The following is a 46840-nucleotide window of genomic DNA, read 5'->3' on the forward strand; positions in this document are numbered from 1 at the left end:
ACCTCCTGAACGTGCCCGTAGCGCTCGTGTAGCTCCCGGATCGCGAGCAGGCTCTCCGCGCGGTCGGCCCAGTCGTCGCCGATGCCCACGAGGATGCCCGTCGTGAACGGGACGCCCAACTCGCCCGCGTTGCGGATGGTGTTGAGCCGCTGGCCGGGGTTTTTCGCCCGCGGGCCGCCGTGGGCCTGCACGTCGGCGGTCGTCTCCAGCATCACGCCCATGCTGGCGTTCAGGTCGGCGACGCGGGCCATCTCCTCGCGGGTCTGGTCGCCGGGGTTCGCGTGGGGGAGCAGTCCCTCATCCAGCGCTATCTCGCAGACCCGCCGGAGGTAGTCGTGGATCGAGTCGTGGCCCCACTCGGCCAGTTGCTCGTGGACCGCCTCGTACCGGTCGTCCGGGTCGTCGCCGAACGTGAACAGCGCCTCGGTACAGCCCGCGTCCGCGCCGGTTCGGAGGACGTCCCGGACCTCGTCGGGGCTCATCAGCGTGGCCTCGCCGGGCGGGTCGAAGTAGGTGCAGTACGTGCAGGTGTACCGGCAGGCGGTCGTCAGCGGCACGAAGACGTTCCGCGCGAAGGAGAGCTCGTCGGCCGGGGACACGTCGCCGGGGGTCACGTCCAGTAGCTCCGCGACCGCCGCGTCCTCGATGGCGAGGTCGATGCCGTACTCGTCGGCCCCCGGGATCATCGCCTCGTCCTCGTCGCCGGCGGGCCAAAAGGCTTGACGTTGCGGTCACTCGCGGCGGACGACTTCGACCCGGCCGTCGCCGGCGTCGAGTTCGAACCCGGCGTCGGCGAGCCAGTCCCGCGCCGCGCCGTCGCCGTGGAGCAACACCTCCGCCAGGTCCGCGCGCTCGTCCACGTCGGTCGCCAGCCGGAAGGAGTCGACGACGGCCAGGCTCGCGCCCACCGCCTCGGCGCGCTCGCGGTGGTCGCGGAAGGACGCCCCGTGGTAGTCGACCCGGAAGCCGTCGTGGCGGACGGCCAGCGCGTTCGTCCCGCCGCCGAGTCCGGGGGCGATCGCGACGTCACCGCCGGTGCCGTACAGCCGGCCGACGGCATCCCCGGTGGCGAGCGCCAAGTCGGCCATGACGACCGCGACCGGGCCGCGACGGCCGTCGATGGCGGCGTTCACCGCGGTCGAGAGCGCCCGGTCGTCCAATGTCACGGGCGCGTCGATCTCGACGGGGCGGGTCGCGAGCACCGTCGGCTCACCGCCCGCGTCGCGGACGGCGGCGAGCACGTCGGCGAGCATCGCCCGGGCGAACGCCCGGCGCTCGTCCGGGTCGAGGACGCCGCTCAGGCGGGTCTTCGGGTTCTCGGCGGCGTACGGAACGACGGTGTGCATCGCTCGGACCTACGTCGTGGTGGCGGGAAAAAGGGGTCGCTAGCCCAGTTTGTCGTAGTCGTCGCCCTGCTGGCGGTACCAGTAGGCCGCACCGCCGATCAGCACGAGGACGACCAGCCCGATGCCGCCGTACAGGAGCATCGTGTTGCGCTGCTCGGTCTGCTCGGTGGACTCCTGGGCCTCGGTTGCCTGGCTCTCGGCCTCCTCGGCAAGAGATATGGCGAGGTCGAAGTCCTCGGCGGACTCGTAGGCCTGCCGGGCGTTCCGGAAGGTGCTCTCGGCCTCGCTCACGTCCGCGCCGCTCTCCTCGGCCTCGTCGATGGCCTCCTGCGCGCTGTCGAGCGCCTCGCGGGCGTCGCCGCTCTCGGACGTGTAGTGGTTGGTCTCCCAGCTATCGATCTCCGTCGTCCCGCCGCCCTCACGGACCTCCGTGAACTCGGCCAGCCGGAACGACTGCTGGGGGTCGTACGTGTAGTTCTCGACTTCCGGGGTAGTGCCGGTGAGGGTCACTTCGATCTCCGTGACGGCCTCGTCGGCCACCACGTCGTACTCGAAGGAGCTACCGCCCATGCTCTGGGTCTCCCCGATCTGGTTGCCCGCGTTGTCGTACGCGGTGACGCTCCAGGTGGCGTTCGTCAGGTTCGTCTCACCACGGAGCGTCCACTCCTGGGGCGTGTCGCCGGAGAACAGTTCGGTAAACGTGTACGTGGTCGATACCTCCTCGCCGACTTCCGCTTCGGCGGGTGCGCCGTCGGCCTCGACGGTCGCCAGGGCCGCGGCTGGTGGGACCGCGGCGAGCGCGACGAGGGCGACGACGAGCAGTGTCGTGAGCTTAGAACAGCGGTTCGAGTTCATCTTCGTCATCTTCGACCAAGCTCTCTAAGTTATCTTCGCTTTCCTCGCGTATCTCCTCGATGTTGTCCTGTGCCTCGATCGCGACCTGCTGGAGCTCCTTGATCCGGGGCACGTCGTTGACGCCGGACAGCAGGATGACGCTCGCGACGTAGTTCGAGGCGGGGACCGGGTAGTCGCCGCCGCGGACCTCCATCGAGCCGGTCTGCTCTTCGAGCCACTTCCGCCCGCGCTCGATGCCTTTCCGGTTGAGATGCTGGGGCGGGCCGCTCATCACGAGGAGCGCACGCTCGCTTCCCTCGATCTCGCAGGGCAGAGTCAGTCGACCCAGCGCGGCCTTGCGGACGAGGCTCGTGATCCGGTTCGTCGTGTGTGCGGTGTCGATGCCGTCGTCTTCGCCGCCGGTAAAGCGCGAGAGGAGGCCGCTGTCCTCCTGCGTCTCGACCTCCTCGCGGGCGTAGCCGACGGTGGAGACGCCGCCGCCCGAGAGGGTGTTGATGATCTCGCTGGAGTCGACGACGCTCTCGGCGACCTCGTCGCCCTCGCCGACCTCGCCGGCACCGAAGAGGATGCCGAACCGCTTGACGATCTCGTCGTTGATCTCCTCGTAGCCGCCCTCGACGGACTCGCCGGCCTTCCGCCAGGCGTCGTTGTCGAACACGAGGAGGTTGTCGACCTCGCGGACGAACGTCTGGAACGACCGGGCGGCGTTCAGCGTGTAGATGCCACCCTCGTCGCTGCCGGGGAGCACGCCGAGGCCGTACACCGGTTCGGTGTAGATGCGCTTGAGATGCTTCGCCAGCACCGGCGCGCCGCCGCTGCCGGTCCCCCCACCCATCCCGGCGATGATGAGGAAGGCATCGACCTCGTGAACCGGAATGTTGTCTATCGCGCCCTGTACCTCGTCGATGTCCTCCTCGGCCACCTCGGCACCGAGCTCGTTGTCGGCACCGACGCCGTGGCCCTTGACTCGCGACTGTCCGATGAGCACGCGCTGATCCTCGGGGATCCGCTCCAGTCCCATGAGGTCAGCCTTCGCGGTGTTGACCGCGACGGCCGAGCGGACGATCCCACTGCCCGACCGCTCGTCGTACTCCAGGAACTTGTCGACGATTTTCCCACCAGCCTGTCCGAATCCGATCATCGCCAGTTTCATACTTTGTACACGGGGCTCCGTTGGCCTGAAAACAGAGCGATGACGGATATAAGTTTTGTGATGGTGCACACCACCGGATCCGCGGTAGAAATCGACTAAACCGGACGACGGCGGCCGGGGGTAAGCCGATATTACCGGTTCTGATAACGGCTTCACATCAACCAGCCGAACAACTTTAAGTTCCGTATAACGCGCTTACATGTCCACGCCGAGGTAGTCCGACAGCGTCGTCAGGTCGCCTTCGGACCGGCCGAACGCGCCGATGTCGTTCGACGCGGTCGTGTTGTCGAACTTCAGCGACCGGTACTGGTCGGCCCCCATCGGGAAGCCGGGGATCGACCCCGCGACTTTCAGGCCGACGCCGGCGAGCGCCATCGGCACCGGCACGACGGTCACGGGGTGGCCCGCGGCGCGGCGCGCCCGCTTCGCCACCTGTGCGAGGGTCAGCACCTCCGGGCCGCCGATCTCGTAGGTCTCGCCGACGTGGTCGTCGTCCTCGACGCAGTCGGCAAGCATGGGCACGATGTCGCCGACCCAGATGGGCTGGAACCGGGTCTTGCCGCCGCCGGGCAGCGGCGCGAGCACTGGCGGCGTGAGCTTCTTCGTGAAGGAGACGAACTCGCCGCCCTCGCCGAACACCACCGACGGGCGGACGATCGTCCAGTCGAGGTCGGAGTCCGTCACGACGTGCTCCGCCTGCCCCTTCGTGCGGATGTACGCCGTCGGCCCGTCCGGGTCCGCGCCGAGCGCGCTCATCTGGACGATCCGGGTGAGGCCGTGTTCCTCGGCGGCGCGGACGACGTTCTCGGTCCCGTGGAGGTGGACGCTCTCGTGGGTCGCGCCGCCCTTCGGCTTGAACAGGGGGGAGAGCGCGACGAGATTGACGACCGCCTCCTGATCCTCGAACGCCGACTCGATGGAGTCGTAGGCGGACACGTCGCCGGTTGCGCGGGCGACGCCGTCCGGCAGGGCGGCGTCGTCGGGGTTCCGGGCGAGCGCGGTCACGTCGTGGCCGCGGTCGTCCAGTTCCCGACACAGTCGCTCGCCGATGAAGCCCGTCCCGCCGGTGACCAGAACCCTCATACTTCGAACTAGTCCCGAACCGGCCTAAAGCTACCGGGGCGCGGGGCCGTGCCGCACCCGATCGCTGGCTCCGGTCCCGGTACGGCCGCGGCGGCCGAAGCCGGACGACTGATATGCGAGCGCCCGGAACGCCCGGCCATGCTCGTGACCCTGGAGGGACTCGACGGGAGCGGCAAGACCACGGTGGCGGAGGCGCTCCGGGACGCCTACCCCGACGCGACGTTCACGCGCGAACCGACCGATAGCTGGTACGGGGAGGCCGTCGACCGGTCGATCGCGGACGACGACGCCGACCCGCTGGCGGAGCTGTTCCTCTACACGGCCGACCACGCGGCCCACCTGTCGAACGTCGTCCGGCCGGCGCTCGCCGAGGGCGACCTCGTCATCTCCGACCGCTACTCTGACTCCCGGTACGCCTACCAGGGGGCGACGCTCGAGGGCGAGATCAAGCGCCCGATGGAGTACATCCGCGGGGTCCACCAGCCGTTCACCGTCGCGCCCGACCTGACGATCTACCTCGACCTCGACCCCCACACCGCCGCCGAGCGCAGCGCCGGGGCGAACAAGTTCGAGCGGACGGAGTACCTCGCCAGCGTGCAGGACAACTACGAGACGCTGATCGACCTGGAGCCGGGCCGGTTCGTGCGGATCGACGCGACGCGGTCGCCGGAACACGTGATCAGCGCCGCCGAGGAGGCCGTCGAGACGGCGCTTGACAGGCGCTAGGCGGGTTCTACTGGCGGTTCTCGCTGGTGTCGGGCAGGTCGATCTCCTCCGGAGCGGGCAGCCAGAACATGTCGATGGAGTAGCCAAGCACCAGCGGCAGGAGGATGACGGCGAACACCGCGGTGTTCCGGTCGCCCAGGTCGCCGCCGAGACCGAGCACGCCCGAGAGGACGAGCGTCGAGACGACGAGCAACAGCGGCGTCAGGAGGAGCGCGAACGCTGCCGACCCCCACTGCGTGTGCAACTGGACGCGGAAGTACCGCGTCGCCACCGCTGCGAGGAACGTGTGGATGCCGACGATCACGAGGAACCCGACGGCGGCGGAGACCGAGACCATATCCGACCCTTGGGGCCGGACGGACTTTGGCGTATCGGAACGGCTTTGGGGAGCGGGTCCGAGTCGCCGTCCATGCACCGAGTCATCGGCGAGCGACCCTTCGACGAGACGCCGTTCTCGGCCGACGCCGCGCGGTCGATCTACCGCGACATGGTGCGGGCACGGCGGTTCGACGAGCGGGCGCTCGCCCTCCAGCGCCGCGGGTGGATGAGCGGCTACCCGCCGTTCGAGGGGCAGGAGGCCTCGCAGGTTGCGGCGGCCCACGCGATGGCCGACGACGACTGGCTGCTCCCGACGTACCGGTCGAACGCGATGCAGATCGCCCGCGGCGTCCCGATGAGCGACATCCTGCTGTTCCGCCGCGGCCACCCCGAGTTCCGCTCGGACCACGACGCACCGACGTTCCCGCAGGCGGTGCCGATCGCCACGCAGATCCCCCACGCCGCCGGCGTCGGGATGGCGGCGAACTACCGCGACGCCGACCACGGCGTCCTCTGCTACCTCGGCGACGGCGCGACCAGCGAGGGCGACTTCCACGAGGGGCTGAACTTCGCCGGCGTGTTCGACGCGCCGACCGTCTTCTTCTGCGAGAACAACGGCTGGGCGATCAGCCTCCCTCGCGAGCGTCAGACGGCCAGCGACACCATCGCGCAGAAGGCCGAAGCGTACGGCTTCGACGGCGTACAGGTCGACGGCAACGACCCGCTGGCGGTGTACGAGACGGTCGCCGCGGGGCTCGAACGGGCCCGGGACGGCGAGCCGGTGCTCGTCGAGAGCCTCACGTACCGGCAGGGCGCACACACCACCAGCGACGACCCGAGCCGGTACCGCGAGGACGACCCCGACCTGCCCGAGTGGCGGACCCGCGACCCGGTCGAGCGCTTCGAGGAGTACCTCCGCGAGGCGGGCGTCGTCGACGACGCCTTCGTCGAGACGGTCCGCGAGGACGCCGACGCGGAACTCGACCGTGCTGTCGAGGAGGCGGAGGCGGCCGAGGACGAGGACCCCGCGGACGTGTTCGACCACGTGTACGCGGATCTGCCGGCGGAGCTCCGCAGACAGAAAGAGTCGGTGGTGTCCGCGGCCGACCCGGACGCGTCGGAGTAGGTGACGCCGGACGGGCTATCCCATCGAGATGTACGTCTTCGTGTCGGCGACGCCGTCCAGCTTCTGGATCCCCGACGAGGCGGTGTGGAGCACGTCGTACACCTCCTCGACGTCGACCTCCGTGATGAGGTCGTAGTCCCCGGCGACGATGTGGGCCTCGTCGACCTGCCCGAGTTCCCGCACCGCGGCCAGCAGCTCCTCGGACTGTCCGGCCGCCGTCTTCACCATGATGAACGCGTGAACCATGTGCCGTTTGGTACTCTGTGGCACGTCAAAAACCTTTTGTCGGCGACGGGATCGGGGTAAACTTATTCAGGGGGCCACGCGTAGGCCGTGGTATGCGGTTCGTTATCATCGGAGCCGGGAGAGTCGGTCTGCGAACGGCACGCGTACTTCGGGAGGAGGGCCACGAGGTGACCCTCGTCGAGCGCGGTGCCGAGAAGGCCAAGCGCGCCCGCAACCAGGGCTACGAGGTCATCGAGGGCGACGGCTCCCGCGAGGACGTGCTGAACGAGGCGGAGATCGCCTCGGCCGACGCCGTCGGCGCGCTCACCGGCGACCTCAACGTCAACTTCGCGGCGTGTATGATCGGGAAACACCACGGCTGTCGGACGGTCCTCCGGATCGACGAGGACTACCGCGAGGAGATCTACCGGAAGTACGCCGAGGAGGTCGACGAGATCATCTACCCCGAACGGCTCGGGGCCATCGGCGCGAAGAACGCGCTGCTCGGCGGCGACATCCGCGCCATCGCGGACATCGCCCAGAACCTGCAGGTCGTCGAACTCACGGTGACCGAGAACGCGCCGACCCGGGGGTACACGATCAGCGAGCTACAGCTCCCGGCCGACGCGACGGTGCTCGCGTTCGGCAAGCGGGACGAACCGCTTTCGATCCCGAGCGCCGACGAGTCGCTGGAGGCGGGCGACCGGATCGTCGTCCTCGCGGACTTCGACGTGCTCTCGGACGTCCGCCAGATCCTCGTCGGCGAGGGCGGCCGCGCGGCCGCCGGAGGTGTGTAACCATGGTGACAGCGTACGTCATGATCAAGGCGAACACGGGCGAGGCGGACCGGCTCAGAGACGACATCGAGGCCATCGACGGCGTCGAGTCGGCGTACATCGTCGCCGGGGACGTGGACATCATCGCGAAAGTGAACGTCGACTCCCCGGCGGAAGTGAAGGGGATCGCCGCGACGGAGGTCCAGTCAACCGACGGCGTAGAGGACACCCAGACGTACATCGCGATGGATTAGCCGGCCCGGTCCGCTCCCCGCGTTTTCGTGGTTTCCGCCGACGGCTACAGCGGTGTCCCGTCGCGGTCGCCGCCCTCGGCGGCTCGCTCGCCGCGCTTCCGCGCCCGCCCCCGAAGCTCCGCGACCGGGTCGCGGTAGTCGTAGCCCGGGACGACCCCCTGCACGTACGTCCCCTCGACGAAGTCGACCAGCGCCTTGGCGTCGTCGGCCCCCTGGTCGGCGTCCCAGGCGGTGACCGACAGTTCGATCCGCACCTCGTCGCCGTCCCGCGACACCTCGACGGGACCGGTGTCGCTCGACCGGACCACGTCGTAAGCGTCTTCGAGCCGTCGCTCCAGCGTCTCGTACCAGCCGTTCTCGACGGCCTCGCCGACCGTCTCGCCCGCGACGGCGGCGTCGAGCGTCGGCACCCGTTCGACCAGTCGGAACGTCCCGGCGCGGCCCTCGCCTGCCGGCTCGACCGTGACCGTCACGTCGAACGGGGTCGTCGTGCAAGCGAAGCCGTCGTCCCGCTCCTCGAACGCGCCGTGGGCCGCGAGCGCGTCCCGCGTGGCGGATCCGTCGTCCTCAGTCATCGGCGCTCGGTACGCGCTCGCGCCGGAAGGCCGTTGCGTTCGGCTTCGCCGGCCGTCCTCACCGCACGGCCACGGACTTGACGCCGGCGGGCACCGTTCCAGCGACCGACCAGCCGTCCGCACCGTACACCAGGACGTCCGACTGGGCACGTTGCTCGAACCCGTCCTCGACGCCCATCGTTCCGGCGAAGAGCCGGTCGCCGTCGGTCGCCCACGAGAGGACGAACGGCGAGTCCTCGCCCCGGAGCGGGAGGCGCTCCATGCTACCGTCCTCACGGAGAACAAACACCGCTCCGTGACCCTCTTCCGGCCCCCAGCCGTTCGCCGCGGTGTACACCGCTCCGTCGTGTGCCACCGCCTCCCGGTAGTAGTTGAACCAGAAGTCCCGGAAGTCCGTATCCTGGCGAGTCCACGTGCGGCCCGCGTCCTCGGTCCGGTACAGGCCGTTCCCGGTGGCGGCGATGTACTCGTCCGGTGACAGGGCCAGCACGTGGTGCACGTCGTCGTGGACGCCGTTCGCCCGCTCGGTCCACGACTCGCCGCGGTCGTCGCTCACGCACACGCCGCCGACCTCGACCCCGGCGATGAGGCGGTCCGGGGCGTCGTGATGTACGGCGAGCGTCCGCGCCTGGGATCCCCGATCGCGCGGCGAGCGGTCCGCCCACCGCTCCCGCGCCGGGACCGCGCGGAACCCGTTGCACTCCGTCCATCCCTCCGCGGTCGGGTCGTCCCAGTCGTCGACGGGCAGCCGGTAGACCCGCGCCGGATAGGTACCGGCGTAACAGTCGGTGCCGTCGGGACTGACGGCGACGGAGACGACGGGGTCGTCCGGGACGCCGAGGTCGCGCCAGCGGCGGCCCTCGCGGGAGCGGAACAGCCCCGCGTCGGTCGCGGCAAGGAAGCCAATACCGTCGACCGCGTCGACGGCGTGGACCGTGCCGAGATCGCGCGCTCGCTCCGCCGCTTCGAACGGTGTCCCGCGGGCAGTGTACAGTCCCTCGTGCGTTCCCATTGCGATCACGGTCGGGGACATCATACGGCGGTTCCCACACCCCCGTTTGGAGCCGTGGACCCGGTCCGACCGAACTCCACACGAAGCGGGCCCGTCACAGGCGGCCCGCGCGCCGTTCGGGTGCTACCCATGGCTACCGATCCATGCTGCTCCCGGGTCGGAATAGGTATCGGTGGCGGGGAGGCCGCCGAGGGGGGAGACGCGGACCGAACGGATCGTCGGCCGTGGCCGGTCCTTTCCCCCAGCTGACTCACGGACGGTAAACCACCGTGGGTGTCGCGGGGCCCCTCCCGGGCGGTGCCGGCCGCGGAACGCGACCGATAGAACATCAATCTTTCCCCGTGTTTCTGGGGTCACAGGTCTCACCGGTGTTTTGTGTTCACAAACGACCCACCTCCCCCCATGGACGCAGACGGTTCCCGCGTTCGGCTCACGACGATCGGCGAAGCGCTCGGCCTGACCGCCCTCGGAACGGTGATCGGTACCCTGACGATAATCGCGCTCAGGCTCTCTTTCGGGGCCGCCGGCCTGACCGACGTACGGGTCGTGGAGATCTTTCTCTCCCGGGGTATCCAGCTTGGGTTTCTGATAACGTCCGTCGCCTACCTCTATCGGACGGCCGGGTTCTCCCGGTACGTGCAGATCAGGAAGCCGTCACTCCACGACGCCGCCTGGGTCGTCGGTTCCATCGTTCTGCTCGCCGGTATCGGGGCAGCCACGAGCTCCCTGCTCGACGTTCTCGGGATCGCCGTGGAGAACGAGGCCGGCGGGGGTCACGAGAGTCCGTATGCCTCGACGCCGGTGCTCTGGCCGGTTATTTTCGTCGTCTGGTTCCTCTTCGCCGCACCCTCCGAGGAACTTCTGTTCCGCGGCATCATTCAGGGGCGGATCAGGGAGGCGTTCGACCCCGGGAAAACCGTCGTCCTCTCGGGGGTGATGTTCGGACTCATGCACGTCCCAGTCGCCGCTCTCTCCACGGGTCTGGAACCGGTCAGCAGCTTCGTCGAAACGTTCGTCGGCGGGATGGTGTTCGCGCTGGCCTACGAACGCACGGGCAATCTCGTGGTCCCGTCGGCCACACACGCGCTTCTCTGGTCGCAGACCATTGTATTCGCGATTCTCGGGGCCTAACCCGCGTTCGAGTCGGAGAATGTGAGGGAAGGGATTCGAACCACGCGAAGACGGATCTGCTCGCTGCGCTCGCAGGTTGCGACTTCTCTGCTTCGAATCCCTACATACCGACTTCACGCTCCTCACGTCCGTTCGTAGCGAGAAGTGCGAGGGAAGGGATTCGAACCACGTCCGAGAACCCGCGCCTGCGGCGCGGAACCTCGGTCTAGTTCGAACCCCTCCGAAGATTGTTGCCGCTCACGGACGTGTTCGCGGCAGCAATGCGAGGGAAGGGATTCGAACCGCGTGAAGACGGACCTGCTTGCTCCGCTCGCAGGTTGCGACTTCTCTGCTTCGAATCCCTACATACCGACTTCACGCTCCTCACGTCCGTTCGTCGCGAGAAGTGCGAGGGAAGGGATTCGAACCCTCGGACCCCTACGGGAGCGGGTCTTAAGCCCGCCGCCTTTGGCCTAGCTCAGCCACCCTCGCGCAGTCGGTACCTGCCCGTCGGCAGTGAAGTTGTTTACGGTCGCTGGTCACCAGTCCACGGAGAGCGTGCCGTCGCCGTGGGGGTTGGGCGCTATCTCGTCGTCGGTTCGGCGGTCGACCACGTGGATGCACCCCTCGTCCTTCTTGGCCGGACACACCTCGGCGGCGCGGACGTTCTCGTCGAGTTCGTCCTCGCCGATGAAGTACGACCGGGGCTTGGCCATCCCGCTTTTCAGGTCCATCTCCCAGTTGTCGGCGACCTCGGCGCACTTGCCAGCGCCGAAGCATTTGTTCGCCTCGAAGACGACCTTGTACGGTTTCTCCTCGACCGGCGGCGCGTCGGATTCGCCGATGTCGCTGGGGTCGACGACGGAGTCGCTCATTACGAACCGGTTGGAAGCGTACCGTCTTTCGGCTTACGGTTCGCCAGCTGTGAGCGGCCGGTCTCAGGCCGCGCGGAGCGTCCGGCCGAGAGCGAGCGCGGCGACGAGCGTGAGCGCCGTCCCGACTAGCCCCGCGGCGGCGGTGCCGGCCAGCGCGTCGACGCCCGGCAGCGCATAGCCCGGGAACAGCCCCCCGACCAGCGGATCCGCCGTGACGCCGGCCCGCGCCGCCGCGTTCTCCATCGGTTCGGCGTAGCCGACCGCCTCGGACGCCCACGCGAAGACGGGCGAGAGCGCGACGAGCGCGAGCAGTCCCGCCAGCGGTCGGCGGTCGACGGCGGCGGTCGTCACGCCCGGACCACCTCCGGCGCGTCCGCGTCGTCGGCGAACACCGCCGGGAGCAGGCGCGCGCCGGCGAGCGTCAGCAGGCCCTCGCCGATGCCGAGGAGGACGTGGCCCCCGGCGATGACGGCGACGGTGGTCAGCAGGTCGAAGCCGGGCGACAGACCGAGCTGGAGACCGGCCGACAGCGCGGCGGCGGTGACGCCGACCCAGCCCGCGGCGACGAGCGCGAGCGTCTCCGAGCGGCCGGCGAGCGCGCGGTAGACGGCGTAGCCGACGTACACCTCGACGACGGCCATGTTCCAGACGTTCGCGCCGAGCGCGAGGACGCCGCCGTCGCCGAAGACGAGCGCCTGCACGGCGACGACGAGGCCGACCGCGAGCGCGCCGAGATGCGGGCCGAGCGCGACGCCGGCCAGCGCGCCGCCGACGAAGTGCGCGCTGGTGCCGCCCGGTATCGGCCAGTCGAGCAGCTGTGCGGCGAAGATGCCCGCGGCGACCACGGCGAACAGGTCGACGCGGCGGTCGGTCAGGTCAGTGCGGCCGCGGACCGCGGCGGCGGTCAGCGCGGCCCCCGCCAGCGCGAGGAACGCGCCGGCCATCCACGGGTGCAGGTATCCGTCGGGCGTGTGCATAGCGCCGCTTTCGTCCGGGGTGGCATAGACGTACTGGAACCGTCAGGCATCGCGGGGACCGGTCTGACGACTGCGAACCCCGTCACAGCAGCGTCCAGCGGTCGCCGGGCCGCTTCCGGACCGCGTACAGCCGGTCGCCGTCGACGGCGACGATCCGGTCGTCGAGGACGGTAACGTACGTCAGGTCGCAGCCGTACCCCTCGTCGTCCGGCGTCGGGACGCTCCACCACTCCTCGCCCCCGTCGGTCAGCGCCTGGAACCGACAGCCCGACACCGCGCCGTACACGCCGTCGTCGTCGACGACTGGCGGATTGAGCAACGGCAGTTCGTGCTGCCAGCGGCGCTCGCCGCCCGCCGAGTCGACGGCGATGACCGACGCGTCGGCGACGACGTACAGCCGGTCGCCGGCGACGAGCGAGTAGTCCGGCGCGCGCACGTCGGCAGCCCAGCGGACCGCCCCGTCGGGGCCGACCGCCCGAAGCCCGTCGTCGACTGTCGCCACGACGACGCCGTCGTCGAGCGCCGCGAGGTCCGGCGGTGAGTCCGGGAGCGTCAGCTCGACCGGGTCGCCGCCGTCGACTGCCGCGCCGTACAGCGTCGCGTCCCCCCGAGAACTCGCCCACACGCGGCCGCCGCCGACGGCGACGCTTCCCACGTCGGTTCCGGTGACCGGTATCGACTCCCCGGCTCCCGTCGCCTCGCCGTCGGCGGCGTCGAGGCAGGCGAAGCCGGCGTCGCCCAGCGCGACCACTACACCGTCGCCCGCGACGACGCGCGACACCGGCCCGAGGCGGTCGTTCGTCCAGCGAACCGACCCCGCGTCGTCCCCCGATCTACTCAGCGCCGTCACCCCGCCATCGCGGAGGGGGACGTACACGCCGTCGGGACCGATCGCCGGGTCGCCGGCGTACTGGCGCGCCGTCGTGCCCCGCCAGCGAACGTCGCCCGACGAGTCGTACGCCGTCGCCTCCGCCTCCGACACGTCGACCCACTCCTCGCGTTCGCGGTCGTAGTCCTGCCCCTCGCGGTTCTCCACCGCGACGAGGAGGTCGCCGTCGTCGACCCAGGCCGTCTCACCGGTCCGAGGGAACCTCCCGTTCGACAGAGACTGCTCCCAGACGAGTTCGCCACCCCCGGGTCGGTAGCCACAGCCGGCGAGCGCACCGGCGAGTCCGCTCCCGGCGGCGGCGAGCAGGCGGCGTCTCGGCAGCCGGGTCATGTTTCCTCCGCGGCCGCCATTTCCTGCAGGTGGTCGATCCGCTCGGCTGTCGGCGGGTGCGTGTCGGGGAACACGTCGGTGCTGACGAGTTCGTGCGAGTCGAACGACCGGCTCTCCAGCGGCGCGAGGTACAGCGCCTCCGCGCCGCCGTCGTAGCGCCGGAGGTCCTCGTCGGGCACCGACGGCATCGTGTCGTCGATCTTCCCGAGCGCGCTGGCCAGCGCCGCCGGTGAGCCGGTGATCTCGGCGGCACCGCGGTCGGCGGCGAACTCGCGGTAGCGCGAGAGCACCCGGTGGACGAGGACGCTCGCGACCCAGAACACCGCCGAGACGCTCAGCGTGACGACGCCGCTGACGACGACGACGGCAACGACGACGGCGAGTCCGCGCCCGTCGTTGCCGCCCGAGTGGCTGTTGCCGAGCGCCCGGAACAGCCCGGCGAGGACGGTGTACGCCGCGATGGCGAGGTAGAAGGTCACCGCCGGGAGGACCCAGGCGACCGTCATCAGACTGGAGTCGCGGTTCTTGAGGTGGGCGAGTTCGTGGGCGACGACGGCGTCGCGCTCGTCCTCGTCCAGCAGGTCGAGCAGCCCGGTCGAGACGACGACTGTGCCCCGGCCGGGCGTGCCGACGGCGAAGGCGTTGGGCAGGTCGGTGTCGACGACGCGGACCGCCGGCGTCGGCACGTTAGCCTGCTGTGCGAGCCGGGTCACGGCGGCGTGCAGTTCGGGGTACTCCGATTCGTCGGTCGACCGCGCGCCGACGGAGCCGAGGATCATCCCCGGCCCGTAGCGGTACTGGAGCGCCAGTCCGCCGAGGACCACGACGGCGAGCAGGGCGGGGTCGACGTAGAACCGGCCGTACCACGCCCGCCCGGTGATCCACTCGAGCATCGCGATCCCGACCGTGTTCAGCACGTAGAGAAACGTGTGAACGAGCGCGAACGGCAGGGCGACGACGAGGACCACTGCGACGGCGATCCTGAGTTGTAGCTCCCGTTCCGGGGCGAGCGGTGTGCGGAGGGGCATTGGAGGGTGCCGGAATGTGACGGTCGCCGATATAAAATCCCCACGACGCCGCCCCGGAAGACGGACGTCGGGTGCTGTCCCGACGACGTGTCAGAAGAGGCTCAACAGGTCGAGCACCCTGTCGACGTACCTGTCGTACGTCCCCTCGTCGTCGGCGTCGTCCGCGGCCGGGTCGCCGCTGTCGGGGTCGCTCATCCTGTCCGGTGGTTCGGGACGCGAACCTATCAACGTACGGTCCCGGTCCCGCGGCGCATCGACGCCAGCGTCGCCGGCCGGGAGTCCGCTGCAGTTCTGACCGAAAACTACGGTCGGGAGCCGCCCCGTATCAGCAACAAGAAATAAGCGATCCGGGACGAACACGTGGGACAGACATGGGATCGGATGGCCCGTCGCCGCTGGAGCAGGTGGCCTACCTGGCCCGGGCCGAGTCCCGCGTTCGGATCCTAGAGGCGTTGCTGGAGTCGGGACCGGCGACACAGCGCGACCTCAGGACACGCCTCGACGCCTCGCGGACGACCGTCGCCCGCTCGCTCCGGTCGCTGGAGGAGACCGGCTGGGTCGACCCCGAGGCGCGGACGTACCGCCTGACGCCGGCGGGCAGGCTCGTCGCCGACTCGTTTCTCGACCTGGTCGATACGGTGCGACTGACCGAGGAACTGTCGGAGTTTCTGACGTGGTTCCCGCGGTCGGAGCTACCGTTCGACCTCGCCCGGCTGGCGGACGCCGAGGTGACCACGTCGGACGCCGGGGACCCGTACGCCCCGGCCAGAACCCAGTCGGAGATCCTCCGGACCGCCGACCGGGTCAGGCTGTTCCTCCCCTCGATCGACATGGAGGGGACGAAGCTGATCGCAGAGCAGGTCACCGACGGCGGCCTCGACGCCGAGACGCTGATCGCCCCGGACCTCGAGGCGACGATCGAGTCCGACGAGTACGCGCCGCTGCTCCGCGAGAAGGTCGAAACCGGCCGGTCGGACGTCTACGTCGCCGAGTCCGACCTCGGGTTCTACCTCGGGATCGCCGACGACGGGACCGTCCAGATCGGCGTCGAGGACGACGACGGGCTTCCCCGGGCGCTGGTCGAGACCACCGACGAGCGCGTCCGGGAGTGGGCGGAGGAGACGTACGAGACGTACCGGGCGAACGCCCGACTGAAACCGGTCGGGGAGTTCTGACGGCCGCCGTGCACGGCGTGCACAGTTCCCGCCGAGTAACATGATAGCCGACGGACCGAAAGCCGGTCCCATGCCAGCCCCGGAACGGACATCGGACGACGGTCGGTGCGGGGGCCGCGAGGTTGGCCGCCGGAGCGTGCTCGCGACCCTCGGCACCGTCGGGTTCGGAACGGCCGCCGGATGCGTCGGCGACGCCGCGGAGTCCGACGACGGCACGCGCCCGGACGCTTCGGACGGGACGAGTTCGGATGACTCCACCGCCGGGACGGACGGCGACGACGCCGACGCCACGGCGACCCCCGACCGCCCCGACGGGTACGCCACGCCCGACCCGCCGGCTTTCGACGAGCCGGACGAGGTCACCGACGGCGTCGAGCTGTTCCGCGGCGTCACCTTCGAGGAGACGCCGGAAGCGACGCTCAAGCTGGATTTCCACCGTCCCGAAGGCGGGACGGACCTCCCGCTGGTTCTCCACGTCCACGGCGGTGCCTGGGAGTACGGCAGCCGGGGGACCTACACGCGGTGGCACGCCGACCACGGGATGGCGGCCGCGACCATCGACTACCGGCTCAGCGGGACGGCGGAGTACCCGGCGGCGGTGCGGGACGTGGTCGCCGCCGTCACATGGCTCCGGACGTGGGCGGCCGAATCGGCCGGGATCGACCCCGAGCGCGTCGCGCTCCGCGGCGCGTCCGCCGGCGCGCACCTCGCGGCGCTCGTCGCCACGGCTCCCGGGACGGAGACGTTCGCACCCGTCGGCCTCGACCCGAACGTCGGGAGCGTCGACGGCTTCGTCGGCGTCAGCGGGATCTACGACCTCGGAGACGGGAACGGGGAGTCGGACGTGGCGACGAAGTTCTTCGGCTGTCCGCCGTCGGACTGTCCCGACGTGTACCGCGAGGCGTCGCCCGTCGAACACGTCGACGGCGAGGCTCCGCCGGCGCTGCTCTGGCACGGCAGGAGCGACCAGCTCGTCCCGACCGAACAGTCCGAACGGTTCCGGGCGGCGCTCGAAGCCGCCGACGTTCCGGTCACGACGCTGCTCCCCGAGGACGCGGACCACGTCCAGATGCTGAAGGACCCGTGGCGCGAGGCGTTCCGGGCAGCGGAGCGGTCGTTCCTCGTGGACGTACTCGACCTGTAAGACGGTCCGGCTCGAAAAACAGCGGTTGCGGCGTCGTCAGTCCTCGACGGTGACGGCTTCGAGGAGGATCTCCTCGTCGGGCTGGTCGCGGGCGTTCGTGTCGACCGCGCCGATCGCCTCGACCACGTCCATCCCGTCGGTGACCTTGCCGAAGACGGCGTGCTTGTCGTCGAGGTGGGGCTGGGCGTCCAGCGTGATGAAGAACTGCGAGCCGTTGGTGTCCGGCCCGGAGTTGGCCATCGACAGGACGCCGGCGTCGTCGTGGCGCAGGTCGTCGTGGAACTCGTCGGCGAACTCGTAGCCGGGGCCGCCGCGGCCAGTGCCGGTCGGGTCGCCGCCCTGGATCATGAAGTCCTCGATGACGCGGTGGAACGGCACGTCGTTGTACAGCGCGTCGCCCCGGACCTCGCCGCTCTCGGGGTCCTCCCACGTCACGGTGTCCGGTGCCGGCTCAGCGTCGGCGGCCGGGTCGTGCGCCGCGAGGTTGACGAAGTTCTCGACGGTTCGGGGTGCCTTCTCGTCGTACAGTTCGACCTCGATGTCGCCCTCTGTCGTGTGCAGGGTCGCCTGGATCGTCATGTGGGGGACGACGCGAGGACGCGGCAAAAGGCTCCCGGTGTCGGCGTGTGGACCGGCCCGCGGTCAGCCGTACACCTCGATCCGCTCGTTGCGAGCGACGAACAGGCGGCCGCCGGCGAGCGACAGCGTGGCCGTCTCGTGGTCTCCGGTAGCAAGGCTACTCGCCTCGCCGTCGCTGGACACGTGGACGAGCCCGTCGGGCAGCGCGACGTAGACGCCGTCCGGACAGGCGACGAAGTTGCCGGGGATGCTGGCCAGGTTCCGGTCGGAGACCGACGTGCGCCAGCGCTCGCTCCCGTCGGCCGGTGAGAACGCCGCCACGTCGCCGGTCGTGGTGTAGGCGTACACCGCATCGGGACCCACTGCGAGCGCCGCGGCGCGTCCGTGGATTAACCAGTAGTCATCGCCGCCCTCTCCCCGGGACCCCCGCTCGCCGCGTTCCGTCTCCAGCACGCGGGTCCAGCGGTCGGTTCCCGTCCCGGCGTCGACCGCAAACAGCCGCGGCCGGCGGGAGTCCGGAACCTCCGGACCGTCCGGCACGTCGAAGTAATCCATGCCGACGCCGAAGTAGACCGTCCCGTCGGCGTGGACCGGCGGCGTCAATTGGTTGGTGACGATGCCGCGCTCGTGCCAGTCGAACCGCCAGTCAGGTTCGTCGCCGCCGAGCGGCCGGCGCTGGAACGTCTCGCTCCAGTGGACGAACTGGCTGTCGTCGGCGACCGTCGGGGTCCAGCCGGTGACCGGGATCGCGTCGCCGCTGAACTCGCCGACTGACGGCGCGAGTCGCCGATAGCGATTGTTGCCGACGCTCGCGAGGACGGTGCCGTCCGGCAGCGCGAGGGGCGCGTTCCGCCCGGCTAGCCGCTTGTCCTCGTCCGCCGGCACTGGCGCGGCCGTCCACGCCGCCTCGCCGTCGTCGACGCCGACGTACTCCCACCGGTCGTTGACGTAGCCGCTCACGAGGAAGACGGCGCGGCCGTCGACGATCACGGGCATCGACCGATTCGAGCCGACCTGCGCCTCGCCCCAGTCGCGCTCGTAGACCCACAGCCGTTCCCCCGTGGCCGCGTCCAGCCCGTAGAGGTACGTGCGGCTCGTCTCCCCGCCGTACGGGAGGTGGGTCGCGACGTACGCCGTCCCGTCCGCAACCGCGACCTGCCGCGTCCCGCTCTGGTCGACGTACTCGTCGGTGTTCGGCGTCGACCACGTCCACTCGATGTCGGCGTCGCCGCCGGGACCGGCTCCCGGGGAGTACGCCGCCTGTCCCGGCCCGCCACGGTACATCCGCCAGTCGGCGCTCTCCGTTTCCGGGTCGCCCGTGCCCTCGCCGCTGGTCGTCTCACTCCCGCCGGGAGCGGTCGTGGTCGCCAGCCCGCCGCCGTCGTTGTCGCTTTCCCCACCGGAACTGCAGCCCGCGAGTCCGGCGATGCCAGCGCCCGCGGCGGCGAGCAGCCGCCGCCGGCGGACGGCGCGGCTCCGCATGTCATGATCTGACATGATTTCCGCTTTGTAACTCGTCGTATAAATTCCCGTTGGCAGTTCGCGGCTGAGGACGATGCCGTCGTCGTGTGACCCGCCCTCAGAACGTCGCGGTGAGCACGTACCAGTCGCCCTCGTACTTCACGACGCTCGTCGTCGTCGGGTTGGCGACGTTGCCCGACCCCTCCCACTCCAGCGTGAGGTGGTACCCCATCGAGAGGTCGGCCGTGGCGAGCGCGGAGCCGTTCATCTTCTCGCTGTCGACGACCGTGACTGACGTAACGCTCCAGCCGGCGCTCCCGTAGAACGAGCGCGCCTCGTCGGCCCACTCACGGAGGTCGGATTCATCCATCTCGTTCGCTTCCAACTGCGTCTCGCCGTCCTCGATCCGCAGGAGACAGCGCCCCCGACAGGCCGACTCGTAGCGCCCGTTGCCGAGCGCCCGGAGGTAGGCCTTCGCCGTCTCCTTGGCTCCGGCCGGCGGCTCGTCCGGGAAGTCGTTCCCCTGTCCGGGGATCAGCCGTATCGCGCGGTCCAGACAGCCCGACAGCCCGGCGACGGCGGCGACGGTCGCGGCGGCACCGAACCCGCGGCGCGTCGAAGACATACGTGGTATGATGTATCATGCCGTGATAAATTCGTCGGCCGTGCCCGCTGCGCCCCGACAAATGAAGGTCGATCACGCCGTAGCACGCGTATGGTAGCGCCGGCAGTTCACTCGGCGGAGCGCGTCACGCTCGCTCGCCTCCCGTCGGGGGTCGAGGTGGCGACGACGGTCCACACCTACGCCAGCCCCGCCAACGGGCCGACCGTCTACGTGCAGGCCGCCCAGCACGGTCGCGAGGTGAACGGGACGGCGGTCCTCCGGCGGCTCCACGACCGGCTGGTCGACGCGAGCATCGCCGGGCGGGTCGTCGCCGTGCCGGTGGCGAATCCCCTCACATTCGACCGGGTCTCGTACACGACGCCGGAACCGCTCGACAGCGTCCACTCGAACATGAACCGGGTGTGGCCCGGCGACGCCGACGGGACGCTCCACGAGCGCATGGCCGCCCGGCTCTGGACGTACGCGAGCGACGCCGACGCCGCAGTCGACCTCCACACCGGGAGTCCGGAGCTGCTCACCCACGTCGTCTACCGCGACGGCGACGCGACGGCCCGCGCGCTCGCCGAGGCGTTCGGTACGGACCTCCTGCTGGCGGAGGCGGCGGGCGACGACGCCGCCGACGAGTGGCACCGCCGGAACTTCGCCGGGAAGTTCCGCGTCGCCGCCGCCCGCGAGGGGATCCCCGCCATCACCCCTGAGCTGGCCCACAACAAACAGATCGTTGAGGACGCCGTCGAGGCCGGCGTCGACGGAACCCTGAACGTGCTCCGCCACCTCGGCGTCCTGCCCGGCGCGCCCGACCCTGCCGCCCCGACCGTCGCCCGCAACCACCTCGGCCGGGTCGACGCCGTCGACGCCGGACTCTTCCGCCCGCATCCGGACCGGGCGCTGGGCGAGCGCGTCGACGAGGGGACGCCGCTGGGGACGCTGTACGACCCGACGAGCTACGAGGTGTTGCAGGAGGCGACCGCCGACGACGCCGGGATCCTCTATGCGATCACCCGCGAGGCGACCGTCGCCGCCGGCGGCAAACTGGCGAACGTGGCGATCCCGCGGGCGGAGTGAGCCATCACTCGGTGGCCGGCTTGTCGGTTCCGTCCGGTCGCAGGTGGCGCTCGAATCGCTCGAACACGATCACTCCCCGGAGGACCAGCAGCAGGAAGGCCCAGTTCAGGATACTTGCCGGGCTGAGAACCGCGTACAGGAGCACGACGACGCTGACGACGGCGTACCCCCTATCGACGCCAGACCGAGACAGGTCGAGCATAGCTGTTCGGTTCTGCCAACACGATATAAAATTTTTCCGAAAGATGGATATCTGAAGTCAGAACTCCCGCAGGTCGTCCAGCACGGCCGCGGCGCTCCCGTCGGCGACGGACTCGCGGGCCATCATCAGTCCCTCGTCGAGCGTGTCGGCGTCGCCGCGGGCGTAGATCCGGAACGCGGCGTTGAGCGCGACGGCGTCGGCGAACCCGTCGTCGCGCTCGCCGGCGACGACCGACTCGGTGATCGCCGCGGAGTCGGCGGCCACGTCGTCGACTTCGAGGTCCGCCTCCTCGAACTCCATGCCGTACTCGGGCGTCTCTATCTCGTAGTCGTCGAAGTCCGCGTCGCCGGACTCGCCGCCCGCGTTCCACTCCGCGACCTTCGTGTACCCCGGCCGGATGTCGTCGTACCCCTCCATCCCCTGGAACATGATGACGCGGTCGGGCGTCTCGGTCTCCATCGCGGCGAACGTGTCGGTCACCTTCGTGGCGAACGCGAGGTGGTAGAAGCTGCCGAGGTGGACGTCGGCGTTCGCGGGGTTGGCCAGCGTCTCGATGGTGTTGACGAACACGCGGACGCCCATCTGATCACGGCGGTCGAACAGGTCGTCGATCCCGGGGTTGAACGCCGGCTGGTAGTAGAAGCCGAAGCCGGTCTCGTCGACCATGTCGGCGCTCTCCGCGAGGTCGAGTTCGGTGCGGACGCCGAGTTCGTCGAGCACGTGCTTGTAGGCGTCCTGCTTCTGGGTCGGCACGCGGTCGCCGGAGTGGGCGACGACGGGCGTCCCCGCGCCCGCGGCGACGACGCCGGCCGCGACGCCGAGGATCGCGGTGCGTCCCTTCCCGTCGTAGTTCGCGCCGCAGTCGACGGGGTCGGCGTCGGGTTCGGCCCGCTCGACGCTCTCCTCGACCATCACGTCGGTGTAGGCCGCCAGCTCCTCGGGGGTGTTGCGCTTCCAGCGGTTCGCCAGCCAGAACGCGCCGAGCGTGGTCGGGTCGGGTTCGGCCCCGAGGATGCGCTGGAACGCCTCGCGGGCCTGCTCGCGGCTCATGTCGTCGGCGGACTTGTGCCCGGAGCCGACGACTTCGGTCATCAGGCGTTTCAGGGGCCACTCGCCGTACTTCGCGGTTGCCTCGGCCATGTGATCGGCTTGGGGCGCTCGCCGCAAAAGCGTCCCGTTTCCGGCGGGACGGCTCAGTCTCCACCAGCGACTGCCGGCCAGTCCGGGTCGACGCCGAGCAGGTCCGCGCTCGCCGACCACAGTGCTGTCTGCCGGCGCTCGTCGCGGGCCGCGTCCGACGGCTCCGCGCGCTCGGTGCCGTCGAAGTACGCCCCGTTCGCGTCGGCGGCATCGTCCGCCGCCGCCAGCCGGGCCAGCGCCTCGCCGCCGTCAGCGACGCTCCGGCCGACGGGAAGGACGGAGAACAGCTTCATCGTGGCCCGGACGTACAGCGCGCTGTTCCGGTAGAGGCCGCTCCCCGGGATGAATCCGGGGTGGAGCGCCGTCGCCGTCACGCCCGTCCCGTCGAGGCGGTCGGCGAGTTCGCGGACGAACAGGACGTTCATCAGCTTCGTCCGGGCGTAGCCGTCGAGTCCCGCGTGCTCGCCAAGCAGGTCCGGGTCGTCGGGGGCAACGTCGGCGCGCCGGTGGACGCCCGACGCCGTGACGACGACGCGGGCGGGGGCGCTGTCCCGGAGCAGCGGCGCGAGTTCGCGGGTCAGCAGGTACGGCGCGAGGTGGTTCACCGCTACCGCGAACGGGACGCCGTCGTCGGTCGTGCTGTGCTCGTCGGGCGCGACGGCGGCGTTGTTCACCAGCGCGTCGAGCCGGTCGGTGTGCTCCCGGACCGTCGCCGCGAGGTCGCGCACCGCCGACTGCGACGCGAGGTCGTACTGGAGGAAGGTGGCGTCGCCGCCCGCCGTCCGCACCGTCTGTGCGGCCGTCTCACCGCGCTCCGGGTCCCGCCCGACGAGGTACACCGTCGCCCCGGCCGCGCCCAGTTCCCGCGCCGCCGCGCGGCCGATGCCGCTCGTCCCGCCCGTGAGCAGCACCGTCCAGTCGCTCCGGTCGCCCAGGTCCATGTCGCGTCCCAAGGGCCCGGACCACAAAGTCCCCCGGCCGATCCCCGGCCTACACGCGCTCGTCTAGGAAGTCGGCGATGTGTCGGAACGTCCGTACCTTCTGGTCCTGGTCGCTGGAGCCGTGGCCCTCCTCGTCGAGTTCGTGGTACGCGAACTCCCTGCCGGCGGTCCAGCCGAGTTCGTCCTCGACGGCGTCCCGGAACAGCCGCGCCTGCGAGACCGGACAGCGCGGGTCGTTGACGCCGTGGACGACGCAGAACGGGCGCTCGACGTTCCCGACGTGCTCGACGGGCGAGCGCTCGCGCCAGAGGTCGTGGTTCGCCTCGGGGTCGCCCATCTGCTGCCGGAGGGTCGTCTTGAAGTGGGGCATGTCCTCCTCGTACAGCGCGTGGAGGTCGGTGATCCCGACCCACGGGACGGCGGCGGCCCACAGCGTCGGATACTGCACGAGCTGGCAGTACGCGGCGTAGCCGCCGTAGGAGCCGCCCATCACGGCGACGCGGTCCGCGTCGACCCAGTCCCGGGCTTTGAGCCACCGCCCGGCGGCCGCGATGTCCGCCTGCTCTTTCCCGCCCCAGTCGCCGCGGATCGCACGCTTGAACTCTCGCCCTCGGCCGGTCGAGCCGCGGTAGTTCGGTCGGAGGACGGTGTACCCCTCGCTGACGAGGAACTGGACGTGGACGTTGAACCGCCGCTGGGACTGGAAGTGGGGGCCGCCGTGGACCTCGACGACGCCCGGCGAGGGGCGTTCGCCCGAGTCGTACAGCAGGCCGCCGACCTCCAGGCCGTCCTCGGAGTCGAACGTGACGTACTCGGCGTCGACGAAGTCGTCGGGCTCGAAGTCCCCGTACTCCGGCTCGTGGAGGGTCTCGGACTCGTCGGTCGAGAGGTCGTACCGGAGGACGGCTGGGCGGTCGGCGGCGGTTTCGTGGCGAAGCACGAGCGCGTCGTCGACGAACGGGTCGGCGGTCGACCCCATCGAGACGGGGTGGGTGAAGCCGAGCGGGAGGTCGAGTTCGCGGCCGGTTCCGTCGGCCACGTCGTAGACGACCGGGACGGTCGCCGCGTCGCGGTTTCGGGTCCCGACGACACGGCTCCCGTCCGGCGTGAACGCGTCCGCGCTCTCGGGGTGGTCGCCGGGGGAGAGCCACCGCACCGCGTCGTCAGCGAGGTCGTACACGCCGATCCGGTGGACGCCGCTTTCGTCGTCGCCGACGAGCAGTCGGTCGCCGTCGGGGTGCCAGTCGACCACCGCGGACTCCGAGTCGTCCGTCCCGAACGCCAGTTCGCGGGCGTCGGAGCCGTCGGCGTCGGCGACCCACGCGCGGTAGTTGTCGAGGTTCTCGGGGTCGGGCGTGAAGTACGCCACCCGGTCGCCGTCGGGCGAGAGCCCCCCGTCGTACACCGGCACCTCGCGGTCGGTCAACTGGTCGACCGCGCCGGTTTCGGCGTCGTAGCGGTGGAGGTTCAGCTGCCCGGGCGCGGTCGAGAGGAACAGGAGGACCCGTCCGTCCGGACCGGTGTCGACGACCCGGTTCTGGCCGTCGAGTTCGACGACAGGTTCGTGGTCGCCGTCGCGGTCGGCGGCGTAGAGGTCGTACTGCTCGTCGCCGCCGTCGTCGCGGTGGTAGAACACGCGCTCGCCGTCGCCGGCCCAGAAGAGCGGCATCGTCGCGTCGCGCGGCACTTCGCCGTCGCTGATCCGCGTCACTGCGCCGGTGTCGAGGTCGCGCAGGTAGAGTTCGTTGCGCCCCGACTCGTCCCAGTAGAACGCGAGGGTGTCGCCGTCGGGCGACGGGGTGGGGTGGGCGACGGTCGGCAGGCGGGCGATCGCTTCGAGGCGGTCGCTGTCGGCCATGATGCTACGCCTGTGCGCCACCCACAAACCGTTTCGGAAGCCAGCAGTCGAAACACGTACGTTTCGGAGTTCCCTAGTTCCGCCAATGAGCCTACAGTCGGGCGACTGGCGCGAGCGGATCGACGACCGCGACGCCGCGCTGATCGACGGGTTCCAGAGCGGATTCCCGGTCGAACCCCGACCGTTCCGCGCCGTCGCCGACGCCATCGGGACCGACGAGGCGGACGCGCTCGCTCGCGTCGAGCGCCTCGCCGACGAGGGCATCTTCCGGCGGTTCGGCGCGGTGCTGAACCCGCCCGTCATCGGCAGTTCGACGCTGGCGGCCGTGAGCGCGCCCGCGGACCGCTTCGACGAGGTCGCGGAGGTCATCAACGGCTACCAGCAGGTGAACCACAACTACCGGCGCGACCACGAGTGGAACATGTGGTTCGTCGTCACCGCCGGGTCGCTTGAGCGTCGCGACGCGATCCTCGCCGAGATCGAGGACGAGACCGGCTGCGAGGTGCTGAACCTGCCGATGCTGACTGACTACTACATCGACCTGGAGTTCCCCGTCGTCAACGGCGACCGGTTCGCGCGGGAGAGTCTCGCCGAGACGGAAGTGGACGCAACCCGCATCAGCGAGAACGCGACCGGCGACCTCACCGACTTCGAGAAGGAGATACTGCTGGAGATTCAGGACGGCTTCCCGCTGACCGCGACGCCGTACGGCGACGTGGCCGACGCGCTCGGCGCGGATACCGAGGACGTGCTCGCCGCCGTCGAAACCCTGCGCGACGACGGCTGCATCAAGCGGATCGGCTGCATCGTCAACCACGTCGTCACCGGGTTCGACAGCAACTGCATGGTCGTCTGGGACGTGCCCGACGACGAACTCGACGAACGGGGCACGGCCGTCGGCCGCCTGCCGTACGTGACGCTGTGCTACCACCGCCCGCGCCGCGAGGCGCAGGGGTGGCCCTACAGCGTGTTCACGATGATCCACGGCCGGGACCCCGACGCGGTCGACGAGAAGATAGACGAACTCGCGGCCGAGCACCTGCCGTACGACCACGAGCGGCTGTACTCGACCGAGACGCTGAAACAGACCGGGGCGCGCTACGAGGACCTGGTGTAGCGATACCTGAGTACGGGTTGAGGAAAACTAATTTTGACAGTCGTCCGAACGAAACAGTATGGCAAAGCAGTCGTCTACTGCGGTGGTCGGTGCCCTCGCCGTGGTCGCGGTCGCTATCGCTAGTGGCGGGATCATCGCGTTAGCGTTCATCATGCCGGAACAAATGTTCGACAGCACGCTGGGGGTCGCCGCAATGTTCGGAGCCACGATCGCGATGGTGGTGTGTGCAGTGATCGCGAACCTGTATGACCTCCGGGGTATCATCCACGAAGCGTTCGGCTGATCAATCGCTGAAGGCCCGTGATCCGAGATAGTACGAACCACCGACGACGAGCGTAGTGATACCCGCCGTCACCGTCGCGGCAGTTGAGCCCTCCGAGTAATTGAGAACGAACGAGATCACCCCGACGACGCCTGCACCGATCACTGCTTGTCCGCGGTAGGATCGATCCCCGAACCACTCGCTGACGGGCATCGGCTACTCGATGATCGGATCTACTCCCGCTCGAACTCGATCGCCGCGCCCTGGCCGAAGCCGACACAGAGCGTCGCCAGCCCGCGGTCGCCGTCGCGCTTCTCCAGTTCGTGCAGCAGCGTCACGGGGAGGCGCGCGCCGCTGGCTCCGAGCGGGTGGCCGATGGCGATCGCGCCGCCGTTGACGTTGAACTTGTCGTCCGGGACGCCGAGCTGTTCCTGGCTGTAGAGCGTCTGGCTGGCGAACGCCTCGTTCAGCTCCACGAGGTCGTAGTCGTCGATGGAGCGCCCCGTGCGCTCCAGCAGCCCCTCCGTCGCGGGCACCGGACCGACGCCCATGATCCGCGGGTCGACGCCGACGACGTTGTTCGATCCGATGGTGGCCATGACCTCCAGCCCGTGCTCCTCGGCGAACGCCTCGCTCGTGACGAGCGTGGCGGCCGCGCCGTCGCTGATCTGGGAGGCGTTGCCCGGCGTGACGCTCCCGTCGCTCTTGAACACGGTCGGCAGTTCGGCGAGCTTCTCGGCGGTAGTGCCGGGGCGGAGGCCCTCGTCCTCGTCGACCGTGCCGTCCTCCGTCTCGATGGGGATGATCTCGTCGTCGAAGCGGCCCTCCTCGGTCGCGGCGACGGCGCGCTGCTGGCTCCGGGCGGCGTATTCGTCCTGCTCCTCGCGGGACACGTCGAACCGGTCGGCGACCGCCTCGGCGGTCATCCCCATCTGGAGTTCGCCGACGTTGTACTCCTCGGCCATCCGCGGGTGGATGTAGCCGTGGCTCTCGCCCATCTCGACGCGGGACATCGACTCGACGCCGCCCGCGATGATCGCGTCGCGCTGCCCGGCCCGGATGGCGTCGGAGGCGGAGATGATCGTCTGCATCGACGACGCGCACCAGCGGTTGATCGTGGTTCCGGGCACGTCCTCGCCCAGGTCCGACAGGAGCGCGATGACGCGGGCGAGGTTGTTGTCCTGCTCCTCGCGCTGCTGGGCACAGCCCCACATCAGGTCGTCTATCTCCTCGCCGGAGAGCCCGGTGTCGGCGAGGATCTCGTTGATCAGCGGGATCGACAGGTCCTCGCTCCGCACGTCGGCGAAGACGCCGTCCTCCTTTCCTTGCGGCGTTCGGTACGCCCTCACGACGACGGGCGTGGTGTCGCTTGCCATGTACCGATCGTGGTTCCTCACGAACTTAAATGGCGTTAGAACTCCACGGGGGAGAGCGAGCCGTTTCTCCGCGGTCCGGGGTGCGACGCGGCTCCCCCGACCACCGAGCGAAACCCACAAACACTTTGCCCGCCAGGGGTCAGGGGACGACTATGACCGGACGGCCCTCGCTCCCGGACGCCCTCTCCGGCCGCCGCGGGACGGCGCTCGCGGTCGTCGCCGTCACCCTGTTCGGCCTCGTCGCCCGCCTCTACGACCTCGGCGCGCGGGTCGCCCACCAGGACGAGTCACGCGTCGCCTACTGGACGCTGCGGTACCTCGAAACCGGCGTCCACGAGTATCGGCCCATCGTCCACGGCCCCTTCCTCCCGCTCGTCGAGAGCAAACTGTTCGCCGTGCTCGGCCCGACCGACTTCGCGATGCGGCTGTCGGTCGCGCTGGTCGGCGCGGCCCTGCCGCTGTCGGCGTGGCTGTTCCGCGACCGGCTGCGCGACAGCGAGGTGGTCGCGCTCGCGCTCGTGCTCGCCTTCAATCCCATCCTGCTGTACTACTCGCGGTTCATGCGGGTCGACGTGCCGCTGGCCGCGTTCACGTTCTTCGCGCTGGGGCTGTTCGTCCGCTGGTACGACACGCGCAAGCACCGCTACCTGTTCGCGGCGACGGCGTCGTACGCCGTCTCCTTCGTGACGAAGGAGAACGCGCTGGTGTACGCGCTCTGTTTCCTCGGTGCGGCCGCGCTGCTGCTTGACCACCGGCTCTTCCTGTCCCGGGTCCGCGGCCGTGAGCCGTTCGACGAACTGCGCCGCTACGCCCGCGGCGCGCTCACGTTCGACCCGGTCGCCGCGCTGTCGCGGGACGACCGCGGCGAACTCCTGCGCGGGCTCCCCGACGCGGTCCGCGCCCGAAAGACCGGCATCCTCCTGTCGGTCGCCGTCGTGCTGGAGTTTTTCGCCATCGTCGTGTTCTTCTACGCGCCGCGGAAGGGCGGCTATCCGATCGGCAGCGACACGGAGGGGATCGGCCTCTACTGGTCGCTGGAGGAACTCGCCGCCGGCGACCCGGGGATGTTCATCGCCGTCGTGCAGGAGGCGCTGGTCGGCTCCTGGTGGAAGTTCATGGGGCTCTGGGGGGAGGGCTCGTCGCACGAGTTCCTCCGCTTCTGGAACGACTACGTCCGGACGATGGAGCAGGGCGCGGCCGTCCTCCTCGCGCTCGCCGTCGTCGGCTTCGTCGCCGACCGGTACTCGGACAACGGCCCACGTGACCTCGTCGCGCTCGGCGGCTACATCGGCGCGGTGAGCGTCTTCGGCTACCCGATCATCACCGACATCCCCGCGCCGTGGGCGACGATCCACGCGATCGTTCCCCTCGCCATCCCGGCGGCGGTCGGCCTCGCGCTGATCGGCCGCTGGGGGCGCGACGCCTACGCCGACGGCGACGGGATCGGCGTCGCGGCGGCGGTCGTCCTCGTCCTCCTGCTCGTGGCGCAGGTCGGCGGGGCGGCGATGGACACCAGCTTCCGGAACCCGGCCGACCCGGACAACGAACTCGTCCAGTACGCCCAGTCGTCCTCCGACATGAAGCCGACGCTGTCGGAGATCAACCGGATCGCCCGCGAGCACGGGAACGGGACGGACGTGCTGTTCTACGGCCACGAGTTCAACTCGCCGAACGAGTCGGTCAACCAGCAGCCACCGGCCAGTCCGGGCGGCTGGTTCGGCCGCCTGCCGCTCGCGTGGTACTTCGAGGCCGAGCAACACCGGCTGGCCGACGAGGACGCCGAGTTCGTCGTGAACAGCACGACGACGACGAGCGATTTCGTCGACGACCCGCCGCCGGTGATCATCTCGACGCGGACCGACGCCGGGGCCTACGAGACTGACCTGGAGGGGTACCGCGTCCACCAGTATCAGCGCTATCTCCACAGCAGCGACTTCGTGATCTTCATCGACGAGTCGTATCTGAACGGGTCGGCGTGACGGCCGATCGCCCCGCCGAATCCCGCCGGGCGACCGGTCGTCCCCTTCGACGGCCTTAAGATTCCCCCGCTCGAAACCTTCCGGGAATGAACGACGGGGCGCTTGACGTCGTCGAGTTCCTCCTGACGGCCAGGGTGTACGACGACGAACGCGATCTGGACGAGAACGACCTGCCGCCGCGCTACCGGTCCGTGTTCTGGACCGACGGGGACGGCGACGACCCGGGAGGGGTACAGCGGCCCCTCTCCGTGACCAACAGCACCGCCCGAGCCGCGACCGGCGTCGACCGGCCGTGGGACGCGGTGTCCGACCTCATGTTCACGGAGCGCGAGGAGTTCTCGGGAACCATCTCGTTCACCCAGCCCGAGATGGCCGAGGAGTGGTTCCTCGACCGCGTCGACGACGAGCGCCTGGCGAGCAACCCGACGCTCGCCTACCGGTTCGAGGACGAGACGGGGGTCGACTACGAGACCGCCCGCGACGAGAACCGCCCGATACAGGCCGACCGGGTGTGGATCGACAGCCTGCTCGCCGAGTACTTCGAGGACGAGGAGGAGCAGGAGATGCTCGAACTCGTCGACATCCGCGCCCCCGAGGAGATCGAGATGACGCTCGACGACCTGGTGCTGACCGACGACCAGGAGGGCGAGATCAACAAGATCGTCAAGGCGATCGAACACCGCGAGTACCTCGCCCAGATCGGCCTGCGGGAGATCGGGAAGCTCCTCTTCGTCGGCCCGCCGGGCACCGGAAAGACCTCCACGGCGCGGGCGCTGGCCCAGGATCTGGACCTCCCCTTCGTCGAGGTGAAGCTGTCGATGATCACGAGCCAGTACCTCGGCGAGACAGCGAAGAACGTCGAGAAGGTGTTCGAGGTGGCAAAGCGGCTCTCCCCCTGTATCCTCTTCATGGACGAGTTCGACTTCGTCGCCAAGACGCGCGCCTCCGACGAGCACGCGGCGATCAAGCGGGCGGTCAACACGCTGCTGAAGAGCATCGACGACATCTCGCTGATCCAGGACGACGTGTTGCTCATCGGCGCGACGAACCACCCCGACCAGCTCGACGCGGCGGCGTGGCGGCGCTTCGACGAGATCGTCAACTTCCCCAAGCCGGACCGCGGGATGCGGGCCGACATCCTCCGGGTGATCACCCGGGCGATGGACATCGAGGAGTTCGACCCCGACGGGATCGCCGAACTGACCGAGGGGCTGACCGGCAGCGACCTGCGGATGGTGCTGCGCGAGGCGGTGCTGGACGCGCTCACCGAGGAGCGGACGACGCTCACACAGGCCGACCTGGAGGCCGCCGTCGAGGACTTCGAGGAGCGGGACACGTTGAAGAACATGGACATGATCGAGGGCGACCACGACGCCCTCGTCGCCGGCGGCGACATCGGCGGCTCCGACCACGACCACGGCCACGACCACTGATGGAGGTCACGCTGCTCGGCACCGGCGACACGACGGGGACGCCGACGCCGGGCTGTGACTGCGAGACCTGCGAGCGGGCGCGGGAACGCGGCGTCGAGCGGACGCGCTTCTCGGTCCACGTCCGCAACGAACGCACCGGCGAGTCGCTGCTGGTCGACGCCAGCCCCGACTTCCGACACCAGTTCCTCGAACAGGGGGTCGACCTGCCCGACGCCGTCCTCGTCACGCACATCCACTTCGACCACCTCGACGGGCTCGGCAACGCCTACCGCCTGCTCGACGGCGCGCCGGTGTACGCCGCCGACGAGACGGACCCGGCGACCGGCCAGAGCGTCGTCGCGGCCATCGAGGAGCGCTACGACTACCTCGACGCCGTCGAGCCGACGGCGCGCTCGCCGCTGGTGCCGTTTCGGGCCTGCGGCTTCGACGTGACGCTGGTGCCGGTCGACCACCCGCCGCTGCTCTGCTACGGCGTCGTGATCGAGGACCCCGAGACGGGCGTGAAGCTCTCGCTGTCGGGCGACACGACGTACGACGTGCCGGCGGCCTCGCGCGAGCGCCTCGCCGACCCGGACCTCCTGCTGGCCGACGGCATCGTCCCGGCAAGCCTCGCCGAACACCACCCCATCGGCGGCCAGCACGAGGACGACGACGGCGTCCCGCGGACGTTCGGCACGAAGCACATGACCCGCGAGGGCGCGCTGGCGCTCGCCGACGACCTGGACGCCGACCGGACGCGGGTCGTCCACGTCGCGCACTTCTACCCGGCCGACGAGGCGTTCGCGGAACCGCTCGCCGTCGACGGGGAGGTGTACGACCTGTGAAGGGGGTCCGCGAGGGGACGCGGCTGGTCGGCCTGCTCGCGGTCGTTGCGGCCGGCTACGTGGCCGGTTCGATGCTCTCCGGCGACGGCATCGACTGGCTCGGCCTCACCGTCGTCGCCGTCGGGACCCTTGCCGTGCTGGGGCTGTTGCGGTACTTCCGCGCGGAGTTCGACGGCGAGGACACGTAGTCGGCCGCCGGCGGGCGAACGGGCGACCGCGGAGTCGCCCGGGCTCCCGACCGACAGCGTGATACCGGGCGCGCCATCAACAACCGTATGGCACGTTACGAAACGCCCTCCGTCCGGACGACGCTTGCGACGCTGTTCGTCGGAGTGCTCGTTCTGACCGCCGGCTGCTCGGCCGCGGGCATCTTCGGCGGGGGCGGCGACGGCGACAACGGTAGCATCGAGCCGTACACCGACTCGGGCGACGAACTCGACGGCGAGATGCTGAACGAGAGCCACACCGAGGCGATCGAGTCGGCCGGCTCGTACACGCTCGGATACAACGTCACGCTGAGCGGTTCCAACTCCTCGCTCGTCCAGAACACCCGCGGGCAGGTCGACCTGGAGAACGACCGTCAGTACGCCGTCCAGTTCGTCAGCCTGTTCGGCAACCGGACGACCTACCGCTACACGGCTGACGGCACGACCTACCAGCGGATCGTTCCCGAGAACGGCGAGACGCAGTACCAGACGAGCAACGGCTCGACGACCGCATCGCCCGCGATCAACACGAACAACGTCGACGCGTTCGAGTGGGAACAGCAGGGGACTGAGACGGTCGACGGCGTCGGCGTCACGCGGTACGAGGCGACGGGCGTCGCCAACTACAGCGCACTCCCGACCGCCCCGAGCGAGGCGAACGCAAGCGACGTGTCCGCGACGCTGCTCGTGAGCGAGGACGGCGTCATGCACGAGTACACGCTCGACTACACGCAGGAAAGCTCGGGCGCGACGCAGGAGATCTCGCTCCGGTACGCGGCCACCGAGGTCGGCTCGACGACCGTCGAGGAGCCGGACTGGCTCGACGAGGCGCGGAACTAGCCGAACCGGTCCAACCCGGCCTGTCGCCGGCTGACGCCGTCGGGGTCCGCGACCCACGGTGACCGGTCGTCGCGCTCGGCCGCGGCGTCGACTGCCGGGTCGTCGTCGGGCGCGTGGCCCGGACACGACGGCCCACACTCGTTTTTCGGGTCGACGACGCGTCCGTGCCAGTCGCAGTGTGGGACGCCGCCCGACTCGACCGCGGCCCGGGCGCAGGCCGGGAACTCGTCGGGCCGCCACCCCTTGCCGTAGGCGCGCTCGGCCAGCCGGCGGCGGTAGCGCGCCTTCTCCGCGGCGGTGACCGGCCGAACGTCGCTGCGGCCGGCCCGGCGCTCCAGCAGTTCGATCCCCGTCCCGTCGACGGGCAGTCGGTCCGGCTCCCGGACGACCGCGACCCCGTCGTCGGGGTCGACCCGCCAGACGCCGACCGGGTCGGGGATCCGGTTCAGATGCGCCCGGGTGACGTGGCTCGCGGTGGCGAGGACGACTTCGTCGACCAGCGCGAGGCTGGCGTCCTTCCGCAGTTGCGTGGAGAGGTCGCCCGGCGAGCCCAGATCGGGCTTGTTCTCGATGGCGCGGAGCCGGCCGAACCAGTCCGGGTAGCGGGTAACCTGCCGGACGTAGTCGCGGCCGCCGCGACGCTCGCGTTCGAAGAAGCCGACTTCGACGGCGCGCTCGACGGCGTCCCGGGCGCGCTCCGGATGGCAGTCGAACGCGTCCTTCCAGTAGCGAAACCGGCCGGGACCCACGTCGCTCTCGATGGCGAGTGCCGGGATCCGCTCGGGGGTGACCAGTGCGCGGTCGCGGAACTCGGGACCGGGCGTCACCGTCACCACGTCGAGGACGCGGTTCGCCGGCGCGACGACCCCGCCGCCCAGCTGGCGGGCGACGAGCGTCTCGTCGTCCTCCAGGCGGGCACACAGCGCCAGTTCGAAGCCGAACTCCCGCACGGGATGACGGTGGGGTGCGGGCGAGAAAAGCGTCGCGGTGGACGGCCGGCCTACCGGGTCAGCGCGGCGACGACGGCGCGGACGGCGACGAACGGTGCGGCGAACGCGCCGGCGACCAGCGCGGCCCAGGCGACGACGGTCACGAGGGTGGCGATGCTCCCGAAGGCGGTCAGGTACGTCGCGACGCCCACGGCGGCGAGGACGGCGACGGTGCCCCCGGCCACCGCGGCCAGGGCGCGCTCGACGATGCGAACGGTCTCGGCGAGGCTGCTCGATGGCGAGTGGACGCGGGCGGAACCGGACGTGCCGTCTCGGACGGCGGTGTGTTTCGCAGGCATCTGTCTCACATGTGATCGATGGGGCTACAGCTCCTAAAGTATAATCAGAAAAACATTTCTGTACGGCAGGTTACTGAAATCAGTTTCACCTGCGACGGTCAGCGGCGGGAAGGGACGGCTGTCGTCAGGGCCGGGTCGCGGTGTTCGTGGCGGGCGACCGCTCGACCTCGGTGACGACGAGGGCCTCGTCGACCGTGAGCGTCAGGCGCTCGCCCTCGCACTCGCCCGCCGCCGTCCCCTCCGGGCCGTCGATGGGCACGTCGAGGCGGATCCGCCAGGGGTCGTCGTCCACGACGGTCGTGTACTCGTCGTCGGTACACCAGTCGAGCGTCCAGAACGGCACCTGGTTCAGGTCGACGCCGTGGTCGCGGTAGAACGAGACGATCTCCGCGTGGTCGAGCAGCACCTGCCCGACGGAGGTGACGAGCTGGTGGCGACAGCGCTGGCACTCGTGGCGGACGGCGACGTCGAGGTCGTGGCTGGCGGGGTCGCGTTCGATCGTCGTCTCGACGGTGCCGCTGCACTCCGGGCAGACGCCGTCGGCCATCAGGCAGTGGAGGTGGCGCACGCGCTGGTTGAACGCCGCCATCACCTCCTCCGTCGTCCGGCCGTCGAGACCGCCGGGCGGGAACGGATAGTTCGCGTGGGTCCGTGCACACTCCACGCAGTCGACGACGATGCGCTCGTCCCGGTAGCGGGCGGCGAGCGCGCCGCCGCAGTCGCTGCAGTCGCCCGCGACCTCGAAGGGGTCGATCTCGGGCTGTTCGTTCAGCGACCCGGCCTGGATGGCGTGGATCACGGCCCAGCCCGCGTGACGGAACGTGTACCCCTCGTCGGTCCGGCGGACGAACTGCCCCCGGAGCTTGTCGAGGTGGTAGTTGAACTGTGCGCTGTCGCGCATCCCGACCGACTTTCGCAGGTCCGAGAAGCTCACCGGTCGCTCGTCGGCGCGCCAGAGCGCCTCCAGTATCGAGAGCCGCGTCTCGTTGCCGACGACGGCAAAGGCCTCCGCCGGCGTCATGCAGTCGTCGCAGTCGAGGATGCTCGAATCGCCGGGCTCGCCGGCCTCGCTCATGCCCGAGGGATCGGCGGCATCCCCCTAAAGCGTTCGCTCGACTGCGTTTTTGTATTCGAGATTACATGAATCACGACAGCACTGCCGGCAGCCACGGGCGCGGGCGGCGCTGGTCCCCCTGTTCCGTGGTGACGCCTCCCGGGACGCGATCCCGCACCAGAACAGTAGGTTTATCAGTCGTTCGTGGCGAAACTCTACCAAGATTACTTCAGGAGGTCACATGCCAGGAACACACCAACAACCGGAGGTGAACATCGGACTCGTCGGCCACGTCGACCACGGGAAGACAACGCTCGTGCAGGCGCTTTCCGGCGAGTGGACCGACCAGCATAGCGAGGAGATGAAACGCGGGATCTCCATCCGACTCGGCTACGCCGACGCGACGTTCCGTCGCTGTCCGGAGGCCGAGGAGCCCGAGGCGTTCACCGTCGAGGAGACGTGCGCCGAACACGACGTGGAGACGGACGTCCTCCGCACCGTCTCCTTCGTCGACGCGCCCGGCCACGAGACGCTGATGGCGACGATGCTGTCCGGCGCGGCGATCATGGACGGGGCGGTGCTCGTCGTGAGCGCGACCGACCCGGTGCCCCAGCCCCAGACCGCCGAACACCTGAGCGCGCTGGACATCATCGGCATCGACAACATCGTCGTCGCCCAGAACAAGGTCGACCTCGTCGACCGCGAGCGGGCCGAGGAGAACTACCGGGAGATACAGGAGTTCGTCGAGGGCACCGTCGCCGAGGGCGCGCCGATCGTCCCGATCAGCGCCCAGCAGGAGGTCAACGTCGACCTGCTCATCGACGCCATCGAGCGTGAGATCCCGACGCCCGACCGCGACCCCGACGAGGACGCCCGGATGCACGTCGCCCGGAGCTTCGACATCAACCGCCCCGGCACCGAGTGGGGCGACCTCACCGGCGGCGTGCTCGGCGGGAGCCTCGTGCAGGGCCGCCTGGGTGCCGACGAGGAGATCGAGGTCCGCCCCGGCCGGGAGGTCGAGGAGGGCGGCCAGTCCGAATACCAGCCGATCACGACCACGATCCGCTCGCTCCAGGCGGGCGGCGAGACGGTCGACGAGGTGTTCCCCGGCGGCCTGCTCGGCGTCGGCACCGGACTCGACCCGAGCCTCACGAAGGGCGACGCGCTGGCCGGCCAGCTCGCCGGTCCGCCCGGCTCGCTCCCGCCGACCTGGGATTCGTTCACCATGGACGTCGACCTGCTCGACCGCGTGGTCGGCGACATGGAGGGCGGCGAGGTCGACGACATCTCGACGGGCGAGCCGCTGATGATGACCATCGGCACGGCGACGACCGTCGGCTCCGTGACCAGCGCCCGCGACGACGAGTGCGAGGTCCAGCTGAAGCGACCGGTGTGCGCTCCCGAGGGCGCGAAGATAGCCATCAACCGCCGCATCGGCGCGCGCTGGCGGCTCATCGGCGTGGGGACGCTCACGGGGTAGATGACGACCGTCGCCCTCGACACCAACGCGCTCATGATGCCCGTCGAACTCGACGTGCGGCTGTTCGACGAACTCGACCGGGTGCTCGGCGGTCCGCGACGGATCCCCGCCGAGGACGGCGAGGAACCGCGACCCGGCGGCTACGAGGCCGTCGCGCCGCAGGCCGTCGCCGAGGAGCTCCGGAAGCTCTCGGACACCGGCGGCGAGGAGGGCATCGCGGCCAGCGTCGGACACGACCTGGCGACGGACCGCTGTCTGCTCGTCGACACCGAAGCATCGTACGCCGACGACGCCATCGTCGAACTCGCCCGCGAGGGCACCGCCGACTACGTCGTCACGAACGACCGGCCCCTGCGGGACCGCGTGCTCGACGCGGACGTGCCAGTAATTGGTTTAAGGGGCAAGCACAAACTCGCAGTCACTCAACCATAATCCATGTACAAACGGGTCAGGCTCAAGGACACCGTCGAAGTGCCGCCGGAGGAACTCGCAGACGTAACGCCACAGCTAGTCAAACGACTCCTGCAGGACAAACTGGAGGGTCGGATGGACGAGGAGGTGGGCAGCGTCGTCAGCGTCGTCAACGTCCACGACATCGGCGAGGGGAGCGTTCTCCCGAACCGTCCGGGGGTGTACTACGAGGCGGAGTTCGACGCCGTCACGTACGACCCCCAGATGCAGGAGGTCGTCGACGGCAACGTCGTCGAGGTCGTGGAGTTCGGCGCGTTCGTCGGGATCGGTCCCGTCGACGGGCTGCTCCACGTCTCCCAGATCTCCGACGAGTTCCTCGCGTACGACAGCGAGAACCAGACGCTCGCGTCGAACGAGTCCAACCGTCGGCTCACCGTCGAGGACGCCGTTCGCGCCCGCATCGTCACGAAAAGCATCGACGAGCGCAACCCCCGGGACAGCAAGATCGGGCTGACCGCGAAGCAGGTCGGTCTCGGCAAGCACGGCTGGCTCGAGGAGGACCGCCAGCAGCGTCAGGCGACGACGGGTGAGTGAGCATGGCCGAGGACCGCCTCGTCTGCCGCGAGTGCCACCGCGTCGTCGAACCGAACGTGGAGACCTGCCCCTCGTGTGGCTCCAGCAGCCTCACCGAGGACTGGGCCGGCTACGTGTACATCGCCCATCCCGAGGAGAGCCAGATCGCCGAGGAGATGGAAGTCACCGAGCCGGGCGCGTACGCCCTGAAGGTCCGCTAGCGTGACGGCCGACGAGTCCGACCCGATCCTGCGGCTCCCGGACGACCTCCGCGGCGCGTTCAAGGACCCGTTCGGCCCCGTCGAGACCGACCCGGAGCGCGTCCTCGCGGACGTGACCGGGCCGCTCGTCACCGTCGGCGACATCGTCACCTACCACTTCGAACGCGTCGGCCGCACCCCGGATGTCGCCGTCGTCGACGGCCGCACGAAGCGCGAGGCCGTCGACCGCGAGGTCAGCGAGACGATCCGCGAGGAGCACACGGTCACGGTCGACAACCCCGCCGCAACGCTGACCGAGGCCCTGCTCGTCGCGCTCCGGGACGCCATCGCGGCCGACCGCCCGACGACCATCGTCGTCGACGGCGAGGAGGACCTGGCGACCTTGCCGGCGGTCGTCGTCGCCCCTGACGGCGCGAGCGTCGTCTACGGCCAGCCGGACGCCGGGATGGTCCACATCCGCGTCGACGACGACACGCGGGCGGAGTTTTCCGACCTGCTCGGGCGGATGGACGGCGACGGCGAGCGGGCGCTGGAACTGCTGGCGTAGCGACTTTCCCGTTCGGTCCGGGTTCGGAATCAAGCCCAACCACCCCCGGAGAAACGAATTTATAGTTGCTGCAAAGGTTTGGCAATAATTGACCGTACTTCTAACTCTTGGCCAAAAATTATAATAACTCTGAATATATTCTGTACTCCGATGCAACGACGACAGTATCTCGGCGCGGCGACGACGACGGCGGCCGCCGGGCTGGCCGGCTGCATGGACCTGGGGATCCTCGGGGGCAACGGACCGGCGGCCGTCGTCGAGCAGTTCTACCAGGCGCTCGACGACGGCGACCGGGGGACCGCGAACGACCTCATCCACTCGGAGTCGCCGCAGGGCGAGATCGGCGAACAGGAGATGGCACAGTTCGAGAGCTACGACATCACGGTCGAGAGTACGGAAGTCCTCGACGAGTCGGACGACACGGCCGAGGTCGAGGTCGAACTGACGCTCGAAGCCGACGGCGAATCGTCGACAAACACGATGACCGTCGAACTCCGGACCGAGGGCGGCGACTGGAAGGTGTACCAGTAGCTGTCGGGCGATCCAGCCCGTTTAGCGGATCCCGTTGGTGTAGCATCCGCGAGCGAAGCGAGCGGTTCACCGGGCGCGACCGGCAGGGAGCGCCCGGCCTTTTTGATCGACCTTTCTGCCGGGAGTGGTCGCCGTGGGCGACCCGAACGGGAAAAAGGTCGTTCGAAATCCTTTTACCCGTTTCGCGGAGAAGTAGTAGGTAACTGATCACGCCATGGATGTCGACATCATCGACGAGGACGAGAACCCGATGTTGCACCGGACCGACGTCACGTTCGAACTGACCCACGACGAGGCCACCCCCTCCCGGCTCTCCGTCCGCGACAGCCTCGCGGCGAAGCTGAACAAGGACGCCGAGGAGGTCGTCGTCCGCAAGCTCGACACGAAGTTCGGGATGCGGAAGACGGTCGGCGAGGCGAAGGTGTACGAGACCGCCGACCACGCCCGCGACGTCGAGCAGGACTACATGCTCGAACGGAACAAGATCGTCGCCGACGAGGACGCAGCCGAGGAGGCGGAGGAGGCGTAAGATGGCCCGACACGAACTCTACGAGGACGACGGCACGAGCGAACGCGAGATGTGCCCGCGCTGTGGCGACACGTTCCTCGCCGACCACGGCGACCGCCTGCACTGCGGTCGCTGTGACTACACCGAGTGGGAGTGAGGCCGATGCGACCGCGCTCACGCGCGGCGCATCGTGATTACCCGTCTTCCGACCATCACCCGTGAGTAGCGACACCCGCGTGCTCGGCATCGAGGGGACCGCCTGGGCGGCCAGCGCCGCGGTCCACGACGCCGGGGACGGGACGACTCACATCGAGACCGACGCCTACCAGCCCGAGAGCGGCGGCATCGACCCGAGCGAGGCGGCCGAGCACATGGCCAAGTCGATCCCCGAGGTGATCGAGCGGGCGCTTTCCCACGCCGAGGGCCCCATCGACGCCGTCGCGTTCTCCCGCGGGCCGGGGCTGGGACCGTGCTTGCGGACCGTCGGGACCGCCGCCCGCACGCTCGCCCAGTCGCTCGACGTGCCGCTGGTCGGCGTCAACCACATGGTCGCCCACCTAGAGATCGGCCGCCACCAGTCGGGCTTCGATTCGCCGGTCTGCCTGAACGCCAGCGGCGCGAACGCCCACGTCCTGGGCTTTCACAACGGTCGGTACCGCGTGCTCGGCGAGACGATGGACACCGGCGTCGGCAACGCCATCGACAAGTTCACTCGCCATCTCGGCTGGTCCCACCCCGGCGGACCGAAGGTCGAACAGCGCGCGGAAGGCGGCGAGTACATCGACCTGCCCTACGTCGTGAAGGGGATGGACTTCTCCTTTTCCGGGATCATGAGCGCAGCGAAGCAGGCAGTCGACGACGACGTGCCGGTCGAGGACGTCTGTTTCTCGCTGCAGGAGAACGTGTTCGCGATGCTGACCGAGGTCGCGGAGCGCGCGCTCTCCCTGACCGGCAGCGACGAACTCGTGCTCGGCGGCGGCGTCGGGCAGAACGACCGCTTGCGGGCGATGCTCGCCGAGATGTGCGAGGCACGCGGCGCGAAGTTCTACGCCCCCGAGCCGCGATTCCTCCGGGACAACGCCGGGATGATCGCGACCCTCGGCGCGACGATGTACGAGGCCGGCGACACGATCGCCGTCGAGGACTCCCGGGTGCTGCCGGACTTCCGCCCGGACCAGGTGCCGGTGACGTGGCGCGCCGACGAGAGCGTCCGCCGCCGGCCGCCGGAGGGCCGCGAGCGACAGGGCGCGGAGGCCGTCGTCGAAGTCGGCTCCGCGCGGACGACCAAGCGCCGCGTCCCGAAGCCGTACCGCCACGGCGACCTCGATGACCGCCTCCGTCGGGACCGGACGGTGCTGGAGGCCCGGCTCACGAGCGCGGCGCGGCGACAGGGCGTCCCGACGCCGGTCGTCCGCGACGTGGACCTCCGGGAGGGGACGCTCGCCCTGGAGACGGTCGGCGACGCCGACCTCGGCGCGGCGCTCTCGGCGGCCCGCGTCCGCGACGTGGGCCGTCACCTCGCGGCGCTCCACGGCGCGGGGTTCGTCCACGGCGACCCGACGACCCGGAACGTCCGCGTCGCCGACGACCGAACGTACCTCATCGACTTCGGCCTGGGCTACTACACCGATGACGCCGAGGACTACGCAATGGACCTGCACGTGTTCGAGCAGAGCCTCGACGGCACCGCCGACGACCCCGGCCCGCTCCGCGAGGCGTTCGAGGCGGCGTACGCCGACCGCGGCGACGACGCCGTTCTCGACCGGCTGCGGGCGGTCGAGGGGCGCGGGCGGTACCAGTAGCCCCACGGACCCGTGTGACGGACGGCCGGACGACAACGTTCATGTTCGTGACCGTCGTAACGTCTCGTATGGCCGACAAACCGAAGTCAGGCGAACTCCTCGGCGTGCCGTACAACTTCGAGCGACCAAGCGTCCGCCGCCTGCTGTCCTCCTACTGGCAGCCCGGCGAGGGGATGCTGGTCGAGAAGCCCTTCGGCATCGGGTACACGCTCAACCTCGCCAACTGGCGCTCGTGGATCGTCCTCGGCCTCGCCGGCGTCCTCCTGTGGAACGAGCAGGGCGGCGACGCCGACGACGAGGACGCGGAGGACGACGAACCGGTCGAAGTCGTTGTGGACTAAAGACGACCTTTTGCGCTGCGGTCGCGCGCCGACGGCGCGCTCCCTCGGCAAAAGCTCGACCAAAATCACGGCGTCACCGCCTCAGTCGCCTCGCTCCCTCGACGGTTCCTTGGACCGCGAGCGCCGCCGGCGCTCGCGGGTGCTATCCTCGCTTACAGCCTGCCCTCCCCCGGACGCTCGCCCGCGGCGCGTCGGAGCGCCACGCGCTCGCGCTGGCCCTCCGGGGATGGTGGTTCCGGTTCCGCCCACGACGGCCGACGCCGACTGTGGACCGACGGCTATTTTCCCGCGCGGTCCGGCCAGTCGGGTATGATACGCTTCGTGACGAGCAACGAGGGGAAGGTCAGCGAGGCCCGCGAGTACCTCGACGAGTCGGTCGAGCAGGTGCCGTACGACTACACCGAGATCCAGGGCGAATTGGCCGAGATCGCACGGTACGGCGCTCGCGAGACGTTCGCGGAGTCCGAGAGCGACGAGCCGGTGCTGGTCGACGACACCGGCCTGTTCGTCGAGGCGCTCGACGGCTTCCCGGGCGCGTACTCCGCGTTCGTCGAGGACACCCTCGGCGTCGAGCGCATCCCGACGCTCGTCGCGGACGAGGAGAACGACCGCGCCGCGTTCCGGACGGTGCTGGCGTACCACGACGGCGAGACGACCGAGACGTTCGAGGGGAGCGTCCGCGGTCGCATCGTCGCGCCCCGCGGCGACCGCGGGTTCGGCTACGACCCGGTGTTCGAACACGACGGCCGGACGTTCGCCGAGATGAGCATGGCCGAGAAGAACGCCATCTCCCACCGCGGGCGGGCGCTGGAGCGCTTCGCCGACTGGCTCGCGGAGCGGTGACCGCTCCCGACCAGTAGACTTTTCCTCCGAGTTGCGAACGTCCTGCATGGAGAAACTCCTGCGGTCCCTCCACGAGGCCCCGATCATCGAGAAGGAGGGCGGCTACGAGTATCTGGTCCACCCGATCAGCAACTGCGTCCCGATGCTCGACCCGGCGCTGCTCCGGGAGGTCGTCAACGGGATCATCCGGAAGGCGGATCTGGCGGACGTCGACAAGATCGTCACGCCGGCCGCGATGGGGATCCACATCAGCACCGCCGTCTCGCTGATGACCGACATCCCGCTCGTGGTCATCCGGAAGCGTCAGTACGGCCTCGACGGCGAGGTCGCGCTGTTCCAGGAGACCGGGTACTCCGAGTCCGAGATGTACATCAACGACGTCGACGAGGGCGACCGGGTCCTCGTCCTCGACGACATCCTCTCGACCGGCGGCACGCTGCGAGCGATCGTCGAGGCACTCGACGACGACATCGGGGCCGAGATCGCCGACGTGGTGGTCGTCTTCAGGAAGGTCGGCGGCGAGAACGCGCTGGCGGGGAGCGGCCACGAGGCGAAGACGCTCGTCAACCTCAGAGTGGAAGACGGCGAGGTGGTCGTCGTCGACCCGGACGGCGACGGCGAGGAGTGGGCTGCGTCGGCGACTTAGGCCCGCGGATCGCGGTCAGGTCCCTGATACACCCCCTCCTGCGTCGCGGCGTACAGGCTCTCGGCGTCGAACACGGCGGCGAAGGCGTCGGGCGTCCGCACCGACAGCCCCTGATACGGCTGGAGCGACAGCCCCGTCTCGGCGGCGCGGAGGCCGTCGTCGAACGTGAGCAGGTGGGCGGCCCCCGCCCGATAGGCGCTCGCCAGCGCCGGGTGGTCGTCGGGCGGATGGTTCACGGTCTCGCGCTCGGCCTCGACCCGTTCGCGCCAGTCCGCCGCGAGCGCGTCGTCCGCGAGGCGGGCTATCGTCGCCTCGGCGTCGTCGAGCAGTTCGTCGCTGGCCGCGAGCGTCAGCCAGGAGTGCCGGCGCACGTGGTCCAGCGCCGCGCGTGCGTCGCCGCCGACGAGCAGGTCCGCCGCGAGCACGTCGGCGTCGGCGACGACGGTCGTCGGGTCGGGGTCAGTCATCGCGTACCTCCGCGAGCGCCTCGCGGACCGCCGGGACGTCCACGTCGCCCTCGGCGGCGCGCGCGAACAGGTCCTCCCAGGTTTCCATACCCGGAGCAAGACGCCACCGGGGCAAAAACGGGTCGGACTACCGCAGGTACCGGTGCGCCAGCGCGCCGGCGACGAAGGCGACGCCGACGTTGACGAGCAGGCCGGCGACGCCCACCGCGGCGGTCAGGCGGTAGTCCTCGGTCGCCGCCGCGGCCCGTCCGAGTTGGGCTGCCACGACGACCAGCAGCACCCCCAGCAGTGCGGTGGGGAACGCCATCACCAGCCCGCCGCCCGCGACGAGCGCGACGGCGGCGTAGAGGACGCCGAGAACCACGTTCGCCCCGCCGGTGCGCGCGCCGAACGCGTACTTGCCGGCGAGCCCGCCGCTCCCGTGGCACATCGGGATCCCGCCGAGGGGCACCGCCGACAGCGTCATCGCGCCCATGCTCGTCGAGAGGTCGTCGGGCGACACGTCGCGGTCGAACAGGTCCACACAGAGGACGGCGGTGGCGACGGCCGCGTTGCCGACGGTCATCGCCAGCTGTGCCGCGGTCCCTTCCAGCACCGCGGGCGAGAGCGTCGGCGTCCCGCTCGCGAAGCCGGTGACCGCCGGCACCGAGGGAGCCGGGACGCCCGACCCGGCGACTGCGAGGCCGGCACCGACCGCGAGGACGGCGAGCGCGCTTGCCCGACCACGCCTGAGGACGACCGCGGCGAGCGCGACGCCCGCGCCGAGACCGGCCAGCGCGAGGTTCGCCGCGCCGAGCGACAGCCCCGTCTCCAGCAACAGCAGCGCGACCGCGAGCTGGATCCCGCGCACGACCGGCCGCCCAACGGCGCGCTCGACGCGCTCAAGCGCGCCGACTGCCCCCAGCGCGAGCAGGGCGACGCCGGTGAGCAGGCCCGCGGCGGCGAGTTCGCCCGCGGTCAGCGCGCCGGCGATCGCCAGCCCCGCCAGCGCCTTCATCGGCTCGACGGACAGGGGCAGGCCGTAGACCAGCCCCCAGACGACCTGGAAGACGCCGAACAGCAGGAGGACGTGCGGGAGCGACACGGCCGTCGTCGCGCCGAGCGCCACGACTATCGGGAGGACGGTAACCGAATCCCCCAGCGCCCCGGTCACCGCCCCGACGGAGAGTTCGAGCCGGTCGCGGACGGCCTCGCCGGTCGAAAACGCCACACGCGACGTTACGCGTCCAGCGTCATCATCGTTCCGCGAAACCGATCGCGGACACGCCTTCCGGGACCGCGAACCCGGAGGCGATCCCCGTCGTTCGCTCCCGCCCCTGCCCCCGCCCAGCGTCGCTACGTGCGGTCCGCCACGATCTCGGCCAGCGCCGCGCGTTCGTCGTCGTCGAGCGGCTGGAACGGTCGCCGCGGCTGGCCGGCGGGCTGTCCCCGCTCCCGGACCGCGGCCTTGAACCCCGGCGCGCCGTGGGCGACGAGCGCCCGGTCCAGGTCGACCAGGTCCCGGTTGATCCGGCGGGCTTCCGCTTCGTCGCCGGCGCGATGCCGGCTGTACACCTCGCTCACGCGCTCCGGGGCGACGTTCGCGACGGCGACGATCCCGCCCGCCGCGCCGGCGTCCAGACCGTGGGCGAACACGCTCCCGCTCCCGACCAGCACGTCGAAGTCGTCGGGGACGCGGGCGACCGTCCGCTGGAGCCGCGTCAGGTCGCCGCTGGAGTCCTTGATCCCGGCGACGTTGTCGTGGGTCGCGACCGCCGCGACGGTCTCCGGGTCGAGCGCGACGTCCGTGTACGGCGGCACGCTGTAGAGGTACACCGGGACGGGGCTGTCGTCCGCGAGGTCGCGGTAGAACTCGGCGAGTCGGTCCTGTCCGTAGTCGTAGTAGTGGGGCGTCACCGCGAGGACTGCGTCAGCGCCCGCGGCCGCGGCACGTTCCGCGGCGTCGACCGACGCCCGCAGGCTCTCGGTGCCCGTGCCTGCGACGACCGGGCAGTCGACCGCGGCCGCGACGGTTTCGACCACCCGTTCGCGCTCGTCGGCGGTCAGCAGCGGTGCCTCGCTCGTCGACCCGCAGGGGACGAGGAAATCAAGGCCGGCGTCTACCTGCCATCGTGCCAGCTCCGCCAGCGCGTCGTGGTCGACCGCCCCCTCCTCGTCGAACGGCGTCACAACCGGTGCACCAGTGCCGTGCATGCGGTCGGCAACGCGGTCCACGCTGAAAGAACTACGCGACGGCGAACCTCTTGCGACGCACCTCCCGAGTGCCCGAAAATCACCGACTGCGTCGGGTCGTGCGTCCGTCTGACGGGTGTTTAAGTCGGCGGGGTTCCGAGACTCGTCCGGGCGCGCGTCCGGACCTGTTCACTCCCATCCTCCCGCCGCGCGCCCCGGCACACCACTCTCCCCTCTCGTTACGCCGGCAGCACCGACTGGCGGACCGTCTCGACGGCGTCCGTCTCGACGATGACGGCGATCCGGTCGTCGGCCTCGATCCGGGTCCCCGGGAGGGGGATCGTCAGCGACTCGTCGGCGCGACCGTGGGCGTACACCCGGGCCGTCGTCGGCAGGTCGACGCCGCTGATCCGCTGGCCGACCAGCGGCGACCCCTCGCGGATGGTAAACACCGTCAGCTGGAGCTGCTCGGTGAGGTCGGAGACGACGTTGAAGTCGCCGCCGAGCAGCGCCGTCTTCGCCCCCGCCGCCCCCAGCCGCTCGGGGTAGATGATCTCGTCGACGTCGTCGGCGTACTTCTCGTAGATCTCCTCGCGGTAGTCCTCGTCGATGCGCAGGACCGTCCGGCAGCCGTGGTGTTTCCCGACCATGCAGGCCGCGAAGTTGACGTTGAGGTCGCCGGTCAGCCCGCCGACGGCGTCGACGGTGTCGAGATCCACCTCGCTCAACACCTCCTCCTCGCCGCCGTCGCCCTCGATCGTCTCGAACCCGTCCGACCGGGCTCGCTTTGCCTTCTCGGCGTCGTTTTCGACCAGAATGACCTCGTGGCCCTCCTCGCGGAGGATGCGTGCCGTCCGCGTTCCGACGCGGCCGTAGCCGACGATGACGAACTTCATGACCGCCCCTACGCAACCGGGGGTGAAAATAGTACACCCCGCTGACGGGGCAGTGTTCAGATAAGGATGAAGAGTGAGGCGGTGTGTTTTCTGAGTGATCCATGCCCGAAAACACACGCCTCAGCGGTACTCTCGACCAGATCGACTTAGACTTTGTTGAACGAGAAGCGACACC

The 46840-nt window shown here is 69.9% G+C and carries 57 protein-coding genes, 1 tRNA gene and 1 pseudogene (1 of these 59 running past the window's edge); 28 read left to right on the forward strand and 31 right to left on the reverse strand.

Annotated elements, in window-relative coordinates; genetic code table 11:
• The 5 genes from cofG to D8896_RS03175 form a co-directional block, all read right to left on the reverse strand.
• Positions 1–686, reverse strand: the 5' portion of a protein-coding gene (cofG, locus tag D8896_RS03155; protein ID WP_121820608.1) for a 7,8-didemethyl-8-hydroxy-5-deazariboflavin synthase subunit CofG. The gene continues 460 nt to the left of window position 1, outside the view; 686 of the gene's 1146 nt are visible here — the first part of the coding sequence; the start codon lies at positions 684–686; its stop codon lies off the left edge, out of view.
• A gap of 45 nt (positions 687–731) precedes the next feature.
• Positions 732–1346 carry a 2-phospho-L-lactate guanylyltransferase gene (cofC, locus tag D8896_RS03160; RefSeq protein ID WP_121820609.1) on the reverse strand — a complete coding sequence of 205 codons (615 nt, stop codon included), beginning with the start codon at positions 1344–1346 and terminating at the stop codon, positions 732–734.
• A 39-nt stretch (positions 1347–1385) separates the two neighbouring features.
• The gene (locus tag D8896_RS03165) at positions 1386–2201 is read right to left on the reverse strand and encodes a DUF4398 domain-containing protein (RefSeq protein ID WP_121820610.1); all 816 of its coding nucleotides are present in this window, start codon (positions 2199–2201) and stop codon (positions 1386–1388) included.
• Positions 2179–3354 (reverse strand): tubulin/FtsZ family protein, encoded by a 1176-nt coding sequence (locus D8896_RS03170; RefSeq protein WP_121820611.1) that lies wholly within the window; start codon positions 3352–3354, stop codon positions 2179–2181. Before D8896_RS03170 ends, D8896_RS03165 begins: the two co-directional genes overlap by 23 nt.
• 195 nt (positions 3355–3549) lie before the next feature.
• Complete coding sequence (locus tag D8896_RS03175) at positions 3550–4437, reverse strand: complex I NDUFA9 subunit family protein (RefSeq protein ID WP_121820612.1); 888 nt, start codon at positions 4435–4437, stop codon at positions 3550–3552.
• Between the two features lie 138 nt (positions 4438–4575).
• On the opposite strand from D8896_RS03175, the gene tmk reads away from it, so the two are divergent.
• A complete protein-coding gene (tmk, locus tag D8896_RS03180; RefSeq protein ID WP_121820613.1) occupies positions 4576–5163 on the forward strand; it encodes a dTMP kinase in 588 nt (195 codons plus the stop codon).
• 7 nt (positions 5164–5170) lie between these two features.
• Here the strand turns inward: tmk and D8896_RS03185 are convergent, their stop codons facing one another.
• On the reverse strand, positions 5171–5500 hold the full coding sequence (locus D8896_RS03185; protein WP_121820614.1) for a hypothetical protein: 330 nt from the start codon (positions 5498–5500) through the stop codon (positions 5171–5173).
• A gap of 72 nt (positions 5501–5572) precedes the next feature.
• Between D8896_RS03185 and pdhA the strand changes: the two genes are divergently transcribed.
• A complete protein-coding gene (gene pdhA, locus D8896_RS03190; protein ID WP_121820615.1) occupies positions 5573–6607 on the forward strand; it encodes a pyruvate dehydrogenase (acetyl-transferring) E1 component subunit alpha in 1035 nt (344 codons plus the stop codon).
• A gap of 15 nt (positions 6608–6622) precedes the next feature.
• Here the strand turns inward: pdhA and D8896_RS03195 are convergent, their stop codons facing one another.
• Complete coding sequence (locus D8896_RS03195; protein WP_121820616.1) at positions 6623–6853, reverse strand: Lrp/AsnC family transcriptional regulator; 231 nt, start codon at positions 6851–6853, stop codon at positions 6623–6625.
• Between the two features lie 92 nt (positions 6854–6945).
• Between D8896_RS03195 and D8896_RS03200 the strand changes: the two genes are divergently transcribed.
• Together D8896_RS03200 and D8896_RS03205 are read left to right on the forward strand one after the other, a co-directional pair.
• Positions 6946–7629, forward strand: a complete 684-nt coding sequence (locus D8896_RS03200; protein ID WP_121820617.1) for a potassium channel family protein — start codon at positions 6946–6948, stop codon at positions 7627–7629.
• A gap of 2 nt (positions 7630–7631) precedes the next feature.
• Positions 7632–7862 carry an Lrp/AsnC family transcriptional regulator gene (locus tag D8896_RS03205; protein WP_121820618.1) on the forward strand — a complete coding sequence of 77 codons (231 nt, stop codon included), beginning with the start codon at positions 7632–7634 and terminating at the stop codon, positions 7860–7862.
• A 44-nt stretch (positions 7863–7906) separates the two neighbouring features.
• On the opposite strand, the gene D8896_RS03210 is transcribed toward D8896_RS03205, so the two are convergent.
• A complete protein-coding gene (locus tag D8896_RS03210; RefSeq protein WP_121820619.1) occupies positions 7907–8437 on the reverse strand; it encodes a DUF5813 family protein in 531 nt (176 codons plus the stop codon).
• A gap of 58 nt (positions 8438–8495) precedes the next feature.
• Positions 8496–9449, reverse strand: a complete 954-nt coding sequence (locus D8896_RS03215; RefSeq protein WP_121820620.1) for a WD40/YVTN/BNR-like repeat-containing protein — start codon at positions 9447–9449, stop codon at positions 8496–8498.
• Positions 9450–9851: 402 nt separating this feature from the next.
• Here D8896_RS03215 and D8896_RS03220 point away from each other — a divergent pair, with 402 nt between their 5' ends.
• Entirely contained in the window at positions 9852–10580 is a 729-nt protein-coding gene (locus tag D8896_RS03220; protein WP_121820621.1) for a CPBP family intramembrane glutamic endopeptidase, read from the forward strand.
• A 386-nt stretch (positions 10581–10966) separates the two neighbouring features.
• Here D8896_RS03220 and D8896_RS03225 read toward each other — a convergent pair.
• The 6 genes from D8896_RS03225 to D8896_RS03250 all read right to left on the reverse strand — a co-directional run bounded on the left by D8896_RS03225 (position 10967) and on the right by D8896_RS03250 (position 14658).
• Positions 10967–11051 (reverse strand) — tRNA-Leu (locus D8896_RS03225).
• Positions 11052–11098: 47 nt separating this feature from the next.
• Positions 11099–11434, reverse strand: a complete 336-nt coding sequence (locus D8896_RS03230) for a ferredoxin (RefSeq protein ID WP_121820622.1) — start codon at positions 11432–11434, stop codon at positions 11099–11101.
• A 63-nt stretch (positions 11435–11497) separates the two neighbouring features.
• Complete coding sequence (locus D8896_RS03235) at positions 11498–11785, reverse strand: metal transporter (RefSeq protein WP_121820623.1); 288 nt, start codon at positions 11783–11785, stop codon at positions 11498–11500.
• Entirely contained in the window at positions 11782–12411 is a 630-nt protein-coding gene (locus D8896_RS03240) for an energy-coupling factor ABC transporter permease (RefSeq protein WP_121820624.1), read from the reverse strand. Before D8896_RS03240 ends, D8896_RS03235 begins: the two co-directional genes overlap by 4 nt.
• A gap of 82 nt (positions 12412–12493) precedes the next feature.
• The gene (locus tag D8896_RS03245; protein ID WP_121820625.1) at positions 12494–13630 is read right to left on the reverse strand and encodes an outer membrane protein assembly factor BamB family protein; all 1137 of its coding nucleotides are present in this window, start codon (positions 13628–13630) and stop codon (positions 12494–12496) included.
• The gene (locus D8896_RS03250) at positions 13627–14658 is read right to left on the reverse strand and encodes a M48 family metalloprotease (RefSeq protein WP_121820626.1); all 1032 of its coding nucleotides are present in this window, start codon (positions 14656–14658) and stop codon (positions 13627–13629) included. The genes D8896_RS03245 and D8896_RS03250 overlap by 4 nt, the downstream gene beginning before the upstream one ends.
• Before the next feature lie 371 nt (positions 14659–15029).
• Here D8896_RS03250 and D8896_RS03255 point away from each other — a divergent pair, with 371 nt between their 5' ends.
• Both D8896_RS03255 and D8896_RS03260 read left to right on the forward strand, forming a co-directional pair.
• Positions 15030–15833 carry a helix-turn-helix transcriptional regulator gene (locus D8896_RS03255; protein WP_121820627.1) on the forward strand — a complete coding sequence of 268 codons (804 nt, stop codon included), beginning with the start codon at positions 15030–15032 and terminating at the stop codon, positions 15831–15833.
• A 70-nt stretch (positions 15834–15903) separates the two neighbouring features.
• On the forward strand, positions 15904–16977 hold the full coding sequence (locus tag D8896_RS03260; RefSeq protein ID WP_121820628.1) for an alpha/beta hydrolase: 1074 nt from the start codon (positions 15904–15906) through the stop codon (positions 16975–16977).
• Positions 16978–17013: 36 nt separating this feature from the next.
• Here the strand turns inward: D8896_RS03260 and D8896_RS03265 are convergent, their stop codons facing one another.
• The 3 genes from D8896_RS03265 to D8896_RS03275 all read right to left on the reverse strand — a co-directional run bounded on the left by D8896_RS03265 (position 17014) and on the right by D8896_RS03275 (position 19642).
• A complete protein-coding gene (locus tag D8896_RS03265) occupies positions 17014–17556 on the reverse strand; it encodes a peptidylprolyl isomerase (protein WP_121820629.1) in 543 nt (180 codons plus the stop codon).
• A gap of 63 nt (positions 17557–17619) precedes the next feature.
• On the reverse strand, positions 17620–19053 hold the full coding sequence (locus tag D8896_RS03270) for an outer membrane protein assembly factor BamB family protein (RefSeq protein ID WP_121820630.1): 1434 nt from the start codon (positions 19051–19053) through the stop codon (positions 17620–17622).
• An 82-nt stretch (positions 19054–19135) separates the two neighbouring features.
• On the reverse strand, positions 19136–19642 hold the full coding sequence (locus D8896_RS03275) for a hypothetical protein (RefSeq protein ID WP_121820631.1): 507 nt from the start codon (positions 19640–19642) through the stop codon (positions 19136–19138).
• Positions 19643–19732: 90 nt separating this feature from the next.
• Between D8896_RS03275 and D8896_RS03280 the strand changes: the two genes are divergently transcribed.
• Positions 19733–20707 (forward strand): succinylglutamate desuccinylase/aspartoacylase family protein, encoded by a 975-nt coding sequence (locus tag D8896_RS03280; protein ID WP_121820632.1) that lies wholly within the window; start codon positions 19733–19735, stop codon positions 20705–20707.
• A 4-nt stretch (positions 20708–20711) separates the two neighbouring features.
• On the opposite strand, the gene D8896_RS03285 is transcribed toward D8896_RS03280, so the two are convergent.
• From D8896_RS03285 to D8896_RS03300, 4 genes are read right to left on the reverse strand one after another with little or no spacing between them, the layout of a single operon-like run.
• Positions 20712–20909 (reverse strand): hypothetical protein, encoded by a 198-nt coding sequence (locus tag D8896_RS03285; protein WP_121820633.1) that lies wholly within the window; start codon positions 20907–20909, stop codon positions 20712–20714.
• Positions 20910–20966: 57 nt separating this feature from the next.
• Positions 20967–22049 carry an anthranilate phosphoribosyltransferase gene (locus D8896_RS03290; RefSeq protein ID WP_121820634.1) on the reverse strand — a complete coding sequence of 361 codons (1083 nt, stop codon included), beginning with the start codon at positions 22047–22049 and terminating at the stop codon, positions 20967–20969.
• A gap of 53 nt (positions 22050–22102) precedes the next feature.
• On the reverse strand, positions 22103–22990 hold the full coding sequence (locus D8896_RS03295; RefSeq protein ID WP_121820635.1) for an SDR family NAD(P)-dependent oxidoreductase: 888 nt from the start codon (positions 22988–22990) through the stop codon (positions 22103–22105).
• 49 nt (positions 22991–23039) lie between these two features.
• Complete coding sequence (locus tag D8896_RS03300; protein WP_121820636.1) at positions 23040–24848, reverse strand: S9 family peptidase; 1809 nt, start codon at positions 24846–24848, stop codon at positions 23040–23042.
• 85 nt (positions 24849–24933) lie between these two features.
• On the opposite strand from D8896_RS03300, the gene ahbB reads away from it, so the two are divergent.
• Positions 24934–25965 carry a siroheme decarboxylase subunit beta gene (ahbB, locus tag D8896_RS03305; protein ID WP_121820637.1) on the forward strand — a complete coding sequence of 344 codons (1032 nt, stop codon included), beginning with the start codon at positions 24934–24936 and terminating at the stop codon, positions 25963–25965.
• A gap of 58 nt (positions 25966–26023) precedes the next feature.
• A complete protein-coding gene (locus tag D8896_RS03310; RefSeq protein WP_121820638.1) occupies positions 26024–26248 on the forward strand; it encodes a hypothetical protein in 225 nt (74 codons plus the stop codon).
• Here D8896_RS03310 and D8896_RS03315 read toward each other — a convergent pair whose 3' ends face one another.
• The gene (locus D8896_RS03315; RefSeq protein ID WP_121820639.1) at positions 26249–26440 is read right to left on the reverse strand and encodes a hypothetical protein; all 192 of its coding nucleotides are present in this window, start codon (positions 26438–26440) and stop codon (positions 26249–26251) included.
• A gap of 20 nt (positions 26441–26460) precedes the next feature.
• Positions 26461–27603, reverse strand: a complete 1143-nt coding sequence (locus D8896_RS03320; RefSeq protein ID WP_121820640.1) for a thiolase family protein — start codon at positions 27601–27603, stop codon at positions 26461–26463.
• 152 nt (positions 27604–27755) lie between these two features.
• Here D8896_RS03320 and D8896_RS03325 point away from each other — a divergent pair, with 152 nt between their 5' ends.
• From D8896_RS03325 to D8896_RS03345, 5 genes are all read left to right on the forward strand, one after another.
• On the forward strand, positions 27756–29582 hold the full coding sequence (locus D8896_RS03325) for a flippase activity-associated protein Agl23 (RefSeq protein ID WP_162991411.1): 1827 nt from the start codon (positions 27756–27758) through the stop codon (positions 29580–29582).
• An 86-nt stretch (positions 29583–29668) separates the two neighbouring features.
• Positions 29669–31015, forward strand: coding sequence for an ATP-binding protein (locus D8896_RS03330; protein WP_121820642.1), 1347 nt, complete (start codon positions 29669–29671; stop codon positions 31013–31015).
• The gene (locus tag D8896_RS03335) at positions 31015–31839 is read left to right on the forward strand and encodes an MBL fold metallo-hydrolase (RefSeq protein ID WP_121820643.1); all 825 of its coding nucleotides are present in this window, start codon (positions 31015–31017) and stop codon (positions 31837–31839) included. The genes D8896_RS03330 and D8896_RS03335 overlap by 1 nt, the downstream gene beginning before the upstream one ends.
• Positions 31836–32027: a hypothetical protein gene (locus D8896_RS03340; RefSeq protein ID WP_121820644.1), complete on the forward strand. Its 192-nt coding sequence runs from the start codon at positions 31836–31838 to the stop codon at positions 32025–32027. The genes D8896_RS03335 and D8896_RS03340 overlap by 4 nt, the downstream gene beginning before the upstream one ends.
• An 87-nt stretch (positions 32028–32114) precedes the next feature.
• Positions 32115–32885, forward strand: a complete 771-nt coding sequence (locus D8896_RS03345; protein ID WP_121820645.1) for a DUF7537 family lipoprotein — start codon at positions 32115–32117, stop codon at positions 32883–32885.
• Here D8896_RS03345 and D8896_RS03350 read toward each other — a convergent pair.
• The 3 genes from D8896_RS03350 to D8896_RS03360 form a co-directional block, all read right to left on the reverse strand.
• The gene (locus tag D8896_RS03350) at positions 32882–33835 is read right to left on the reverse strand and encodes a DUF5787 family protein (protein WP_121820646.1); all 954 of its coding nucleotides are present in this window, start codon (positions 33833–33835) and stop codon (positions 32882–32884) included. The genes D8896_RS03345 and D8896_RS03350 overlap by 4 nt on opposite strands.
• Positions 33836–33885: 50 nt before the next feature.
• The gene (locus D8896_RS03355; protein WP_121820647.1) at positions 33886–34173 is read right to left on the reverse strand and encodes a hypothetical protein; all 288 of its coding nucleotides are present in this window, start codon (positions 34171–34173) and stop codon (positions 33886–33888) included.
• A gap of 124 nt (positions 34174–34297) precedes the next feature.
• A complete protein-coding gene (locus D8896_RS03360) occupies positions 34298–35248 on the reverse strand; it encodes a winged helix-turn-helix domain-containing protein (protein ID WP_121820648.1) in 951 nt (316 codons plus the stop codon).
• Between the two features lie 220 nt (positions 35249–35468).
• Here D8896_RS03360 and D8896_RS03365 point away from each other — a divergent pair, with 220 nt between their 5' ends.
• From D8896_RS03365 to hpt, 12 genes are all read left to right on the forward strand, one after another.
• The gene (locus tag D8896_RS03365) at positions 35469–36707 is read left to right on the forward strand and encodes a translation initiation factor IF-2 subunit gamma (protein WP_121820649.1); all 1239 of its coding nucleotides are present in this window, start codon (positions 35469–35471) and stop codon (positions 36705–36707) included.
• Entirely contained in the window at positions 36708–37139 is a 432-nt protein-coding gene (locus tag D8896_RS03370; protein WP_121820650.1) for a PIN domain-containing protein, read from the forward strand. It begins immediately after the preceding gene.
• A 3-nt stretch (positions 37140–37142) separates the two neighbouring features.
• Positions 37143–37712 (forward strand): DNA-directed RNA polymerase, encoded by a 570-nt coding sequence (locus D8896_RS03375; RefSeq protein ID WP_121820651.1) that lies wholly within the window; start codon positions 37143–37145, stop codon positions 37710–37712.
• 2 nt (positions 37713–37714) lie between these two features.
• Positions 37715–37912, forward strand: coding sequence for a transcription elongation factor subunit Spt4 (spt4, locus tag D8896_RS03380; RefSeq protein WP_121820652.1), 198 nt, complete (start codon positions 37715–37717; stop codon positions 37910–37912).
• A 1-nt stretch (position 37913) separates the two neighbouring features.
• Positions 37914–38459 carry a GTP-dependent dephospho-CoA kinase family protein gene (locus D8896_RS03385; RefSeq protein ID WP_240451990.1) on the forward strand — a complete coding sequence of 182 codons (546 nt, stop codon included), beginning with the start codon at positions 37914–37916 and terminating at the stop codon, positions 38457–38459.
• Between the two features lie 150 nt (positions 38460–38609).
• Positions 38610–38990, forward strand: a complete 381-nt coding sequence (locus D8896_RS03390) for a nuclear transport factor 2 family protein (RefSeq protein ID WP_121820653.1) — start codon at positions 38610–38612, stop codon at positions 38988–38990.
• Between the two features lie 214 nt (positions 38991–39204).
• Positions 39205–39519, forward strand: a complete 315-nt coding sequence (locus tag D8896_RS03395) for a 30S ribosomal protein S24e (protein WP_121820654.1) — start codon at positions 39205–39207, stop codon at positions 39517–39519.
• Between the two features lies 1 nt (position 39520).
• The gene (locus D8896_RS03400; RefSeq protein ID WP_121820655.1) at positions 39521–39655 is read left to right on the forward strand and encodes a 30S ribosomal protein S27ae; all 135 of its coding nucleotides are present in this window, start codon (positions 39521–39523) and stop codon (positions 39653–39655) included.
• A gap of 61 nt (positions 39656–39716) precedes the next feature.
• Positions 39717–41300 carry a bifunctional N(6)-L-threonylcarbamoyladenine synthase/serine/threonine protein kinase gene (locus D8896_RS03405; protein ID WP_121820656.1) on the forward strand — a complete coding sequence of 528 codons (1584 nt, stop codon included), beginning with the start codon at positions 39717–39719 and terminating at the stop codon, positions 41298–41300.
• A 68-nt stretch (positions 41301–41368) separates the two neighbouring features.
• Positions 41369–41641: a DUF5808 domain-containing protein gene (locus D8896_RS03410; protein WP_121820657.1), complete on the forward strand. Its 273-nt coding sequence runs from the start codon at positions 41369–41371 to the stop codon at positions 41639–41641.
• A 309-nt stretch (positions 41642–41950) separates the two neighbouring features.
• Positions 41951–42484, forward strand: a complete 534-nt coding sequence (gene rdgB, locus D8896_RS03415; protein ID WP_121820658.1) for an RdgB/HAM1 family non-canonical purine NTP pyrophosphatase — start codon at positions 41951–41953, stop codon at positions 42482–42484.
• 46 nt (positions 42485–42530) lie between these two features.
• Positions 42531–43130 carry a hypoxanthine/guanine phosphoribosyltransferase gene (gene hpt / locus D8896_RS03420; protein WP_121820659.1) on the forward strand — a complete coding sequence of 200 codons (600 nt, stop codon included), beginning with the start codon at positions 42531–42533 and terminating at the stop codon, positions 43128–43130.
• Here hpt and D8896_RS03425 read toward each other — a convergent pair.
• The 4 genes from D8896_RS03425 to D8896_RS03440 all read right to left on the reverse strand — a co-directional run bounded on the left by D8896_RS03425 (position 43127) and on the right by D8896_RS03440 (position 46665).
• Positions 43127–43597 (reverse strand): DUF7384 family protein, encoded by a 471-nt coding sequence (locus D8896_RS03425; protein ID WP_121820660.1) that lies wholly within the window; start codon positions 43595–43597, stop codon positions 43127–43129. The genes hpt and D8896_RS03425 overlap by 4 nt on opposite strands.
• Positions 43598–43724: 127 nt before the next feature.
• Complete coding sequence (locus tag D8896_RS03430) at positions 43725–44807, reverse strand: putative sulfate/molybdate transporter (RefSeq protein WP_121820661.1); 1083 nt, start codon at positions 44805–44807, stop codon at positions 43725–43727.
• Between the two features lie 125 nt (positions 44808–44932).
• A complete protein-coding gene (locus D8896_RS03435) occupies positions 44933–45790 on the reverse strand; it encodes a dihydrodipicolinate synthase family protein (RefSeq protein WP_121820662.1) in 858 nt (285 codons plus the stop codon).
• 218 nt (positions 45791–46008) lie between these two features.
• Entirely contained in the window at positions 46009–46665 is a 657-nt protein-coding gene (locus tag D8896_RS03440) for a potassium channel family protein (RefSeq protein WP_121820663.1), read from the reverse strand.
• 101 nt (positions 46666–46766) lie between these two features.
• Between D8896_RS03440 and D8896_RS03445 the strand changes: the two are divergent.
• A pseudogene (locus D8896_RS03445) lies at positions 46767–46840 on the forward strand (IS6 family transposase); the annotation flags it as partial.

The sequence above is a fragment of the Halostella salina genome (assembly GCF_003675855.1).
In the GTDB taxonomy this organism is placed as follows: domain Archaea; phylum Halobacteriota; class Halobacteria; order Halobacteriales; family Natronoarchaeaceae; genus Halostella; species Halostella salina.

Coding starts and splice junctions, on each gene's coding strand:
- cofC (WP_121820609.1), bottom strand. CDS start 1,346: ATGCACACCGTCGTTCCGTACGCCGCCGAGAACCCGAAGACCCGCCTG.
- D8896_RS03165 (WP_121820610.1), bottom strand. CDS start 2,201: ATGAACTCGAACCGCTGTTCTAAGCTCACGACACTGCTCGTCGTCGCC.
- D8896_RS03170 (WP_121820611.1), bottom strand. CDS start 3,354: ATGAAACTGGCGATGATCGGATTCGGACAGGCTGGTGGGAAAATCGTC.
- D8896_RS03175 (WP_121820612.1), bottom strand. CDS start 4,437: ATGAGGGTTCTGGTCACCGGCGGGACGGGCTTCATCGGCGAGCGACTG.
- tmk (WP_121820613.1), top strand. CDS start 4,576: ATGCTCGTGACCCTGGAGGGACTCGACGGGAGCGGCAAGACCACGGTG.
- D8896_RS03185 (WP_121820614.1), bottom strand. CDS start 5,500: ATGGTCTCGGTCTCCGCCGCCGTCGGGTTCCTCGTGATCGTCGGCATC.
- pdhA (WP_121820615.1), top strand. CDS start 5,573: ATGCACCGAGTCATCGGCGAGCGACCCTTCGACGAGACGCCGTTCTCG.
- D8896_RS03195 (WP_121820616.1), bottom strand. CDS start 6,853: ATGGTTCACGCGTTCATCATGGTGAAGACGGCGGCCGGACAGTCCGAG.
- D8896_RS03200 (WP_121820617.1), top strand. CDS start 6,946: ATGCGGTTCGTTATCATCGGAGCCGGGAGAGTCGGTCTGCGAACGGCA.
- D8896_RS03205 (WP_121820618.1), top strand. CDS start 7,632: ATGGTGACAGCGTACGTCATGATCAAGGCGAACACGGGCGAGGCGGAC.
- D8896_RS03210 (WP_121820619.1), bottom strand. CDS start 8,437: ATGACTGAGGACGACGGATCCGCCACGCGGGACGCGCTCGCGGCCCAC.
- D8896_RS03215 (WP_121820620.1), bottom strand. CDS start 9,449: ATGGGAACGCACGAGGGACTGTACACTGCCCGCGGGACACCGTTCGAA.
- D8896_RS03220 (WP_121820621.1), top strand. CDS start 9,852: ATGGACGCAGACGGTTCCCGCGTTCGGCTCACGACGATCGGCGAAGCG.
- D8896_RS03230 (WP_121820622.1), bottom strand. CDS start 11,434: ATGAGCGACTCCGTCGTCGACCCCAGCGACATCGGCGAATCCGACGCG.
- D8896_RS03240 (WP_121820624.1), bottom strand. CDS start 12,411: ATGCACACGCCCGACGGATACCTGCACCCGTGGATGGCCGGCGCGTTC.
- D8896_RS03245 (WP_121820625.1), bottom strand. CDS start 13,630: ATGACCCGGCTGCCGAGACGCCGCCTGCTCGCCGCCGCCGGGAGCGGA.
- D8896_RS03250 (WP_121820626.1), bottom strand. CDS start 14,658: ATGCCCCTCCGCACACCGCTCGCCCCGGAACGGGAGCTACAACTCAGG.
- D8896_RS03255 (WP_121820627.1), top strand. CDS start 15,030: ATGGGATCGGATGGCCCGTCGCCGCTGGAGCAGGTGGCCTACCTGGCC.
- D8896_RS03260 (WP_121820628.1), top strand. CDS start 15,904: ATGCCAGCCCCGGAACGGACATCGGACGACGGTCGGTGCGGGGGCCGC.
- D8896_RS03265 (WP_121820629.1), bottom strand. CDS start 17,556: ATGACGATCCAGGCGACCCTGCACACGACAGAGGGCGACATCGAGGTC.
- D8896_RS03270 (WP_121820630.1), bottom strand. CDS start 19,053: ATGTCAGATCATGACATGCGGAGCCGCGCCGTCCGCCGGCGGCGGCTG.
- D8896_RS03275 (WP_121820631.1), bottom strand. CDS start 19,642: ATGTCTTCGACGCGCCGCGGGTTCGGTGCCGCCGCGACCGTCGCCGCC.
- D8896_RS03280 (WP_121820632.1), top strand. CDS start 19,733: ATGGTAGCGCCGGCAGTTCACTCGGCGGAGCGCGTCACGCTCGCTCGC.
- D8896_RS03285 (WP_121820633.1), bottom strand. CDS start 20,909: ATGCTCGACCTGTCTCGGTCTGGCGTCGATAGGGGGTACGCCGTCGTC.
- D8896_RS03290 (WP_121820634.1), bottom strand. CDS start 22,049: ATGGCCGAGGCAACCGCGAAGTACGGCGAGTGGCCCCTGAAACGCCTG.
- D8896_RS03295 (WP_121820635.1), bottom strand. CDS start 22,990: ATGGACCTGGGCGACCGGAGCGACTGGACGGTGCTGCTCACGGGCGGG.
- D8896_RS03300 (WP_121820636.1), bottom strand. CDS start 24,848: ATGGCCGACAGCGACCGCCTCGAAGCGATCGCCCGCCTGCCGACCGTC.
- ahbB (WP_121820637.1), top strand. CDS start 24,934: ATGAGCCTACAGTCGGGCGACTGGCGCGAGCGGATCGACGACCGCGAC.
- D8896_RS03310 (WP_121820638.1), top strand. CDS start 26,024: ATGGCAAAGCAGTCGTCTACTGCGGTGGTCGGTGCCCTCGCCGTGGTC.
- D8896_RS03315 (WP_121820639.1), bottom strand. CDS start 26,440: ATGCCCGTCAGCGAGTGGTTCGGGGATCGATCCTACCGCGGACAAGCA.
- D8896_RS03320 (WP_121820640.1), bottom strand. CDS start 27,603: ATGGCAAGCGACACCACGCCCGTCGTCGTGAGGGCGTACCGAACGCCG.
- D8896_RS03325 (WP_162991411.1), top strand. CDS start 27,756: ATGACCGGACGGCCCTCGCTCCCGGACGCCCTCTCCGGCCGCCGCGGG.
- D8896_RS03330 (WP_121820642.1), top strand. CDS start 29,669: ATGAACGACGGGGCGCTTGACGTCGTCGAGTTCCTCCTGACGGCCAGG.
- D8896_RS03335 (WP_121820643.1), top strand. CDS start 31,015: ATGGAGGTCACGCTGCTCGGCACCGGCGACACGACGGGGACGCCGACG.
- D8896_RS03345 (WP_121820645.1), top strand. CDS start 32,115: ATGGCACGTTACGAAACGCCCTCCGTCCGGACGACGCTTGCGACGCTG.
- D8896_RS03355 (WP_121820647.1), bottom strand. CDS start 34,173: ATGCCTGCGAAACACACCGCCGTCCGAGACGGCACGTCCGGTTCCGCC.
- D8896_RS03360 (WP_121820648.1), bottom strand. CDS start 35,248: ATGAGCGAGGCCGGCGAGCCCGGCGATTCGAGCATCCTCGACTGCGAC.
- D8896_RS03365 (WP_121820649.1), top strand. CDS start 35,469: ATGCCAGGAACACACCAACAACCGGAGGTGAACATCGGACTCGTCGGC.
- D8896_RS03370 (WP_121820650.1), top strand. CDS start 36,708: ATGACGACCGTCGCCCTCGACACCAACGCGCTCATGATGCCCGTCGAA.
- D8896_RS03375 (WP_121820651.1), top strand. CDS start 37,143: ATGTACAAACGGGTCAGGCTCAAGGACACCGTCGAAGTGCCGCCGGAG.
- spt4 (WP_121820652.1), top strand. CDS start 37,715: ATGGCCGAGGACCGCCTCGTCTGCCGCGAGTGCCACCGCGTCGTCGAA.
- D8896_RS03390 (WP_121820653.1), top strand. CDS start 38,610: ATGCAACGACGACAGTATCTCGGCGCGGCGACGACGACGGCGGCCGCC.
- D8896_RS03395 (WP_121820654.1), top strand. CDS start 39,205: ATGGATGTCGACATCATCGACGAGGACGAGAACCCGATGTTGCACCGG.
- D8896_RS03400 (WP_121820655.1), top strand. CDS start 39,521: ATGGCCCGACACGAACTCTACGAGGACGACGGCACGAGCGAACGCGAG.
- D8896_RS03410 (WP_121820657.1), top strand. CDS start 41,369: ATGGCCGACAAACCGAAGTCAGGCGAACTCCTCGGCGTGCCGTACAAC.
- rdgB (WP_121820658.1), top strand. CDS start 41,951: ATGATACGCTTCGTGACGAGCAACGAGGGGAAGGTCAGCGAGGCCCGC.
- hpt (WP_121820659.1), top strand. CDS start 42,531: ATGGAGAAACTCCTGCGGTCCCTCCACGAGGCCCCGATCATCGAGAAG.
- D8896_RS03425 (WP_121820660.1), bottom strand. CDS start 43,597: ATGACTGACCCCGACCCGACGACCGTCGTCGCCGACGCCGACGTGCTC.
- D8896_RS03435 (WP_121820662.1), bottom strand. CDS start 45,790: ATGCACGGCACTGGTGCACCGGTTGTGACGCCGTTCGACGAGGAGGGG.
- D8896_RS03440 (WP_121820663.1), bottom strand. CDS start 46,665: ATGAAGTTCGTCATCGTCGGCTACGGCCGCGTCGGAACGCGGACGGCA.